60 protein-coding genes (2 of these 60 running past the window's edge) are annotated in these 57,450 nt (G+C 36.2%); 24 read left to right on the plus strand and 36 right to left on the minus strand.

Going from position 1 to position 57,450, the window contains the following annotated elements; all coding sequences use genetic code 11:
* Positions 1-48, plus strand: the 3' portion of a protein-coding gene (locus tag QDN89_RS03265; RefSeq protein ID WP_280768817.1) for a class F sortase. 384 nt of this gene lie to the left of the window's left edge; the window shows 48 of its 432 coding nt (coding positions 385-432); its start codon lies off the left edge, out of view; its stop codon occupies positions 46-48.
* A gap of 277 nt (positions 49-325) precedes the next feature.
* Here QDN89_RS03265 and QDN89_RS03270 read toward each other — a convergent pair whose 3' ends face one another.
* Genes QDN89_RS03270 through QDN89_RS03280 form a run of 3 tightly spaced genes read right to left on the minus strand, consistent with a single transcriptional unit; the run spans position 326 to position 3,052 of the window.
* A complete protein-coding gene (locus QDN89_RS03270) occupies positions 326-1,054 on the minus strand; it encodes an EcsC family protein (protein WP_280768640.1) in 729 nt (242 codons plus the stop codon).
* Positions 1,055-1,095: 41 nt separating this feature from the next.
* Positions 1,096-2,313 carry an ABC transporter permease gene (locus tag QDN89_RS03275; protein ID WP_280768641.1) on the minus strand — a complete coding sequence of 406 codons (1,218 nt, stop codon included), beginning with the start codon at positions 2,311-2,313 and terminating at the stop codon, positions 1,096-1,098.
* Entirely contained in the window at positions 2,306-3,052 is a 747-nt protein-coding gene (locus tag QDN89_RS03280) for an ABC transporter ATP-binding protein (RefSeq protein WP_280768642.1), read from the minus strand. Before QDN89_RS03280 ends, QDN89_RS03275 begins: the two co-directional genes overlap by 8 nt.
* Positions 3,053-3,223: 171 nt before the next feature.
* Here QDN89_RS03280 and QDN89_RS03285 point away from each other — a divergent pair, with 171 nt between their 5' ends.
* The 4 genes from QDN89_RS03285 to QDN89_RS03300 all read left to right on the plus strand — a co-directional run bounded on the left by QDN89_RS03285 (position 3,224) and on the right by QDN89_RS03300 (position 6,781).
* Positions 3,224-3,652, plus strand: a complete 429-nt coding sequence (locus tag QDN89_RS03285) for an HIT family protein (RefSeq protein ID WP_280768643.1) — start codon at positions 3,224-3,226, stop codon at positions 3,650-3,652.
* 110 nt (positions 3,653-3,762) lie between these two features.
* Positions 3,763-4,848 carry a 3-phosphoserine/phosphohydroxythreonine transaminase gene (gene serC / locus QDN89_RS03290; protein ID WP_280768644.1) on the plus strand — a complete coding sequence of 362 codons (1,086 nt, stop codon included), beginning with the start codon at positions 3,763-3,765 and terminating at the stop codon, positions 4,846-4,848.
* Between the two features lie 447 nt (positions 4,849-5,295).
* Complete coding sequence (locus QDN89_RS03295; protein WP_280768645.1) at positions 5,296-5,883, plus strand: HTH-type transcriptional regulator Hpr; 588 nt, start codon at positions 5,296-5,298, stop codon at positions 5,881-5,883.
* Positions 5,884-6,190: 307 nt separating this feature from the next.
* Positions 6,191-6,781 carry a DUF3267 domain-containing protein gene (locus tag QDN89_RS03300; protein WP_280768646.1) on the plus strand — a complete coding sequence of 197 codons (591 nt, stop codon included), beginning with the start codon at positions 6,191-6,193 and terminating at the stop codon, positions 6,779-6,781.
* 210 nt (positions 6,782-6,991) lie between these two features.
* Here the strand turns inward: QDN89_RS03300 and QDN89_RS03305 are convergent, their stop codons facing one another.
* Positions 6,992-7,579 (minus strand): YpmS family protein, encoded by a 588-nt coding sequence (locus QDN89_RS03305; RefSeq protein ID WP_280768647.1) that lies wholly within the window; start codon positions 7,577-7,579, stop codon positions 6,992-6,994.
* A gap of 234 nt (positions 7,580-7,813) precedes the next feature.
* Here QDN89_RS03305 and QDN89_RS03310 point away from each other — a divergent pair, with 234 nt between their 5' ends.
* On the plus strand, positions 7,814-7,993 hold the full coding sequence (locus QDN89_RS03310; RefSeq protein ID WP_280768648.1) for a hypothetical protein: 180 nt from the start codon (positions 7,814-7,816) through the stop codon (positions 7,991-7,993).
* A gap of 192 nt (positions 7,994-8,185) precedes the next feature.
* On the opposite strand, the gene QDN89_RS03315 is transcribed toward QDN89_RS03310, so the two are convergent.
* Together QDN89_RS03315 and QDN89_RS03320 are read right to left on the minus strand one after the other, a co-directional pair.
* On the minus strand, positions 8,186-8,266 hold the full coding sequence (locus tag QDN89_RS03315; RefSeq protein WP_280768818.1) for a YjcZ family sporulation protein: 81 nt from the start codon (positions 8,264-8,266) through the stop codon (positions 8,186-8,188).
* Positions 8,267-8,301: 35 nt separating this feature from the next.
* Positions 8,302-8,388 (minus strand): YjcZ family sporulation protein, encoded by an 87-nt coding sequence (locus tag QDN89_RS03320; protein WP_093048154.1) that lies wholly within the window; start codon positions 8,386-8,388, stop codon positions 8,302-8,304.
* Between the two features lie 211 nt (positions 8,389-8,599).
* On the opposite strand from QDN89_RS03320, the gene QDN89_RS03325 reads away from it, so the two are divergent.
* Positions 8,600-9,499 carry a peptidylprolyl isomerase gene (locus tag QDN89_RS03325; RefSeq protein ID WP_280768649.1) on the plus strand — a complete coding sequence of 300 codons (900 nt, stop codon included), beginning with the start codon at positions 8,600-8,602 and terminating at the stop codon, positions 9,497-9,499.
* 365 nt (positions 9,500-9,864) lie between these two features.
* Positions 9,865-9,963, plus strand: a complete 99-nt coding sequence (locus tag QDN89_RS03330) for a YjcZ family sporulation protein (RefSeq protein ID WP_280768650.1) — start codon at positions 9,865-9,867, stop codon at positions 9,961-9,963.
* Here the strand turns inward: QDN89_RS03330 and QDN89_RS03335 are convergent.
* Positions 9,935-10,210, minus strand: a complete 276-nt coding sequence (locus QDN89_RS03335) for a sporulation YhaL family protein (protein WP_280768651.1) — start codon at positions 10,208-10,210, stop codon at positions 9,935-9,937. The genes QDN89_RS03330 and QDN89_RS03335 overlap by 29 nt on opposite strands.
* 126 nt (positions 10,211-10,336) lie before the next feature.
* Between QDN89_RS03335 and QDN89_RS03340 the strand changes: the two genes are divergently transcribed.
* Entirely contained in the window at positions 10,337-10,651 is a 315-nt protein-coding gene (locus QDN89_RS03340; RefSeq protein WP_280768652.1) for a hypothetical protein, read from the plus strand.
* Positions 10,652-10,770: 119 nt separating this feature from the next.
* On the opposite strand, the gene yhaM is transcribed toward QDN89_RS03340, so the two are convergent.
* The 7 genes from yhaM to QDN89_RS03375 form a co-directional block, all read right to left on the minus strand.
* Entirely contained in the window at positions 10,771-11,730 is a 960-nt protein-coding gene (gene yhaM / locus QDN89_RS03345) for a 3'-5' exoribonuclease YhaM (RefSeq protein WP_280768653.1), read from the minus strand.
* 209 nt (positions 11,731-11,939) lie between these two features.
* A complete protein-coding gene (locus QDN89_RS03350; protein ID WP_280768654.1) occupies positions 11,940-13,319 on the minus strand; it encodes a sensor histidine kinase in 1,380 nt (459 codons plus the stop codon).
* Entirely contained in the window at positions 13,316-13,987 is a 672-nt protein-coding gene (locus tag QDN89_RS03355; protein ID WP_280768655.1) for a response regulator transcription factor, read from the minus strand. Before QDN89_RS03355 ends, QDN89_RS03350 begins: the two co-directional genes overlap by 4 nt.
* Positions 13,988-14,584: 597 nt before the next feature.
* Complete coding sequence (locus QDN89_RS03360; RefSeq protein ID WP_280768656.1) at positions 14,585-15,142, minus strand: GbsR/MarR family transcriptional regulator; 558 nt, start codon at positions 15,140-15,142, stop codon at positions 14,585-14,587.
* A gap of 71 nt (positions 15,143-15,213) precedes the next feature.
* Positions 15,214-18,228: an ATP-binding protein gene (locus QDN89_RS03365; protein WP_280768657.1), complete on the minus strand. Its 3,015-nt coding sequence runs from the start codon at positions 18,226-18,228 to the stop codon at positions 15,214-15,216.
* Positions 18,225-19,457 (minus strand): metallophosphoesterase family protein, encoded by a 1,233-nt coding sequence (locus QDN89_RS03370; protein ID WP_280768658.1) that lies wholly within the window; start codon positions 19,455-19,457, stop codon positions 18,225-18,227. The genes QDN89_RS03365 and QDN89_RS03370 overlap by 4 nt, the downstream gene beginning before the upstream one ends.
* 274 nt (positions 19,458-19,731) lie before the next feature.
* Positions 19,732-20,103: a hypothetical protein gene (locus QDN89_RS03375; protein ID WP_280768659.1), complete on the minus strand. Its 372-nt coding sequence runs from the start codon at positions 20,101-20,103 to the stop codon at positions 19,732-19,734.
* Positions 20,104-20,274: 171 nt separating this feature from the next.
* Here QDN89_RS03375 and QDN89_RS03380 point away from each other — a divergent pair, with 171 nt between their 5' ends.
* Positions 20,275-20,460, plus strand: a complete 186-nt coding sequence (locus tag QDN89_RS03380) for a YhzD family protein (protein WP_280768660.1) — start codon at positions 20,275-20,277, stop codon at positions 20,458-20,460.
* Between the two features lie 63 nt (positions 20,461-20,523).
* Here the strand turns inward: QDN89_RS03380 and QDN89_RS03385 are convergent, their stop codons facing one another.
* From QDN89_RS03385 to QDN89_RS03400, 4 genes are all read right to left on the minus strand, one after another.
* Positions 20,524-20,949 (minus strand): PaaI family thioesterase, encoded by a 426-nt coding sequence (locus tag QDN89_RS03385; protein ID WP_280768661.1) that lies wholly within the window; start codon positions 20,947-20,949, stop codon positions 20,524-20,526.
* A 128-nt stretch (positions 20,950-21,077) separates the two neighbouring features.
* Positions 21,078-21,929 carry a Cof-type HAD-IIB family hydrolase gene (locus QDN89_RS03390; protein ID WP_280768662.1) on the minus strand — a complete coding sequence of 284 codons (852 nt, stop codon included), beginning with the start codon at positions 21,927-21,929 and terminating at the stop codon, positions 21,078-21,080.
* Between the two features lie 112 nt (positions 21,930-22,041).
* On the minus strand, positions 22,042-22,401 hold the full coding sequence (locus tag QDN89_RS03395; RefSeq protein ID WP_280768663.1) for a YlbF/YmcA family competence regulator: 360 nt from the start codon (positions 22,399-22,401) through the stop codon (positions 22,042-22,044).
* A 134-nt stretch (positions 22,402-22,535) separates the two neighbouring features.
* On the minus strand, positions 22,536-23,678 hold the full coding sequence (locus tag QDN89_RS03400) for a DUF445 domain-containing protein (RefSeq protein WP_280768664.1): 1,143 nt from the start codon (positions 23,676-23,678) through the stop codon (positions 22,536-22,538).
* A 227-nt stretch (positions 23,679-23,905) separates the two neighbouring features.
* Here QDN89_RS03400 and QDN89_RS03405 point away from each other — a divergent pair, with 227 nt between their 5' ends.
* The 3 genes from QDN89_RS03405 (at position 23,906) to QDN89_RS03415 (ending at position 26,364) form a co-directional block, all read left to right on the plus strand.
* Positions 23,906-24,124, plus strand: coding sequence for a DUF5342 family protein (locus QDN89_RS03405; protein WP_280768665.1), 219 nt, complete (start codon positions 23,906-23,908; stop codon positions 24,122-24,124).
* 98 nt (positions 24,125-24,222) lie between these two features.
* A complete protein-coding gene (locus tag QDN89_RS03410; RefSeq protein ID WP_280768666.1) occupies positions 24,223-25,110 on the plus strand; it encodes a PucR family transcriptional regulator in 888 nt (295 codons plus the stop codon).
* A gap of 162 nt (positions 25,111-25,272) precedes the next feature.
* Positions 25,273-26,364 carry an ABC transporter ATP-binding protein gene (locus QDN89_RS03415; protein WP_280768667.1) on the plus strand — a complete coding sequence of 364 codons (1,092 nt, stop codon included), beginning with the start codon at positions 25,273-25,275 and terminating at the stop codon, positions 26,362-26,364.
* A gap of 250 nt (positions 26,365-26,614) precedes the next feature.
* Here QDN89_RS03415 and QDN89_RS03420 read toward each other — a convergent pair whose 3' ends face one another.
* The 12 genes from QDN89_RS03420 to nadB form a co-directional block, all read right to left on the minus strand.
* A complete protein-coding gene (locus tag QDN89_RS03420; RefSeq protein ID WP_280768668.1) occupies positions 26,615-26,815 on the minus strand; it encodes an alpha/beta-type small acid-soluble spore protein in 201 nt (66 codons plus the stop codon).
* 397 nt (positions 26,816-27,212) lie between these two features.
* The gene (locus tag QDN89_RS03425) at positions 27,213-27,863 is read right to left on the minus strand and encodes a 3-oxoacid CoA-transferase subunit B (protein ID WP_280768669.1); all 651 of its coding nucleotides are present in this window, start codon (positions 27,861-27,863) and stop codon (positions 27,213-27,215) included.
* Positions 27,864-27,879: 16 nt separating this feature from the next.
* Positions 27,880-28,572 carry a CoA transferase subunit A gene (locus QDN89_RS03430; RefSeq protein WP_280768670.1) on the minus strand — a complete coding sequence of 231 codons (693 nt, stop codon included), beginning with the start codon at positions 28,570-28,572 and terminating at the stop codon, positions 27,880-27,882.
* 12 nt (positions 28,573-28,584) lie between these two features.
* A complete protein-coding gene (locus QDN89_RS03435) occupies positions 28,585-30,114 on the minus strand; it encodes an acyl-CoA carboxylase subunit beta (protein WP_280768671.1) in 1,530 nt (509 codons plus the stop codon).
* Between the two features lie 22 nt (positions 30,115-30,136).
* Positions 30,137-30,913, minus strand: a complete 777-nt coding sequence (locus QDN89_RS03440; RefSeq protein ID WP_280768672.1) for an enoyl-CoA hydratase-related protein — start codon at positions 30,911-30,913, stop codon at positions 30,137-30,139.
* A 4-nt stretch (positions 30,914-30,917) separates the two neighbouring features.
* Positions 30,918-31,817, minus strand: a complete 900-nt coding sequence (locus QDN89_RS03445) for a hydroxymethylglutaryl-CoA lyase (protein WP_280768673.1) — start codon at positions 31,815-31,817, stop codon at positions 30,918-30,920.
* Between the two features lie 13 nt (positions 31,818-31,830).
* Positions 31,831-32,049, minus strand: a complete 219-nt coding sequence (locus tag QDN89_RS03450) for an acetyl-CoA carboxylase biotin carboxyl carrier protein subunit (protein WP_280768674.1) — start codon at positions 32,047-32,049, stop codon at positions 31,831-31,833.
* Between the two features lie 139 nt (positions 32,050-32,188).
* Entirely contained in the window at positions 32,189-33,520 is a 1,332-nt protein-coding gene (locus tag QDN89_RS03455) for an acetyl-CoA carboxylase biotin carboxylase subunit (RefSeq protein ID WP_280768675.1), read from the minus strand.
* Between the two features lie 70 nt (positions 33,521-33,590).
* Positions 33,591-34,742, minus strand: coding sequence for an acyl-CoA dehydrogenase family protein (locus QDN89_RS03460; RefSeq protein ID WP_280768676.1), 1,152 nt, complete (start codon positions 34,740-34,742; stop codon positions 33,591-33,593).
* A gap of 411 nt (positions 34,743-35,153) precedes the next feature.
* Positions 35,154-36,257, minus strand: coding sequence for a quinolinate synthase NadA (gene nadA, locus QDN89_RS03465; protein ID WP_280768677.1), 1,104 nt, complete (start codon positions 36,255-36,257; stop codon positions 35,154-35,156).
* Complete coding sequence (gene nadC / locus QDN89_RS03470; RefSeq protein WP_280768678.1) at positions 36,250-37,101, minus strand: carboxylating nicotinate-nucleotide diphosphorylase; 852 nt, start codon at positions 37,099-37,101, stop codon at positions 36,250-36,252. The genes nadA and nadC overlap by 8 nt, the downstream gene beginning before the upstream one ends.
* Positions 37,067-38,590, minus strand: coding sequence for an L-aspartate oxidase (gene nadB / locus QDN89_RS03475; RefSeq protein ID WP_280768679.1), 1,524 nt, complete (start codon positions 38,588-38,590; stop codon positions 37,067-37,069). The genes nadC and nadB overlap by 35 nt, the downstream gene beginning before the upstream one ends.
* A gap of 90 nt (positions 38,591-38,680) precedes the next feature.
* Between nadB and QDN89_RS03480 the strand changes: the two genes are divergently transcribed.
* Together QDN89_RS03480 and QDN89_RS03485 are read left to right on the plus strand one after the other, a co-directional pair.
* A complete protein-coding gene (locus tag QDN89_RS03480; RefSeq protein ID WP_280768681.1) occupies positions 38,681-39,805 on the plus strand; it encodes an IscS subfamily cysteine desulfurase in 1,125 nt (374 codons plus the stop codon).
* Between the two features lie 12 nt (positions 39,806-39,817).
* On the plus strand, positions 39,818-40,369 hold the full coding sequence (locus tag QDN89_RS03485) for a transcription repressor NadR (RefSeq protein WP_280768682.1): 552 nt from the start codon (positions 39,818-39,820) through the stop codon (positions 40,367-40,369).
* A 3-nt stretch (positions 40,370-40,372) separates the two neighbouring features.
* On the opposite strand, the gene QDN89_RS03490 is transcribed toward QDN89_RS03485, so the two are convergent.
* Positions 40,373-41,101, minus strand: coding sequence for an urease accessory protein UreH domain-containing protein (locus QDN89_RS03490; protein WP_280768683.1), 729 nt, complete (start codon positions 41,099-41,101; stop codon positions 40,373-40,375).
* A 166-nt stretch (positions 41,102-41,267) separates the two neighbouring features.
* Here QDN89_RS03490 and QDN89_RS03495 point away from each other — a divergent pair, with 166 nt between their 5' ends.
* Positions 41,268-41,906, plus strand: a complete 639-nt coding sequence (locus QDN89_RS03495) for an NAD(P)-dependent oxidoreductase (protein ID WP_280768684.1) — start codon at positions 41,268-41,270, stop codon at positions 41,904-41,906.
* A gap of 134 nt (positions 41,907-42,040) precedes the next feature.
* Here QDN89_RS03495 and QDN89_RS03500 read toward each other — a convergent pair whose 3' ends face one another.
* The 3 genes from QDN89_RS03500 to QDN89_RS03510 form a co-directional block, all read right to left on the minus strand.
* A complete protein-coding gene (locus tag QDN89_RS03500; protein WP_280768685.1) occupies positions 42,041-44,056 on the minus strand; it encodes an ABC transporter ATP-binding protein in 2,016 nt (671 codons plus the stop codon).
* Positions 44,053-45,816: an ABC transporter ATP-binding protein gene (locus QDN89_RS03505; RefSeq protein WP_280768686.1), complete on the minus strand. Its 1,764-nt coding sequence runs from the start codon at positions 45,814-45,816 to the stop codon at positions 44,053-44,055. Before QDN89_RS03505 ends, QDN89_RS03500 begins: the two co-directional genes overlap by 4 nt.
* Before the next feature lie 540 nt (positions 45,817-46,356).
* Positions 46,357-46,965 (minus strand): response regulator transcription factor, encoded by a 609-nt coding sequence (locus QDN89_RS03510; RefSeq protein ID WP_280768687.1) that lies wholly within the window; start codon positions 46,963-46,965, stop codon positions 46,357-46,359.
* 379 nt (positions 46,966-47,344) lie between these two features.
* Here QDN89_RS03510 and QDN89_RS03515 point away from each other — a divergent pair, with 379 nt between their 5' ends.
* The 3 genes from QDN89_RS03515 to cydS are packed head-to-tail and all read left to right on the plus strand — an operon-like array spanning position 47,345 to position 49,889.
* Positions 47,345-48,691: a cytochrome ubiquinol oxidase subunit I gene (locus tag QDN89_RS03515; protein ID WP_280768688.1), complete on the plus strand. Its 1,347-nt coding sequence runs from the start codon at positions 47,345-47,347 to the stop codon at positions 48,689-48,691.
* Between the two features lie 18 nt (positions 48,692-48,709).
* Positions 48,710-49,735 (plus strand): cytochrome d ubiquinol oxidase subunit II, encoded by a 1,026-nt coding sequence (locus QDN89_RS03520; RefSeq protein ID WP_280768689.1) that lies wholly within the window; start codon positions 48,710-48,712, stop codon positions 49,733-49,735.
* Between the two features lie 13 nt (positions 49,736-49,748).
* Positions 49,749-49,889, plus strand: coding sequence for a cytochrome bd oxidase small subunit CydS family protein (gene cydS, locus QDN89_RS03525; RefSeq protein ID WP_280768690.1), 141 nt, complete (start codon positions 49,749-49,751; stop codon positions 49,887-49,889).
* A gap of 803 nt (positions 49,890-50,692) precedes the next feature.
* On the opposite strand, the gene QDN89_RS03530 is transcribed toward cydS, so the two are convergent.
* Both QDN89_RS03530 and QDN89_RS03535 read right to left on the minus strand, forming a co-directional pair.
* A complete protein-coding gene (locus QDN89_RS03530; protein ID WP_280768691.1) occupies positions 50,693-52,390 on the minus strand; it encodes a glycoside hydrolase family 13 protein in 1,698 nt (565 codons plus the stop codon).
* Positions 52,391-52,597: 207 nt separating this feature from the next.
* A complete protein-coding gene (locus tag QDN89_RS03535; protein ID WP_280768692.1) occupies positions 52,598-53,494 on the minus strand; it encodes an NAD-dependent epimerase/dehydratase family protein in 897 nt (298 codons plus the stop codon).
* 262 nt (positions 53,495-53,756) lie between these two features.
* Between QDN89_RS03535 and QDN89_RS03540 the strand changes: the two genes are divergently transcribed.
* The 5 genes from QDN89_RS03540 to QDN89_RS03560 form a co-directional block, all read left to right on the plus strand.
* The gene (locus QDN89_RS03540; RefSeq protein WP_280768693.1) at positions 53,757-54,653 is read left to right on the plus strand and encodes a substrate-binding domain-containing protein; all 897 of its coding nucleotides are present in this window, start codon (positions 53,757-53,759) and stop codon (positions 54,651-54,653) included.
* A gap of 30 nt (positions 54,654-54,683) precedes the next feature.
* Positions 54,684-55,517 carry an ABC transporter substrate-binding protein gene (locus QDN89_RS03545; RefSeq protein WP_280768694.1) on the plus strand — a complete coding sequence of 278 codons (834 nt, stop codon included), beginning with the start codon at positions 54,684-54,686 and terminating at the stop codon, positions 55,515-55,517.
* A gap of 16 nt (positions 55,518-55,533) precedes the next feature.
* Positions 55,534-56,232, plus strand: coding sequence for an ABC transporter permease (locus QDN89_RS03550; RefSeq protein WP_280768695.1), 699 nt, complete (start codon positions 55,534-55,536; stop codon positions 56,230-56,232).
* Positions 56,229-56,990, plus strand: a complete 762-nt coding sequence (locus tag QDN89_RS03555) for an ATP-binding cassette domain-containing protein (RefSeq protein WP_280768696.1) — start codon at positions 56,229-56,231, stop codon at positions 56,988-56,990. The genes QDN89_RS03550 and QDN89_RS03555 overlap by 4 nt, the downstream gene beginning before the upstream one ends.
* A 117-nt stretch (positions 56,991-57,107) precedes the next feature.
* Positions 57,108-57,450, plus strand: the 5' portion of a protein-coding gene (locus QDN89_RS03560) for a GntR family transcriptional regulator (protein WP_280768697.1). 59 nt of this gene lie beyond the right edge of the window; 343 of the gene's 402 nt are visible here — the first part of the coding sequence; it begins with the start codon at positions 57,108-57,110; the stop codon falls past the right edge of the window.

The following is a 57,450-nucleotide window of genomic DNA, read 5'->3' on the forward strand; positions in this document are numbered from 1 at the left end:
GAAAGACTCGTTATCTATACAAAGTTACTAAAGAATCTTTCAAACTAAGTGTGTTTTTTTGACGAATGAAAAGAAGCCGTAAGTATACGATATTACTATCAGAGAAAGCTTTCCTTCTCTCGCCACCTGTCGCTTTTTTCGAATGGATGATCATATCGTTTATCATGTCAATTTGAGAAAATGACATCTTCATAGCTCAAAAAAACGAGTTAGGATATTATTCCTGACTCGTTTTTCTAGATTTTTTCGCACGGTTAAAGCTTATTTTTGATTTTGAGAAACGACAACAGATGCAAATTAAAAATGTCTTTCGAGACAAGGTTTTTTACTGCTTTAGTAGACGATGTCGATAACAATTTTTTGCTTGGTAAGCTAGGATATCCAAATAATGATAGTTTGCTGTTGCGCCAACGATCGCACCAAAACCTGGTATCAACTGTAACGTTTTTGGTAAATCAATAAAATCTCGGTATTCAAGTTGAAACGTTTTCCAGTCTAGTTCATCTAGGTGAGTAAACCTACCATTAGTTTCTTTTCTCTTTTCCCACTGGATGATTTCATGAAAGATTTGCTTTTTCTTCTCTTCACGAGAAAATGCAAGTTGAAATACGGACAGAAGAAATAACCTCTCTCCCATTTCGTCCGAATCAAAGCCATAAATTCTAGCAGCTTCGAATAAAAACTTCATTTTAATATTTAGTAATAATGGAAAATCTGCTAAACCGAAAGCTATACCACCAAATCCAGTCCCAGCCCCTTCAAGAGCAGCTGTTCTTTTGTACATATAAATTCGTTTATCCAAAATATTTTCACGTTCTTCCAACGATTCATCAATTAGTCTTTCTTGGTTAGATAAATAATCACTACTAGCTAACGTCGCTCTCACCATTTGTTTAATGCTTTCTGTAACCACATTGTGGACTTTATTAGGAATTTTTTCATTTAGTTTGTTTTGCCAACGTTTACTCACTTTCGCAGGCATGGATGGAGAACGAAGTGTTTTATACTCCCAGCGTGACAGTTCCCGCTCAACCCTGTCTATATAATTACTCATAGAAGTTGTTCCTCCCTTCCTTACATCCTACGATAAGGGGATCAAGAGGTTTCGTATTTTTTTAATAACCTAACCTGAACTTGATAAACGTAAACTCCTAATGAAAGGATTAAAATAATGAAGCCATCCATTAAACCATAAGATATAACGGCAACAATGGAAAAAACAACCGATTGCAAAGTCCCTAGTACAGCCATCCAAAACTGATGACCTTTGAATTTATTATCCGTTTTCACTGGATAAAGTTCGATCATCTGACTTGTATCATAATGGTTTTTTAACGTTTCAATTTGTAAAGCTGTCATATATGCAAATAACACGGCAATAAACCACCGTCCCCAGTCTATTTCTACGATAGAAAGGAAGAGCCCTCCAATAAAAGTTAGTCGGATAAAAATTCCAAAGTAATCATTCGATCTCATGAAAGACCTGGCAAATATATAGTGATACACTTTGTCACTATTAAAGCCGACCATTTTATAAACAGGATTCAACCAACGTCGAAACTTCACTTTTGATTTTAAACTAGGTACATCAGTGAAACTGTTAGCAATACGGTAAAATGTCATCACCGTCTGATTTTCAATCTCTACAAGCCTCTCCCACTTCAAACTATACATGCGAGCAAACTTCCGATAATAGCCAATATAAAAAATGGTGAATAGGATTCCTATTGCCCCAATCAACCAAATAGATTGATGAGAAAAAAGCGCATAAACCGCAACTGCATTTAAACCAAAACGCATAAATGTGTGATTCAAGTATTGGGTCTTATCAAGAATCCGTTGTTCTTGAAAACTCGTCGCTAAATTCCATAACTTAAGTGTACTTAACAATATTAAAATCACAATTAACGAACTTCCTGCTTCGTTAATTCGATCGAAAAACAACGGAGCTAACAAAAGCAAACTTAAAGATAACCAAAACGTTTCCATCATCCAACTATATTTGATGGAAGATCGAATATAACCTCCCAGTTTACCTTCTATAGGTGTAAGGAAGATTAAATCTCCTTGCTTCATAAATGTTCGAACTCTTCCCCTTGTCGATAACCACGTAAACACAAGCGTGAAAAATAAGACGGAAGGGAATGTTTCAGGAAGCCATTGAAGAAACTGACCGTAATAATAACTACCAAAGACAAATAGCAAATAAATTGTAAATAGAAAACCACTATTTCCTATTAGTCGAAGGTACTTCACGGCCATCGTCCAATAATCACCGCGACGCTTCTCCCATAATTTGATCACATTAGACATGACGATCTTCCTTTGTCACCTCGACGTAAATATCATCAAGGTCCGAACCAGGCATATTAGCTTGTTCTTGTAACTCCGCTAATGTCCCTTGTAAGATGATTTTCCCTTGATGAAGGAACAAAAATCGATCACAGTATTTCTCTGCTGTTGCTAAAATATGTGTGGACATTAAAATACCACAACCTTCTTCCCTTAGCGTGATCATTCGATCAAGAAAAGATTTAATACCAATTGGATCAAGGCCTACGAATGGTTCGTCGGCAATATATATCGAAGGTTTAATTAAGAAAGCACTCATAATCATCACTTTTTGACGCATTCCTTTTGAAAAATGACTAGGAAACCAGTGAGTCATTTTCGTCATTCTAAATTCCTTTAATAAGTTGTCAGCTCTTTCTTTAAAATCAGTTTCTGATAAACCATAAGCCATAGCCGTCAATTCCAAATGCTCCCATAATGTCATTTCATCATATAATAGAGGCGTTTCAGGGATATATGCTAAATTTTGTCTATAATCATTTTTATCTTCAGCCATTGTTTTTCCAAGTAAACGAACTTCTCCATCATGTGGTTCCATCAATCCGAGGATATGTTTAATCGTTGTACTTTTCCCAGCACCATTTAATCCAATTAACCCAACCATTTCACCAGGTTTAACAGTAAATGAGACGTCATGTAATACAGGTTTACTTTTCTGATATCCCCCTGATATGTTACGAACATTTAATAATTCAGTCATCGTCTGCAGCCTCCTCTTTTCACATTCAGTTCTTCCATTCTTTACTATATCGAAAACTCGTATACTTGAAAAGCAAACGATCATAAAATATGGTAGGATATAAAGAAGATAAGTCGTCCATACATATATTTTTCATTTTTAACAAATCATTTTATCAAAGAGGTGATTCCTATGGCTAAAAAAGATGATTGTATTTTTTGTAAGATCGCTGCTGGAGAAATACCATCTGCGAAAGTGTATGAAGATGAACACGTATTAGCTTTCTTGGATTTGAGTCAGGTAACAAAGGGACATACGTTAGTCATCCCCAAAAATCATGAGGAAAATATTTATGAATTGTCTGAAGAAACGGCGCAAAAACTTTTTAAAGTCGTCCCGAAAATTGCTAAAGCCATTAAAGAAGCATATAGCCCTATTGGGTTAAACATTCTCAATAATAACGGTGAAGCAGCCGGACAATCTGTTTTCCATTATCACCTTCACCTTCTTCCTCGTTTTGGAAAAGGAGATGGATTTGGGGCGGTTTGGCATGATCATAGTAGCCAATACTCAAATGATGATTTACAAAACATCGCTGAAACGATAAAATCTAATCTTTAAGGCATGTTATACATTGTACGAGAAAATTTCTCGTACAATTTTATTTTAATAAAGGATTTTCAGAAAGTTTAGAGAAATTGTTAAAGAATCTAACTAGGAGGTTTTGTAACGTGACAACTGTTTATAATTTCAATGCTGGACCAAGTTCTATTCCAGCCCCCGTTTTAAGAAAGGCGAAAGAAGAAATGTTCAACTTTGAGCAATCAAGTATGGCCGTGATGGAAATGAGCCATCGAAGTCCTCTGTATGAAAAAATCCATTTTGGTGCTATGAACAAGCTGAGAGATATTTATGAAATTCCTGAGGAATATGAAATTTTATTTTTACAAGGCGGCGCTAGTCTTCAATTCTCGATGGTGCCATTAAATTTTCTTGATAAAAACCAAACAGCAAGTTATGTGTTAACAGGGTCTTGGTCAGAAAAAGCTTTAAAGGAAGCTAGTGCATTAGGAAATGTTCATACATTATCTAGTTCAAAGGATAGTCAATACAGATGTATTCCTCCTACCGATTATTCAGACTTACCTGAAAATACAGCTTATGTGCATTTAACGTCCAATAATACCATTTTCGGAACGCAGTGGCCAACATTTCCAAAAAAGAAAAACGTCCCTGTTATCGTCGATATGTCAAGTGACGTTCTTAGTAGAAACATCCCTTGGGAAGATTTAGATATGGTTTATGCAGGTGCTCAAAAAAATGCAGGCATGTCAGGAGTCACTCTTGTAATCATAAGAAAGACACTCCTTGAAAAGGCAAATACTCAACTTCCTCCGTCTCTTTCATACAAGCAGCATGCCAAAAGTGATTCGCTATATAACACACCTCCTACGGCTGCAGTCTATATAACTGGTCTCGTCGCCGAGTGGATTGCCGAATGTGGTGGAGTAACTGAAATGGCACGACGAGCAGAAGAGAAAGCAGCGATGATTTACAATGCCATCGATAAATCTAATGGTTTCTTCACTGGTCACGCAGACGCATCTTCTCGTTCTCTTATGAACATAACGTTCCGCTTAGAAAATGAAGAACTTGAGAAACTGTTTTTAAATGAAGCGAAAGAAGCTGGTTTTGTCGGTTTAAATGGTCACCGCTCTGTTGGTGGATGTCGAGTATCTAATTATAATGCCGTACCTTTAAAACATGTGGAAATTCTTCGCGATTTCATGGTCACGTTCATGGAAAAACATATCTAAGAGCTAAACGATGAATTTTTAACATTATAAAAGAACTTTAGTTTTCTATAATATTATTATTTCTAATTAAAATAATACTCTCTGCATTATTCCATGCACCTTTTGATACCTAATAATCCTTAGATATCAAAGGTGCATTTTCTATTCTGTTGCTTTTTCTCATTTTGACTAATTATATTTTAGAGAATAATTACGACTACTACAGCTTTATAATATAAATTAATGCTATCTAAAATAAAATAAGGTAAGTTTTCAGAAAATACAGAAATGATATTGAGTATGAAACAAATATTATGTTATGATGTTAATATCATTTTCCTAGGAAAGTAATGAATTTTTAGAAAATTTATATTTAGCAAAGCAAAATTCAATATTAGTGAGAAAATGTCATGTTATTATCCTAAATTACTAAACTATCTCACTTAGACAAATGAATGGAGGGGAAATATGGAACAACAGCCGCCTATGCAGTCTATGAAACAGTCTATTATGTTTAGTCACAAAATTGCTCAGTTAAGTAAAGCACTTTGGAAATCTATTGAAAAGGATTGGCAAACATGGATAAAACCGTTTGATTTAAATATTAATGAGCACCATATTTTGTGGATTGCCTATCATTTAGAAGGTGCATCTATCTCAGATATAGCTAAGTTTGGCGTCATGCACGTATCAACAGCGTTTAATTTCTCAAAAAAACTTGAAGAACGCCATTTGCTTACTTTTTCTAAAAGACAAACTGATAAGCGTAATACTTACGTCTATTTAACTCCTCAAGGAGAAGAACTTCTTTTAGAAACTTTTGAAAGTTATAATCCTAATACGTATGGCGTTTACAGTGGATCCTTACCAATTAAAGAACTGTACGGGAAGTTCCCAGAGTTTTCCGAATTGATCAGTATTGTAAAACATGTTTATGGTCCTGATTTTATTACTATTTTTGAAAAATCTCTCTCAAAATTTGAAGAAGATTTCACGGAAGAAAATGGGAAATTGGTGCCAATATCAAAAAACATTGAAACATCTTCAAATAATTGAAAACATCCAGTTTAGGAATGAATCGTCCTAAGCTGGATGTTTTTATTTTTTGAAAGTTATATAATTATTCTTTTTGTGGAATCTAAATTTGGATTAATCAACTTGTAAATAAAGTTTTAATCGAACATTTTTTGTCTAAAAACCGAGAATTATCAATTTGAAAAAAATCTTTTGATTTTTTTTCGAAAAAACCATTGCTTTCTTTTCAAATTCATCGTAAGTTACTATAGTGCTTAATTAAAAGTTGTACTGACGTAAACAATGAAACTTTAAATAAAAAGCATCAATCTCTGGAGGTGAAAAGCAGATGAACTGTTTGAAAACAATATCTGTCGAAAATCAATTTGGTAAAGTTCGGCTGTGGTTTTTATCATCAATTATTATGATCGGTTATTTTTTAATCTTTTTTATGGTGTTTAGTACATTTTTTTCTACGGTGCCCCTCGTCGATCATGGAGTCAGTTTCTTATTAATAACATTAGCGCTAGTTCTTCCAATCCATTTAGTGTTGCACTGTCTTCCGGTTTGGTTAGTCGGTAAAAAAGCAACATTTGGGATCCGGAAAAATCAGTGGCCTTATTTTTATTACTCGACAAAACAACCATTATCAAAACATATGAGTTTGTTATCAACCGGTTCACCAGCTTTTCTATTAACTGGCCTTTCCGTGGTTGCTGCAATATTGCTACCTCAGTATGTTCATTATATTGCTATGATGTCAGCATTAAATGTAGGAATTTGTGTCTATGATTTTATGAATTTCAAACAAATAAAAACAGCTCCAAAAAATTGTTTGATCGAAGAAAATCGTGACGGCTTTTATGTCCTTTATCCAACATTTAATGAAAACACAAACGTTTTCCAAGATAACATAGGACCCGAACTTAAACAACGCTAATTAATAATAAAGACTCCGTCTCAAAAGCTATTCTACATTTAGAAAAGACGAGTCAGAACAGATATATCTGTCCTGACTCGTTTTTCTATTAATACTTGGACATCCTGCCTTCCACAGAAATCGAAGTATCGTAAACTTTGTTCTTTTGATGTCTCACTTATTTTTCTATAAAACAATCTGTCAGCTTTGACATAGCTTTATAGAAAGAGCTTAATTTGTTTCGTTTGCAACAACTGTCATCCTTAATTCAATATCATCATTCTCCAAATCAAACGACTTTATATTAATATCCACCTCTTCTGAAACACCTTCTCTTATGTCCACGTAGAACTTACTCTCTTCAGACAATACATATATCCATTCAGGTAGATCTACCGTAGCTCCGATAAGTTGAAACACCCGTTCTGAAGGAAGCGACAAATTTCCCACTTGAAAATTTTCTTCGATAAGTTCTAAATTCCCTTCTTCTGTCACTGCAGGAGTAAGTTTCATCTTAATTGGAACACTTAAACCCAAGGCTTCTATACGAGTTTCCATATAAACGGCATCGTCTATATATAAATCATACATCTCTGCATCTGGCTCTTTACTTAATTCTTGTTGTAGCCAACTATTTAGATCCTCTTTTGTTGTTGTAATCGTAAAGGAAGCGCCCTCACTAGCTTCTGGAGTCACTGTTGGAAATTCTTCGTTAGTGGGTTCTGAGAAGGTTTGAGTGAACCACACGGCACCAAAGATGATCAGCGTGATGATGCTTAGAAGTAATGTTATAAATGCAATTTTCCATTTGTTTCTCATATATACCTCCTAATCTTTGGTTCTCTCACCTCTTTTATTATATCCCTTTGAATTGAAAATTTCACTCATAGGTAAATCTTTGTTACAATAAGATAAGTCCATTGAAAAAATAAGGACGCTTATTCTACAACGTACTATCAAAAGTTCCCTAATTTCCATTATAATTAACTTTAAATTTTTTATACCTTTTGATAAAGTAGGATAAGAGAGTCTACCTTAATTGGGGGTTACTAGATGTATTTACCTTTTATGCTTTTTGCAACACTCTACCTTTTCATTATCAATTCTATGACAAACTCACTATGTATACAAAAAGAAATTCCTGAGGAGAAGCAGCCGAAAGTATTCCGAACAATTAATGTACTTATTACTATTCTAATTACTTCCTCTTTTTTCAGAATCTTTTTAACCTAATTGACCTAGATTGGTTTTCAAAGTATAAATCCATCTATTCAATTTACTAGATGACAGTGACGTATGAACATTGAATGTATTTTTAACACAAAAAGAACAAGCAGCGATCAACAAACGCTGACTTGTTCTTTTTTTTCTTTTTACAATGGTATAATACTGGTGAAGACACTTAATAGGGTTATAAGTGCTTCCTTACCACCAAGAAGCACCTACAATGACTAAAAGAATAAATAAAACAACCAACAAGGCAAAACCGCTACTATGATATCCCATAGGATCTCACCTCCCAATATTAAAATTACTCTTCTTTAGTAACCCCAAGATGCTCCGATGATCACTAATAAAATAAACAACACGACAAGCAATGCAAATCCTGAATGATATGAGTGAGACATTTAAACATTCCTCCTTGTATTATCGTTCAATACATCTTATTACTGAATCTCATATGTGTATGGACGTTTGTCACGATTAATTAATATTGGGCATTTTTAATAAAACGGTCTCTTTATCATTGAATATTACGTTTTCAAATAATTATCAATTATGCTATAGTAAAATCCACGAATTCAATTTTAATCAGCATAATATTAGGAGTTGAAAACATTGAACAAAAATGCAATGATTCTTTTATTATGTAGTTTAGCTTTAATAACTGGTTGCAAGGATAACTCAGTAGAAAACAATCAGCAGACCGACTTAAATGAAGATCATAATGAAAAAGTTATCGTTGAAATGGACGCTGGTCTAATAACAGAAAAAGAGTTTGTTAATGCGTTAAAAGATCAGTACGGAGAGGAAGTGTTAACAACACTTATTCAAAATCAAGTGATCTCTGCTGAAGCTGAAAAAATTGGAATCGACGAAAATGACATACAAGCTGAAATTCAGTATTTAATGGATAACTTAGGCGTATCTAACAAAGATCATTTTAATGAAATGATGAAAAGAGAAGGTCTACTTGGGGAAGAAGATATACGCAATCGTGTCTTGAATCACCTTGTCATGCAGCACAGAACTGGTCTGGTTGGGGAAGTTACTGAGGAAGAACTTCTGGATGAATATGAAAAAGGAGAGGCTCTAGAGGCTAGGCATATTCTTGTTGAAGATGAAGAAACGGCATTGGAAGTCCTTTTTCAATTAGAAGAAGGCCGTAATTTTTCCGAATTAGTGCATGAATATTCTAAAGATCCTAGTTCTTTAGAAAACGATGGAGAGTTAGGGAACTTCCGACGAGGTACTATGACTCCTCCTTTTGAAGAAGCCGCTTTCAATCTAGATTTAAATGAAAAAAGTGAACCCGTAAAAACTCAATTTGGATATCATATTATAGAAACAACCGGTCGAATTCCTTTTGAAGATGAGTTTGAAGAAGTTAGAGAACAACTTCGTTCACACTATAATGACCAGAAATTATTTAAATTAAACCAAGAAAAGAAGAAAATGATGGAGGACTTAGAGTTTATTATTCATGATCCAGCTTTTGAAGATCTCTTTGAAAAATAAAGAAACCATTTCAGCAACTGGACCCATTATTTGGTCCGGTTGCTTTTCTTTAAATTAGAGTCCACTGAATAAGAAGTAATGATCGATACGCGTTAGTCGGTTATTTAATCATTCAGAAGAAAAAGTAATCAACTGGAATTACGGAATAACCTTGCGCGTCATCATGCTCTAATTTAAAACTTTTTTAATCCTGCTTAACACCTTTTTAAGTCAGACAAAACCCTAAAGGTTTGCAGGCTGAAACTTATTCAGCAGCCTCTAATTAACTTTTCCATGATTGCCTATGAACAGATACTATCAGGCAGGCATAAGTTAAATATGGGGGAACACTTCCCAACATCGACTAAAGAAAGGGTGAAGTACTCATGTCAGGTTACGGAACTACAAGTCCTTACGGCGGATTTACACTTATCGTTGTACTTTTCATTTTACTCATTATAGTAGGCGCTGCTTACGTCTGCTAATTGGATTTTCGGAAAACAAGGCTCCCAAGAATAATAGTTTTTGGGAGTCTTTACTAATATACTTTTCTTCTATCCAATGTATCATTGACATAAAACCACTCAAAACAATTCCTCCCATGACAAGATATACCCACCACGGTTGATGAAGGAGAAAATATTCTCCGATCATTGTTAAAGAAATAATTTTAATTGAAAATGCTAAAAACAGACCAGCCATTAACGAAAATATAATTGTGATAGGATTCATTTTTGCCTCCTCTTAAAACTCTAGTTTTTAAAGTCTATGAATTTAAAGAGAAAAAATGATAGATGTTTGAAAGAAATAATAGAGGGAAAAAAAGTAATAAGTAACTATTTATGGAGGTTGAATTCGATGCAAAATAAGAAATTAAGTAATATGACTTGTGGAGAATTTCAAGAAAAGTTGGTACATCTTGTCATGGAAAAAATAGAAACTAAAGAAGACTCAGTTTCTTCCCTAGTTTATTTTCCGATCGTTCATGAACGAGTAGAAGCGTTTTTATTTGCACATTGGGAAAAAGCTTGGCATGATTGCAACTATCTTACCTTTGAAGAATGGCTCACTTCGAATTGCTATTCTATCTTTGAGAGTGAAGTGGTGGATACTGTTTTAGAAATGGACCATTTAGCTGACCTCACAAAAACAAATCAACAAAATCAGGAATAAGAAATTTAGGGTGCTGTTATATTGTAATTAAACATTAGTAAATCATACATAAAATAGCACTCTACTTCTATTTATAAGAGACTTGGACTGTTCTAGAAAAATTAGCACCCTAATTTCATCTACAAATCAATTGGTTTGTCATGAAATAATGGTTTGTAAAATGACCGATTATCCATAGCAAAAACTCTCTCGGAAAATTCTCCAGGAAATACGCGATCTAACGTGCGATCCATCATGTTCATTTTAGCATCTATATTATCGATCATATGTAACATTTCCGCTTCCCTAATTAATGGTGGTTTTGGACTCCCCCATTCCCCTTTTGAGTGATGAGACAAAACCAGATGTTGTAAAACAAGAACTTCTTCCCCTTCTATAGACAACTCTTTCGCCGCCTCTTCAATCTCTGTAACCATGATCGTAATGTGACCTAGTAATTTACCTTCAATCGTATAGTGTGTCCCCATTGGCCCAGACAATTCTCTTACTTTGGCCATATCATGCAAGATAACCCCCGCGTATAAGAGATCTTTATCTAAACTTGGGTAGAGCGTGGCAATGCTTTTAGCAAGCTCTAGCATCGATACGACGTGATACACTAAACCAGAAACAAATTCATGGTGGTTTTTTGTCGCTGCCGGTGATACCGAAAACTCTTTTTGATGCTTTTTAAATAAGTGTCTTGTTATACGTTGAATTTTTGCATTTTGCATGTCAAAAATATATTGAGTGATTTCTTCTAACATTTCTTCTTTATTCCGAGGGGCAGAAGGCATAAAATCTTCTGGCTTCACTTGGTCCATTCCTGTTGTTGGCCGAATAGCTTTGATTTTTAACTGACGCATCCCTCGAAAATCATGGACTTCTCCTTGAATATGAACAACTGATCCGCTGATGAATATAGCCTCATCTTCTGTTGAAATTCCCCAAAGCTTCGCTTCAATTTCTCCAGATTTATCCGTTAACTGCAAGGTAAGAAATGGCTTCCCATTGCTTGCAATACCTTTTTTCGCAATTTTTATCAATAGATAAGTATCTACAGACTCACCGATTTGGTGATGATGAATTCCTTTCCTCATTGATTAACAAACCTCCTTCACCCATTCTTTTTCATTATTATATCATAATGATATAGCAAGAGAACTTTATATAAAAATCTGTTACATATTAATACTGATTTTCATAACTGGGATATTCGCAAAGTAAACACTCTTTCTTGCTAAATTGATCGAATCAACTTCAACATTTACATAAGCCTTATGAAAATAACAAACAACTCGAAACCATATTATCGTGGTTTCGAGTTGTTATCTTGCAATTCCTTCGTTTTTGGTATCACCATTGTAAACGTTACACCATTTTCTTCATTTTTTACTTTTGGGTAACCGCCATGAAGCTCACAAATTCGTTTGACTATAGCTAGACCTAATCCAAATTGGCCTTTATTTCCTTTTCTAAAAGGGGTAAATAAATGCTCCAGCTCATCATCTGGAATGTTTTCTCCATTATTCGTAACTTCAATGGAAATATAGTCGTCTCCATCATCTATTGCTTTAATTTCAATGCTGTCAATAGCGTAACGAAGTGCATTTTCTACTAGGTTCTCTAATAGAACGCCTAATTGTTCCTTGTCACCTAAAATCATCACTTGATCACCTTTTACAGATATATTGACTCCTTCTTTTGCAAGACGAAACCTTCCTTCCACGTGATAAGCAATGGATCCAAATGGGAAATCAACCATATTCATCGGTGCTTCTTTTAATGAATCTAATTTTGTATAATATAACATAGCTTTCACTCGTTTTTCCATACGATTGGATTCTTCAATAATAACATCCATCGTTTGTTCCATATTCTCCTTTGGTAGAATACCATCTTTTACAGACTGAGCATAACTTTTGACGACCATGATTGGTGTTTTCAATTCGTGAGAAGCATGCTGAATAAATGTTTTTTGAGCAGAATCAAATTTAATTAAGTTTTGCCTCATTTGCTCAAATTGATTGGAGAGCTTTTCGAAATCTTCATCACCTTCCCAATGAAAAGGTTCTTTCCAATTTCGATCAGCGATTTGTTCAAAGTGGTTTCCTAAGCTTGTTAATGGTTGTTTCAAATAGTGTTTCAACCAAAAAGCTGGTACTAAACTCATTAGACTTGCAAATAACATAATGTAACTTAATCTTCCCCATAAACGATTGACCATTTGGTCACGGTAAGTATCCCACATATAAGAAATATGGTACGCTTCTCCACCGGTAGTATATACTTTATAAACGACATAAAACAATGTCGCTTCGTTGTATGTTAATTCATACCGCCCTCTTCTTGTCAGTTGCTCTTGGGCCCGGTCACCCATTTCCCGAAGTACTTCACTTGGGACAGGATCTCCTTCAATAGTTCCAAATTGATTCATTAAAAACACATTTCCCACAGATCGTTCAGCCTCACGCCTTTCAATAAAGTCAAGTTCTGTATGAGGAGGGACCAAATACTCACCAAAAGGGTTCGTATGACGATTTTGCTCTTGCTCAATAATTCGATACGTTTCTTCAGTCAACGTACCTTTCAACGAAATGGGATAAATCACACCTATTAATAAAGCAACCATTACTAATATGGAAATAAAAGAAAACCAAATTCGTTGTGTTAAATTCAATCGAATCATGAAGATAAAACCCTATACCCATATCCATAAAGTGTTTCAACATGGACACGGGGAAGCTTTTTCCTTACTCGCCTAACCACATCATCTACAGCTCGTTCAGACCCAAAATAATCTGTTCCCCATACATACTCAATAATTGTCTCTCGTGATAATGCATCTCCTAAATGAGAAGCTAACAAAATAATTAAGTCCATTTCTTTTGTTGTTAACTCGATTGGCTCCTCATTATCGTGAACAGTTCTGGACTTAGGATCAATAATGTAACCATTTAGTTCAATTGCATCTTCCTCTTGCACCTCAGGTGGATACACACGGTTTAATAACTTTTTTGCTCGAATAAGCAATTCTTCTGGTAAAAACGGCTTTGCTAAGTAATCATCACTACCAAGTTCCAATCCTAATACTCGGTCCAAATCTTTGTCTCTTGCTGAAATGAAAATAACTGGAGTATCCCCTTCACTTTTTATCGATTTAAGTAACTGATATCCATCCATTCCTGGGAGCATAATATCTAATATCCATAAATGTGGTGGTTGTCCAATACTATCAAAAGCTTCTTTTCCATCTGTAAAATGTTTGACTTTCCAACCTTCTTTTTCCATATACGCCTTGATGACTTCTCCTAAATTTTTCTCATCTTCGACTAAATATACTGAAAATTCGTTCATGGTCATCATCCTTTGTTTTGCTTTTTATAAATGACTATAACATTTTTGTGATTAAGACTTTGTTGTCGTTGAGCTGTTATTTTTGAAAAATTTTTCCCTTGTTCTTCCAGGTGAATTACTCAGAATTCCAACAACATTGCGGTTATATAAAAGTGTCCTTACTTAAATTATACCTTATTCTATACTTCTCTTTTAAAAAATTTATTATTATCTCCTTTTGTCAAACTAAGTTTAATACAAAAGTGTGAGAAATTAAAATAAAACAACATTTTTACATATATTTTGGCTATTTTTGTTATAAAGAGATAGGATATAAATTAAACTGCTTGCGGGCGTCTGGCTTACTTTTTTTTCGGACTTTAAAAAGAATACGTTACGATGCTATATTTTAAAAAAGCTGCCCCTCATTTTATGGACAGCTTTCATTCACTATATAGTGGAATCTGCAACCCACCTTAAGCTTGCCCCTTCCCTTGTGAGGGCTGTTCTGATTCATTCTTTCGTCGGAGTATCGAGATTCGCTCCCACTTACCTTCGTCAGTAAATATCAGTTATTTTTATTGATTCAGCATGGAGCGAAAATAATCGCATGGAGGTCTACTCTTTTGGAATAATAGAATAAATTTCTCCAGATTCCACCACTTCAACAAATCGAAGCAACCATTGATAATAATTATTTGCATAATCAATTCTTTCAATCGCTTCATGAATTTGATTAATTAATTCTTGTTCCTCCACTTTTTGCAAAAGTTTTTCCAATTCTTCTTTCGCTTCCCCTGCCTCCTCAATATTTGTTTCCGTTGCTTTCTTCCATTGTCTTGAGAAAAGTGCAGAGAAACTTTTATGCCAATCTTGTTCCGTTTGGTATAAGTCTTTTCTTACACCACGTTTAAACACAGGTTCAACCATTTTCATATTGGTTAATGTACGAACGCCTGTACTCATGCTAGTTTTACTCATACTTAATGCATCCCGCATATCATCGAGCGTCATAGGCTTATCAGAAAAGTAGAGAGTTCCATAAAGACGACCAATCGAAGGTGTAATGCCGTATAACTCCATATTTTTGGCCATACTTTGGATAAATTCATCTTTTTTTTCTTCAAATTGATTCCAATTAGCTTGATTCACCTGATCACCATTCTTCTCATACAAAGAGAAAACCTCCATCATCCACACTATCTATAAATTGATTTTACCAAAAATATCTATTTGGTTAAAGAACATCATTGAGATAGAGTCAAAGAATGAAACGAAGTCTCTTGACTTCCCATTGATATGAATTCTTCTTTTATATGTTCATGACATGTGAACAATAAGATTTGTCTATATCTAGACAAATCAATCAATAATTTAATCACAGACGTTCTTCTACCTTTATCCATATTAACGAACGTTTCATCTAAAAACAACGGATAATCAGTTTTAATGGAATCTTCTATAGCAAGTGCGAGGCGAATCGATAAATAAAGAAGTTCACATGTACCTCTGCTTAAATCGCTAGGATTAAATCGTTGTCCATCATCTCTTTCAACGATAAATCTCTCTTCTCCTAATGGAGCAAATAAATAACAGTACTTATTTGATGTTAACTCAGTGAATATCGTTTGAGCTCTTTTCATTACTTTAGGTTGTCTTTCTTTTTCGTAAATCGCTTTTACTTTAGTTATCATATATTGACTCGTTTTATAAATAGCCCATTCTTTTCCTTTGGCGTTCATCTTTTCTTTTAAAGTCATATATCGCTGAAGTTGTTCTTCATACGTACCTTCTTCTTCAAGCTGAAGAAGTTCTATTTTCAGTTGAGCATTATTATGCAGCAAATCATTCTTTTCTTGGTCCAATTTATTGATTTGCTGATCAATCGTCTCTTTTACAACGGTAAGATCTTTTTGTTCATTAATAATATCTTCAATGAACTGAGTCCGTTCTACTTCATTTGGAATACTGGAAACAATTTGAAGATTCCATTCACTTAACTTTTCTTCCAATTCATTTTGTTGCTTAAATAACTCTGCTTTTTCTCGAAATGCTTCTTCTTCTTCTACTCCTGCATATAACAACAGATTTTCTAGCTCGTTTTTCAATAATTTCTTCTCTTCTTTCGTTTCAAGTAATATATTTTTATGAGTCTCCAACTTATCGTTTAGCCTTTGTTGTTTCTCTTTTTGATCATTAACAAAATCAAGATGTTGTCGCAATTTTTTCACTAAGTCTTCAATAGAGGATTGTTGATTATTATGGAGAGATAGTTTTGTTGCGATACGTATCACTTTATTTTCATAGTTGGACCTCATTTTTATTATTTGCTCTTTTTTCTTACTTATCGAAGCAGCTTTACTATCTAACTGTTTCCACTCTTTCACGCTTGGTAAGAATCGATCGTAAAAGAGAACGTCTCTACCTTCAGGCAAAGCCCCTACCACACACCAATCTTGCAATTGCTTATCAAATGTTATCCATTCTTCTTGTACTTCATTCCAATCATCTCGCCATTGATTTAATTTATCTTGAATATATATGTTTTTTTGTTTGATGCTATCTACTTTAAATTTTATATCTTGGTGATGTTTTAATAATTTTTCCACATGTTCATCGTTGAAATCTTTGGACTGTTGTTTCTTCATACTATCAATGTTGTCACGAAGCTTCGTCAACTTTTCTTGGAGTTTTCCGTCTTCTTGTTTTCTTAAATTTTTTATTTTGAGAAGAATAAAAAACATGATAGAACTTACCATTAGTAAAATTGTAAAAGAAACGATATCCATGGCAAATATACGCATGATAGCAATAATGATTAATACTATCGAAGTAACAAAAAGCGCTTTTGTAGTCGCCTGCCCTCTTTTTTCTTTTTCCTCTCTATCTTTTTTTAACCAATCAAACTGATCAACAAGCAAAGATTTATGTTGCTCCAACGTTGCGCTATTTTTCCCTTGCATGACTTTTGATTCAAGTTCTTTTATTTCCGAAGTTGATAAGAGTTGTTTCTTGTCATTCTCCAATTGGTTGACGGTCATCTCTTGTTCTCTGTCTAACTTTTTCTTTTCTTCGTTTAGTCTTTCGTTTTTTGTTTGAAGAGATTGCCATTTCGATTTCAATTGCTCATATTTTTCTAGAATATAACCATTTACATTGGTAGCCATAAATACATCTCGTTCAAATGGTTTCCAATCTTTCTCTATTTTTAATTGTTGATTTCTAAGTTCCCTTTCATCAAATTCAAGTTGTTTTTCTTCTTCTTTCATATTTTTATAAAGAGGAATTTCTTCTATTACTTCGGTCATTTCTAATTTTATAGTTGATGGTAATTCATCAAAATATAATGATTGTTGCTGATCAATCAGTGTATCTACCTGTCCTTTTTCATGAGATAATCGAGCTTCTTTTTCAGATAACCTTTCCTTCAATTGGTTTAATCGTTGAATACCATCCAAAGGAAATTTGCTTATTTTTTGTACCTGATCATGTTGAAGCTTTAATGCGTACCAATCTCGAATGAGAGGTGATAGTGATAGTTGTTTTTCATTTTTTCGCCATTTCTCTTGAAGAACCACTTGTTCAGAGGAGATTTTAGTTAAAAGATCTTCGTTTTTTTGTACATTTTTTTGAACATTTTCATATTCATCAAGTCGTTCCTCCCATTTTTTTACACTCTGTTTCATCTCTGCTAATTGGTTAGCCATTTCATTTATTGTCGTTTTTTTTCCCTTTGGTTTAAATAAACGATCCGACTCTTGTTCAATTGTTTTTTCTAAAGAGGATAATTTATTTGCTCCCATCATTCCTGCATCATATAAGTAACGACTCAACTCTTTCGGTGTCAAATCCTTCATTCCTTGGAGTCCCTCTAGATCAAAATGAAAAACCCCTTTGAAAGTGGTCATGTCCATTCCTTTTAATAAAGATTGAAGATCATTTTCATCACCAGACCGACCATCCGGATATTGAACAGTTAACTTTCCTTTTTGTGTTTTGCCTGCAATTCGTTCCACAAAAATATTTTTATATGGAGAAATATCAAGTAAAATTCCTCCTCCATACCGATCAGTTTCTCTTGGTATATACTGATTTTCACGTTTAGTTGGGAACCCAAAGAAAATCGCATGAATAAATGCCATTAACGTTGATTTTCCTGACTCATTCCCTCCTAAAAAAAGATCAAGTCGTTTGTCTGTTAAATCCCATTTTTGATCGATCCATTTACCAAATCCATAAATATGTATATTTTTTATTCTCATAGACCCTCCCCCTCTTCTAATAAAGTTGTGAGGATCATTGTTTCAGCTTTGTCAATAATATCCTGTTGCTCTTCTTTTGTTAAAGTATCAATATACGAGCGGATTTTGCGATGGGTATAGAGAGGAGATAAAATTTCCTCTATTTCATTTTGTTCCGTCTTCATTTCTTCTCGTAATCGAACAACATCTCCAAGTAAATGGTCTTGCTTTCTCCATAACTCTTTTTGAAGTTCTGGCTTTGTTTCAATTCTAATTCGATCGATCCAAACGTTCTCATTAGCCATCTCTTCATAGATTAATGTCTTCAATTCCTCACCGTTTTTCTGATGAGATAATTGTTCATGCAAAATTCCGTTTCCTTCGATAGTTAATATAATTATTGTTCTTTGAGTAAGCTGTTCAGCCATATCCTGCACCTTTTCAATAAGCTCATCCACTTTTTTTAATCCTGTTATAGAAAGGAGAATTTGTTCCCATCGAATAGGTGACGTTTCAATAAATGTTAAATCACAGGACGAATGAGATAATTCAACGTAATATGCACCTTTTGCTCCCGTTTCTTTCCGGTGAGATCCTTGAATATTTCCAGGATAAACGATGGCTGGCTGTCTTTTTAACACTTGTCTGTGATGGACGTGTCCTAGTGCCCAATAATCAAATTCTTTTTCTACCAACGATTTTACTGTGAAAGGTGCATAAGGATCATGACCTTCTTGTCCTTTTTCTTGTCCATGAAGAAGACCAATATGATAAGCACTTTCTTCAGATTCTATTTTATTGTATAAAGGAAGGGGATTTTCTGTATAAGCCGACTGTGGATAACTAAATCCATAAATGACTACTTTTTCTCCATCAGACGTTTTATGTATTTTATGCGAAACATCTTTCGGGAAAATATATACATTTTCCGGCATATCAATCAATGTATCCACCGATGTTAATGGATCGTGATTTCCATGAATTACAAAAATCGGTATCGAAGCATCCAGTAATTTTCTTGCCTGTTTTTTCAAAAACCATTGCCCTCGAACAGATCGCTTTTTCTGATCATACACATCCCCACTTATCAATACGAAATCCACTTTTCTTGAGATTGCTTCGTTAATAATCCCTTCAAACGAATGGTATGTAGCTTCTACAGCTTGTTTAATAAATGATTCATTCATGTCAGCTGTCGTTTGAAACGTTCTACCTAAATGAAGGTCTGCGCAATGCATAAACCGAATCATGATTCTGTCCCTCCTTTAATTATTAATCTATTTTATAGCGGTTTTCTAAGAGCTTCCTGCTTTTTAGTATATCATAAAAGCGAATGGACGTTCGTTCAATAAGGAAATTCAACGCCTATTTAAACTCGGCTAAATGATAGCCGAGTTTAATATTCCGAATTTCTTAGAAACACCGCAAATTATACTTCATAGTTGGTTTCAACCATTTATTTATTTTTTATATTCAACGAAACTGTGTAAACTCTTTTCACCTGTATCATTTACAACTCTTACCTTAAAAATAAGGTAGTGTTGAAAGGGCAACTAATGCAGCTAGTGGCAATACAAGCCTTTGAAAACGTTGAGGTGGATAATACGGATATAGCGGGTAGGGTGGATATTGCGGATAATATGGATAACCATAACCTGGATAATATTGTCTTTCTTCCATTCCCCCTCCATATCCATAGCTGAAGCCTCCATCATTTGGTAGATTGTTCATCATCATTTCACCATAATTCTTTCCCCCTATAGGAACAGCGAAAGAAACATATTCGTCATCAACAGACTCAACAATGGCATCAAATTGCTGCTGATCTTTTGTTGTAACAAGAACATATTTGTGTAAATGTTGTTCACAATGGTTTTTCATATCATGGGTATTCATCTCATCTCCTCCTTCACTGCCCAGTCTATTCATCTAAAAAATATACGTGAATATGAAACGAAAAAAATATTAAACTTCCATGCATTAAAACCTTCTAGATCCGGAATAGTTGAGAGATATAAGAAATCGTAGTAAACTGAATGTATATTCATTCATTTGAGGAGGGTAACGATGGCAAAGTATTTTTTAACTGCATTTAGTAAAACAGGAGAACACCTTTTGAACGAAGTAATTGAAGCAGGAACTGATAAAGAAGCTTCTGAAAAAGGGGTCGAACGATTAGAAGCTGAAAACTTATTAGAGAACCCGAGTCGCGTCGCCAAATCTTCAGGAGGACTCGTCCATTTTCATCCATAAACAACAAGCAGGCCGTTTTATATAACGGCCTGCTTGTTTTACTTAACGTTATTCACAACTGAGTTAAACCGTATAAAACGTTCCGGTAACTTTACTTAATAAGCGTTCTTGATCGTCTTCAATCCTACATTCAACAAATTGTACTTGCTTTCCTTTTTTAATAAAATAAGCTTTTGTAATTAACTCTCCTGTTTTTGTTGTTCTGAAAAACTGAGTTTTTAATTCAAGTGAGACAGATGGCTGGTCACCAAAGGCTGCACACAAATGACCCATTGCTGTATCTGCCATATATGTAATGATCCCCCCATGAATATAACCTACTGGGTTATACATTATTTCAGAGATTGGTGCTTTTACAACAACCATTTCTTTTTCTTCATCATACTCAAAAGAAAAGTCTAATAAAGAGTACATAAATAATTGAGGTGTTCCATCTTCATGATCTTGTAAAGCTTGTTTGAAACGGTCCATCATTTTTCTCTCGTCCATCTTCTCGCTCCTTTCTTCTTATCTTTCTATTATATCTTCTTTTTCCATTTAATTCATTTATGATAAGTTTTTAATATAATCAAAAAAACTGTCTGCAAATTATTTGCAGACAGGAAGTATATTATCAATTAATTTTCAACTTCTACTCTTAATTGTTTTCTAAACACTTCTTTCACCATGTATGCTACACCACTTTGATCATTTGACCTCGTAATCCAATCTGCTACAGATTTCACGGAATTAGGCGCCTGACCCATTGCTACACCTAAACCTGCTTGTGCAATCGCCTCTTGATCTCTTTCATCTGATCCAATAAATACTGTTTCTTTTGGTGATATTTTTAAACGATTTGCTAAACTTTGAAGAGCGACAGCTTTTGATGCATTATCATGAGTGATATGCAGTTCTCCTTCACTACTAAGGAGAAATTTCACACCGTTTACAGTATCATGGAGCTCCTCCATCGCATCCTCTCGTTCCCGTTTATTCCAAAACTCCACGCGTATATTTAATACACTTAATGGTTGATCAATTAAGCGATGGCTAGGAGATTCCACATAGTGAGTTGGATAAAATAACGGATCGTTTAACTGAAGATTCACGCGAGATATAAGCTGTTTCTTTTGCTTTGTTTTATTTGCTATCGCATATTTCTCATGAAACAACCGAAAGTGACAGTGATAATTTTCTAAAATATCGACAATCTGATAGACCGTTTCTGCGTCCATTCTTCTTTCAAATACAGGTGTTGTTACGTCAGAAGCTAGGAAAGCTCCATCATGGGTAATGAAATATGCTGAAGATAACTTCAACGATTTTGCAATTTTCTTAGCGGAAAGATGTGATCTTCCTGTTGCTAATGTCACGTAAACCCCTTTGTCCTTAACAAATTCAATGGCTTCTTTCGTCTCCTTTGTTAATCGATGATTCGATTTTAAAAGGGTTCCATCGATGTCTAGCGCTAGTAAGCGATATGCCATAGTTGTTCAGCCCCCTCAATTACAGTGATTGATATTATATATGAGAGCGGACAAGGGATTAGAACAGAAAAGCGACTAGGAACAAATGGTTCCTAGCCGCTTCATCATTATATTAACCTTCTTGTTCTTGATCGACTCCGTAAAGTCCTTCAAGAGGTTCCGTGATAATTTTGTTCAATTCACCAACTAGTTGGCTCATGCGTTGTTCTTCTTCCATAAGCTTAGAAATCACTTCGTGTTGTTGAACAAGTTCAAACTGCTGTTGCGCACTTTGAATTTCTTCTTCAGTGATTTGCTCACCTTGCATTTGTTTTTGTTGAAGTTCCATTTGAACTTGGCGGAAATTATCAAGCATACGCTTCGCAACTTCATCTCCATTAACTTCATTGTGCAAGTCACGTAACTTCGTGAACTCTTCACTTTCTTTTAATTCTTTTGCTAATTCATGTGCCTTATCATAAGGGTTAGCCATTACAATTGTCCTCCTTCAGTTTTTATGTACGCTTTTGTTAAATTTATCAGTTATATTAATAAAAATACGTACATATGTGGACTCTTAACAGACTATAACATGAATTTATTGTGAATTCATCCCGTACAAGCTTTTTATGTAAAAAAAACAATGAACATTCCTTGAAAAAGCCCTACAATTGCTCCAATCAATGCTCCTAAAACAGCAATTAATTTCAATTCTCTTTTGGCAATCATGAGTAACATTTGCTCTAATCGAGAAAGAGGAAACTGATTAACTTCAGCAACAACAATTTCTCTAATCCCTATTTTTTTAATCATTGATTTAATATAACGTGACAAAATCAATGACGCTGATGCCATGATAGAAGGTAAAATCGTTTGTTGAATCATCATTTCATATTTTTTACTCCACTCATGCAGAGGTTGTCCCCATTCTCCAACAATTGGTACATTTCCTACGACCGACATACTTAAAGACTCTACTTTTTTCTCAATCCATTCATCATCAACATATTCAGAAGGTGATTTAGCAATACTTGCCTCCCACTCTTTCACTAACAAACTTGTAAGTAATTCCTTCGTATGACTTTCCCGTAAAAATCTAATAATTTCTTTTGATAATGCAGAAGAGAGCGAAAACCGATGAGCCATCTTCCCAAACATGCTTGTTACACTTCCTTTTGACTGAAAAAATCGTCTAACCATTTGATCCATTTGCTTGATACCTTCTTCTGATTCCAAATATTCTTCTGTTTTCCAAAGAATATTGTCTGCAACTAGAGGAATTTTATCTTTTACTTGGTTTTGCCATGATTTTGGCATCCATTCATTTACTGGACGGTCTTTATAATCATAAAACCAGGACATTAATTTAGCTTGAAGTCCACTTTCAACAGATTGACGGAAAGATCCTAGTTGGTCCTTTCCATCTAAGTGTTCTTCCAACCATTGGTCTAACGTTCTCTCCTCTTGTAGTAGTTCATTTATTGCCGACGACAGGCGATCTTCCATCTCTTTAAGAAGAAGACCATCTTTTAGTTTTTCTTGGATACCTTCTGGTGTAACAAGATGTTCTTCTACCGTTTTCCCTAGACTCTCTGCAATCTCTCCTCTTCTTTTTGGGATAAGCCCAGGAGTAAAAGGAAGTCGAACAGAACCTATATTTATAGCTTTAAATGGCCTAAATAACATTCGTATGGCAATCACATTTGTCCCACCACCGATAATTGCACCTATAAACATTAACATTAGGATGATTGTAAGCTCATTCGTCATTGATGGACCCCTCTTTTCAAAACATTAGTAACAACTCTAATTTGGTTTTTATCTGTACCCATTTAGTATATATCCTTCCATTCCCAGTTTTAATAATAATCAATCCCGTGAAAACAATGTCATCCATATAATTCAATTTTTATCACTTGTCTTTAACTTTTCTTCCAACCTGCATACCTTCGTGTTACGATATACACAATATTGATAAAGTTCTAGGAGGAAAACCATTGCTAACACATTTTCAACTAAAAGAAATAAAAAATAATATGATTAACCAAGAATGGGAATTTTCTTTTTACTATAACAAATCTTTGTATCGTGGGAAATATTATAAGGACGGACAAATTAAGTGGCTTTCACCTTCATCAATGAAAAAAGAGGATGAAAAATTCTTGTCGTCTTGTGTTCATGATTTAATGTTATATCATGTTTATGAAGACCACTAACTTTGTCATTTACAATCATTCCTATCAAATACCGCATTAACACTTAATATAACTACCTTCAAAGCCATTCATGAAGAAAAAGAAAGGACGTATGGCTCATGCTTGACCGATTACAACGTTATTATGCACATGCGATTAACGTGGATCACCTTCATCCAGAAAATCGTCTATCACTAATTTTATCTAACGAACACAAACTCACATTAGATAAGCGCAAGTTAACGAAACAAGAAATTGACCTTTTAAAAACATTATTTCATAGTGAAGACAATTTTGTTTTCTTCGGTAATACCCAAGATAAACTCATTCACGATTGGTTGATCGCAAAAAAAGATATTTCTCAAGAAGAAATAGCCAAAACGATCACCACACCTGTTCGCTTTATTCATTTTTTTGTCTCTGGTGAAGTTGCAGAACATGAAGAATTCTCCATAGCAGTCAAAGGCCTATTTCCAGCATCTAAATCATTAATTTGGACAAGCAAATCGGAAGGGTTTTTCATTCAACAAATTGACTCAGAATTTGATGATGACTTACCTATTGAATCAATCATCGATACAATAACGACTGATTTTTTTATTAATATTTCTTTTTACATTGGATCTCCTATTCCAACGTTTTCGGAAATTCCTGAACGATACCATTGGGAAGATCACTTATACAAGCAAGTGAGGGAAAGTTTTCCACGGAAAGGATATTTCGTTGAACAAGACATTACAATCCATTATTTATTGCATAGTGTTCCAGAACAAAATTTATCGATGATTACGAAATTACTAGATCCTGTTAAAGATGATAAAACACTGCTACACTCGGTTAAAACATATTTAGAGTGCAATTTAAATGCGTCTTTAGCCGCGAAAAAATTATACATGCATCGAAACACATTACAATATAGAGTGGATAAATTCATTGAAAAAACTTCGATGGATATTAAACAGTTTCCTAACGCTGTCTCTGTTTATATTATGCTGTTATCACACTAAAGTATGGAGCTTATCGATATACCACACTGAAATCGTTTGCAAAGTGCACAAAAACGGTTTCTTTTTTTTGTGCACTTCGTCAATAGAATTGAAAACCCTTTCAGGATAAACTGTACTCAGTGCTTAACAAATATACGAATAGAAAAGCAGGAGGTTTTTTTCATGGCAGATATTAAATTTGACGGACTTTACAAAATTTATGATGGTGATGTACAAGCTGTAACTGATTTCAATCTAGAAGTTGCAGATAAAGAATTTATCGTTTTTGTCGGACCATCTGGTTGCGGTAAATCAACAACGTTACGAATGGTTGCAGGACTAGAAGACATTTCTAAAGGTTCTCTATATATTGGAGACGATAAAGTAAACGACGTAGCTCCAAAAGACAGAGATATTGCGATGGTTTTCCAGAACTATGCTCTTTACCCACATATGAATGTATATGAAAACATGGCGTTTGGTTTGAAACTTCGCAAGTTCAAAAAAGAAGATATTGATAAGCGTGTTCGTGACGCTGCTCAAATCCTCGGACTAACTGAAATGCTTGATCGTAAACCAAAAGCAATGTCAGGTGGACAACGTCAGCGTGTAGCCTTAGGGCGTGCGATTGTTCGTAACCCAAAAGTTTTCTTAATGGATGAGCCTTTATCTAACTTAGATGCTAAACTTCGTGTAGCTATGCGCGCAGAAATTATCAAACTTCACCACCGCTTACAGACTACAACGGTTTACGTAACACATGACCAAACAGAAGCAATGACAATGGCAACACGTATTGTTGTCATGAAAGATGGGTATATTTATCAAGTTGGTGCACCAAAAGAGATTTATGATTATCCGGAAAACGTCTTCGTTGGTGGATTTATCGGATCTCCTGCAATGAACTTCTTGAACGGAACCTTGAAAGACGGTAACTTCTACTTAGGAGAATTCGCCGTAAAAGTTCCTGAAGGAAAACTTAAGTTACTAGAAAAATATAATAACAAAGAACTGATCTTAGGTATTCGTCCAGAAGATATTCACGATGAGCCTGTCTTCTTAGACGCTGCTGAAAATTCTAAATTCGAAGCAACAATTGATGTCGCGGAACTTATGGGTGCCGAATCTTACCTATATTCTAAAGTAAGCGACCAAGACTTCATCGCTCGCGTTGACTCTCGCACAGACGTAACGAGTGGAAATAAGTTACAACTTGCTTTTGACATGAACAAGTGTCACTTCTTCGATCCAGAAGATGAACAGCGCATTCGATAAATTTCATAATTTAAGTTCCTATAAGGCCCCTTTTACATGAGGGGCCTTTTTTACATTGTGCGATCCAGTTTAGTTTGTTTTCATTATCAACGTTTGTTCTTTCAAACCGAAAGGAAGAAACCCTTTCTTTTACTTCCTTTCACCGCCGACCTGCTCGCTATTCCGACGCTATACGCATGCTTTCACACATTATCTCAATAAAAATAAAAGGAATGGATTTCTCCATTCCTTACAGCCATGTATTCAGTTATTATTGTTGACCATTGAATTGCTGTTCAGCCATTTGTACTAAACGCTTAGTAATTTCTCCTCCAACAGAACCGTTTGAACGAGAAGTTGCATCAGGTCCAAGTTGAACACCGAACTCTTGAGCAATTTCATACTTCATTTGATCCAAAGCTTGCTGTACACCAGGTACTACAAGTTGATTTGAACTATTGTTATTAGCCATGTTTGATCACCTCCTATCGTAAACATAGTTTGTATCATTCTCAGCTGTGTATGTACTATAGTCCTTAGTAATATTTAGAATCTTATTTGTAAAGTTTTCTATTTCATTACTATTGCAAAAATCAAATTACCCAATTTTAAAAAAGCTAACACAGCAAATAATACTTAATAGCTAAAACATCTTTAATATTCCTCATAAAAAAAGAACCATTCAGGTTCTTTTTTTAAGTAGAACATTTTGGAGTTATTTTTTTATCAGTTAGTTATTATCATCCTATGTCCTATAAAATTGCTGCTATGCAAAGGATATTAGGATATTGCTCAAATTTTCTTCAGGGTAAAGGTTTATTCGATCAATGCAAAAGTCACCGACCTTTTGCTTCGCTTAGCTTTATGTTTTAATTAGTCGCATTATTTAGTGTTGCACCCGTGATCGCTTGAATCTCGTCAAATGAACTATCATCTAAAATTTCCACTAATTCCAAACCGTCGTTTCCCACATCTATGACTGCTCGATCAGTAATAATTCGATTCACAACTGCTTTACCAGTTAGAGGAAGAGCACATTGTTTAAGGATTTTTGGTTCTCCAGCGCGATTCACATGATCCATTATGATGACTACTTTTTTTGCGCCATGGACTAAGTCCATCGCACCGCCCATCCCTTTTATCATTTTCCCAGGAATCATCCAATTCGCTAAATCACCGTTTTCAGCCACTTCCATCGCACCTAAAATCGCTACATCAATGTGACCACCTCGAATCATTGCAAATGACTCTGCACTGCTAAAATAAGCTGATCCTTTAGCAGCTGTTACCGTTTCTTTTCCTGCATTTATCAAATCAGCATCTAATTCTTCTTCTGTTGGATATGGACCAATACCAAGGAGACCATTTTCTGACTGAAGCATGACTTGTTTGTTGTCAGAAATATAATTTGCCACCATTGTTGGCATTCCAATTCCTAAATTAACATAGTTGCCATCTTGTATTTCCTTTTCCGCTCTTCTTGCAATTTTTTCTCGCATTGCTTTGCGATCCGCACTCATATTAATCACCCCTCGTTTATGCTTCCTTCACAGTTTTACGCTCAATTCGATTTTCTTGGTCTCCTTGTATTAGCTTATTAACGTAAATACTAGGTGTATGAATATGTTCAGGGTTTAATTCACCAGCTTCGTGCAAATGTTCTACTTCAGCAATTGTTACATTTCCAGCCGCTGCAATCATTGGATTAAAGTTTTGCGCAGTTTTCCGATAAATTAAATTACCAAATGTATCGCCTTGATGAGCTCTGACAAGACTAAAATCACCTTTTATGGCTTTTTCCATCACGTACTCTTTGCCATCAAACATTCTTGTCTCTTTTCCTTCAGCAATTTTCGTTCCAACACCAGCCGGAGTATAAAATGCCGGAATACCTGCTCCACCAGCGCGAAGACGTTCAGAAAGTGTTCCTTGTGGGACAAGTTCTACTTCTAACTCTCCCGATAGAACTTGTCTTTCAAACTCTTTGTTCTCTCCAACATATGAAGCATAAATTTTATTTATTTGTTTGTTTTTCAAAAGCAAACCTAATCCCCAGTCATCAACACCACAGTTATTGGAAACAATGGTTAGATTCTTAGTTCCTTTCTTTTGAAGGGCTTTAATGAGGTTTTCAGGGATACCACATAGACCGAAACCACCTACTAAAAGCGTTGCTCCATCATGTATGTCAGCTACTGCTTTATCAAACGAATCATATATTTCTTTCATTCCGACTCCTCCTTACACAGGATATACAGGGTGTTTTCTAGATGAAAACATTTGATCTTTCGATTCATACATTTCAAAACGGTCAACCAATTCTTCTCTCAGCTCATCTGCAGGAACAATGGCATCAACAATTAGTTCTGATGCTAAACGATAAATATCAATATTTTCTTGGTATTCTTTTCGTTTTTCTTGAATAAATGCCGGACGTTCTTCTTCAGGAAGAGATTGAATTTTATTAGCATAAACGGCATTCACTGCGGCTTCCGGCCCCATTACAGCAATTTGTGCTGATGGTAATGCAATACAACAATCGGGTTCGAATGCAGGTCCAGCCATAGCATATAACCCTGCACCATATGCTTTTCTCACTACAACAGAAATTTTAGGCACCGTTGCTTCCGACATGGCTGAAATCATTTTTGCTCCGTGGCGAATGATTCCAGCTTTTTCCACTCTTGTTCCAATCATAAATCCTGGTACATCTGCCAAAAATAACAGTGGAATATGATAAGCATCACATAACGTGATAAACCTTGCTGCTTTATCCGCGGAGTCGTGAAACAAAACTCCACCTTTTTGTTTTGGTTGATTAGCTATGATACCAACGGCTTTCCCATCCATTCTTGCAAAACCAGTTATTAATTCTTTGGCAAACAACGCTTTCATTTCAAAGAAACTGCCTTCATCGATGAGTCCATTGATAAGATCAAACATGTCAAAAGCAGCATTTTGGTTTTCTGGAATGATATCTTGTAACTTTTTCTCTTGGTGGATAGGGCTCTGCTTCGGTTTAACATCTGTTTTCATTTCATAATTAGATGGAAAATAAGAAATATAGTCTTTCGCTCGTTGGATCGCCTCTTCTTCTGATTTCACTAAGATATCTCCACAACCAGAAATAGAACAGTGCATTTTCGCTCCGCCCATTTCTTCAAGTGATACTTTCTCTCCAATCACCATTTCTGCCATTCTCGGTGAACCTAAGTACATAGAAGCATTTCCATCGACCATCATGACTACATCACAAAAGGCTGGAATATAAGCGCCACCAGCTGCTGATGGACCAAATAATAAACATACTTGCGGGATCATGCCAGACAATTTCACTTGATTGTAGAAAATTCTCCCTGCCCCTCGTCTACCAGGGAACATCTCGATTTGATCGGTGATCCTTGCTCCTGCTGAATCAACAAGATAAAACAATGGAACTTTCATTTTTTCTGCGGTTTCTTGAATACGTATGATTTTTTCGACTGTTTTAGCACCCCATGAACCTGCTTTTACAGTAGAATCGTTAGCCATGACGCATACTGTTTTCCCTTGCACTTTTCCAATTGCAGTTACAACACCATCAGCCGGCAGACCTTCCGCTTCACCGTTAGCAAACTTCCCATCTTCCCGCCATTCTCCTTGATCAAATAGAAGAGAAAGTCTTTTCCGGACAAACATCTTGCCTTTGCTTTCATTTGCTTCGTGATATTTCTCTAATCCTCCTTTTTCAATTTCTTTTACTCGCTCTTCCCATTTTCGATCTAACTTCATCTATGTCACTCCTCCTGTTCAGCTACTCTCCCTTGAATTCTGGTGCCCGTTTCTCTTTGAAAGCAGCCAGCCCTTCAAGTCGGTCTTTCGTTGGGATCACTTTTTCATATGCCTCTGTTTCTAACTGCAACCCGTGATCTAAATCTGTTTCCATCCCTCTATTTATCGCTTGTTTTGCTTGGGTTATCGCTATTGGTGCTCTTTGACTGATTTCATAAGCAAGGTCCATTCCGACATCTAGAAGTTCTTTACGATACGTAACCCTCAATAACAGTCCTGTTTGTAATGCTTCTGTTGCCGTTAAATTACGACCTGTATAAATCATTTCTTTTGCTTTATGAACACCAATTACTCTAGGAAGGGTTTGTGTCCCTCCACCACCCGGAATAATACCCAGACTAGTTTCAGTTAAGGAAAAATTTGCATTTTCTGAAGCGATTCTTAAATCACAAGCTAAAGCCAATTCAAGTCCACCACCAATTGCCGCTCCATTTATAGCTGCAATAACAGGTTTTGGAAAGTGATGGATTTTCTGAATCATCGTTCGGATAAGAGCTACCGCTTCACGAACATTGGATTCATCCATCCCTGCTCTTTCTTTCAAATCAGCACCAGCAGAAAAAACTTTCTCTCCTGCTCCGGTAATGAGAAGAACTCGAATAGAAGGATCTTCTTTCCATGTTTCTAATTGATGGACGATTTCTTCAAGCATTACTTTTGATAAAGCATTAGCAGCTTCAGGACGGTTTAATGTCAGTTTGCCTATACCATCTTTTTTATAAATTAAAATCGATCCCATAAATTTATCCTCCTTCGAATAATTTTAATTGGTGACTAGGTAAGGTTTCTCCAAAAACCCCTTCGATATAGGAAGCCGCTTTCAAAAGTTTATGGACATCAATCTCTGAGTTCATTCCCATTTCATGAAGCATAAACAGTAAATCTTCACTAGCAACATTACCACTCGCCCCTTTTGCATATGGACATCCCCCAAGCCCTCCAATAGAGCCATCATATATGGTTACCCCAGCTTGTAATCCAGCTAGAGCATTTGCTAATGCCATACCTCGTGTATCATGAAAATGAAGGGCAAATTTGCCGATACCGAATTCCTTGTGTAACTCGGTCATGACAGACTTCACTTGTTTTGGATTGCCAATTCCGATCGTATCACCTAACGATATTTCATAAATACCCATGGATAACAACTGATCACAAACCTTTTTCACTTCATCGATGGCAATATGCCCATCATAAGGACACCCAAACACCGTCGATACGTAACCTCTCGTTTTTTTGTTTGAAGAGCTTGCTTCATTCACAACTTCTTTTAAAACATCATAGGTTTCCGTAATAGATTTATTTATATTTTTTTGATTATGTGTTTCACTAGCAGACATGAAAACTGCAAACTCATCAGCATCTACTTTCAATGCTCGCTCAGCACCTTTGATATTTGGAACTAATGCAGCATAAGTTACGTCTTGGTTTCGTTTTATTTGGTTAAACACTTCTTCTGCATCTGCTAAGGCTGGAATCCATTTTGGATGGACAAACGAACTGACTTCAATATAGGAAACACCAGTTTGACTTAACAGATCAATCCATTCGACTTTTTTCTCCGTAGGAACGAAACGACTTTCATTTTGCAAACCATCTCTCGGTCCAACTTCTTTGAATGTTATCTGTTTTGGAAGATCCATTGGAAGCACCTACTTATTTTGTTTTCAACGTTAATAAAACATCTTCTTCATTTACAAACGAACCTTCTTCTACGGATATTTCATCAACAATGCCTTCTTCTTCAGCTGAAATAGGAATTTCCATTTTCATCGATTCTAAAATGACCACTTCTTGGCCAACCTTCACTTCATCACCAGCGGCAACTTGAATTTTCCATACATTACCTGCCATCGTTGTTTTTACTTGTTTCAATCTAATCGCCTCCATAAACTCTTATCATTAACATCATGTTTCCAACCTTTTTCATCCTAGTTTAACTCCAAACGCTTAACAAGGACGGTTTCTTATCACTCAATAAGCTAAGTCGACAAAAGAGAGCGTTTACAATTCTCTATCTTTGTTGAACAAAATGAGTGGTAACTTTTCCATTTTTAAATCGATCATCTTCTAATGTGCTGACTAGCATCGGAATATTGGTTTTAATTCCTACTACCGTTGCCTTAGATAAACATTCTTTCATTAAAGTAATACATCTGTCTCTCGATTCACCATAAGCAATGACTTTTCCAATCATTGGGTCGTAATAAGGCGTGACGATAGTTCCAGTACGAACGCCAAAATCATATCTTATTCCTTCCATTTCTGGAAAAGACCATTCACTAATCGTTCCTGGTGATGGGAAAAATGTCTTTGGATCTTCCGCATATATTCTCACTTCGATGGCATGACTAGATTTTCCTTCTGATCTTTTCTGTTCAGCGATTGGTTCCTTTTCAGCTAAACGAATCTGCCATTCAACAAGATCAATTCCTTCCGTTTCTTCTGTTACAGGATGCTCGACTTGAAGGCGTGTATTCATTTCTAAGAAATAGATATTTTCTTGCTCATCCACTAGAAATTCAACGGTACCCACATTTGTATAATTGAGCGCTTTCCCTGCTTTAATAGCTTCTTCAAGCAACGATTGATTTCCTCTATCGCTAAACTGATTTGGAGGCGCTTCTTCAATAATTTTTTGATGACGTCGTTGAATGGAACAATCTCGACTGCCGAGTGCTATCAATTCTCCTTGATGATCTCCAGCAATTTGAGCTTCGATATGTCTCGGTTGTTCCACATATTTCTCTAAAAATATTTGCGATGATCCAAAAAATGTTTCGGATTTTTTAACAACAGATTGGACGGCTTTCATAACCTCATCCTCATGTTCTACTTTTTGCATCCCAATTCCACCACCACCAGCAGCAGCTTTAACCATTATTGGAAATCCGATTTTCCGACTTGCTTTAATGACCGTTTCTTCTTCAATATTCGTTAATGTGATCCCTGGTATAACAGGAACACCAGCTTTTTTCATCATCTCAATGGATTGAACTTTATCTCCCATTTGTTCAATTGCTTCAGGTGAAGGCCCGATAAAAGTCATCCCTAAATCAGATACTTTTCTAGCAAACCCTGCATTTTCTGATAAAAAACCATAACCAGGATGAATCGCATCCACTTCTGCTTTTTCAGCTATCGCTAATATGTTTTGTTGATTTAAATAGCTTTCATTTACTCTTGCCCCGCCTACGAGATAACTTTCGTCGGCCATACCGACATGAATATGATCCTGATCTGCTTCAGAAAAAATCGCTACCGTTTTTATCCCTAATTCTTTACATGTTCGTATGATACGACACGCTATTTCACCGCGATTCGCAACTAAAATTTTCTTTATCATAAAAAGCCTCCTTAGCATAAACGATTAAATTATAAATCAATTAGTATCTAAATCATTGCTTGCGTTTTATTTAGGACTTCGGACAACCAATTTCCCGGGCAATGACCAACCTTTGAATTTCCGATGTTCCTTCCCCAATTTCCATCAGCTTTGCATCACGTAAATATCTCTCAATACTGTACTCTCTCATGTATCCATAGCCACCATGTATTTGTAACGATTGATTACACGCTCTTGTAGCAGTTTCTGATGCAAATAGTTTAGCCATCGCAGCTTCTTTTTTGAAAGGTTTTTTATTATCTTTTAACCAAGCAGCTTTATAAATCATGTTGCTTGCTAACTCCAATTCCATTGCCATATCTGCTAATTTGAATTGAATAGCCTGAAAACTACCAATTACTTTTCCAAACTGTTTTCGTTCCTGACTATATGCTAGCGCTGCTTCATAAGCTGCTCTTCCTATTCCTAACGCTAACGCAGCGATGGAAATTCTTCCTCCGTCTAATGTATACAAAAATTGATGAAATCCTTTATCAGCATCTCCTAATATATTTTCTTCAGGTACTTCCACATCTTCTAATACAAGTTCTGTTGTATTTGACCCTTTTACACCCATTTTTTCGTATTCACTTCTAATTGTTAATCCCTTTGAATCTGTTGGAACAATAAAAGCTGAAATTTTCTTTTTACCTTTCTTATCTACTCCGTTTACCGCTGTTACAATGACGGTGCGAGCAAAACTAGTATTTGTAATCCAGCACTTCTCCCCATTGATGACATAGCGATCTCCTTTTAATTCTGCTTTCGTTCTTGTTCCACCGGCATCAGAACCAGCATTTGGCTCTGTTAATCCAAATGCACCTAAACTCTCTCCTTTTGCAAGTGGTACAAGGTGTTCTTGCTTCTGTTTCTCGGTACCAAATGCATAAATTGGTGATGCACCTAACGAAACAGCCGCTGCATAGCTCAATCCAGTACTTCCGCATGCTTTTCCTATCTCTTCGACAGCTAAAATGTAAGACATCGTGTCGCCACCTGATCCCCCATATTCTTCAGGAAAAGGGATTCCCATCAAACCTAACTCTCCCATTTTATGAAACGTTTCTATTGGAAACTCTCCTGTTCTATCCACTTCTTCCGCTTTTGGAGCAATTTCCTTTGTAGCAAAATCACGTACCATATCTCTAATCATCCGTTGTTCCTTTGTAAATGAAAAATTCATCTCAACACTCCTCTTCATTTGATGTAAGGGTTTACATTATTAATTAAAAAAAAATTCTGTTCTTCCCGTCATGATGAAAGATACTACTCTCCCTTCAGCCAATTAACATCTATTAGCTCGACGGCATCTGACCTGATAAAGTTCACATTTACAAAACCTTTGTTACCAGCCGAAGAGAATCTGACTGAGCATTCGTTCAGAATGATAACAAACCATTACTTATGATTATAGATACTTAATTTTGAATTGTAAATATATTTCTAATATTTCTAAATTTGTGAAAACATGCACAGCAAATAACTGTGCATGTTTTCAGTAGACTTTTTATTCATTACTACTCTTACTAACTATCCGATTTTATAAGGTGTTTTAAATTACACCTCCATTTTTTCACAAAAACCGAGGAATGATTCAGATATGAAGCATTCGTTCAATCGCTCTTCTGGCATCCAAAGCAATTTTCTCGTCCACTTTAATTTGATTTGTTAGCCTCCCAGCAAACACTTCGTCTAACGCCCAACTAAAATGAGGTAAATCGATGCGATTCATCGTTAAACAAGGACACATTTCTGGATTTAAAGAAGTAATCGATTGCTCTGGAAACGTTTTTTCTAATCTCTTTACTAAATTCATCTCTGTTCCTATCGACCATTTTGTTCCAGCAGGTGCCTTTTCCACTTGTTCGATAATGAATCTCGTGGATCCTGCTAAATCTGCTGCTTGCGTTACTTCCCAGGAACATTCTGGATGAACAAGAATTTTCCGTTCAGGATCTTTTTCACGTAGCTGATTCACATGGTCCATCCGGAAATTTTCGTGCACAGAACAATGCCCTTTCCACAAAATCATCTTCACTTTTGATAAGTCTTCTGACTCTTCAATTACTTCTTTTATTGGATTCCAGACGACCATTTCATCTAAAGGAATTCCTAAGTCATAAGCCGTATTCCGTCCTAAATGTTGATCAGGCAAGAAAAGAATTCGTTTTTTCTGGGAGAAAGCCCATTCCAACATCTTTTTAGCGTTAGAAGATGTAACTGTCGCTCCGCCATGTCGACCAACAAACGCTTTTATATCTGCTGACGAATTGACATAGGTTAGTGGGATAATTGATTCACCAAATAAATCCGTTAAATGCGACCACGCCCGCTCTGTTTGTTGTTTATCTGCCATGTCAGCCATCGAACAACCCGCTCTTAAATCAGGCAAAATCACCGATTGATTAGCATTCGTTAGAATATCCGCTGTTTCAGCCATAAAATGAACACCGCAAAAGACGATGAAAGACGATTGTTGATTGTTCGCTGATACTTGAGCTAATTGAAGAGAATCACCTGTTTCATCGGCAAATTGAATCACATCATCTTTTTGATAATGATGACCTGGGATAAATAAATCTTTCCCTAACTGGCGTTTTCTTTCTCGTATTCTCTCGATTAACTCTTCATCACTCATTTGTTTATATGAATTTGGTAAATGTGGTTGTACAGCTTCGAATAAACCGGTTTTAAGCATGAGTCGCACCTTCCTTTAAAAGAATATCTAAACTAATATCTAATGATTGCGCGGAATGTGTTAAAGCCCCCATGGAAATAACATTTACACCCGTTGTTGCATAGTCACGAATCTGACTGACTGTCAATCCTCCAGAAATTTCAACTATAATATGAGAAGGAATCTCTTTGCACCATTTCGTAGCATCTTCGACAGAACAATTATCGAGCATGATAACGTCTGGTTCTTCAACGATCGCTTCTTTCAACTGCTCAAACGTTTCTACTTCCACCTCAATTTTCGTCATATGCCCGGTTACTTCTTTTACTTTTTGCAATGCTTTAGAAACTGAACCTGCTTTGGCAATATGATTATCTTTAATTAATACAGCATCATCAAGACCAAATCGATGGTTTTTCCCCCCACCACAGCGAACAGCATATTTTTCAAGCATGCGAAGTCCAGGAGTCGTTTTTCTCGTATCACTGATATAAACACCAGTTCCTTCTACTTCTTTTACCGCTTGCTTTGTTTTTGTAGCAATAGCAGACAGTCTTTGTACAAGATTAAGCACAACCCTTTCGGAGCTTAATAAGTCAACGATAGGACCAGAGACTTTGGCAATCACGTCCCCAACGTCGATCTCTTCCCCGTCGCGTTTCAATATATCGACAGTAACCTCGGTTGAAAATAATTCATATGCTGCCAGAATGATTTGTTCCCCACAAAAAATACCTGTTTGTTTCGAAATAAAGACAGCTTCCGCTTGTTCATTTTCAAAAATAGCCTGAGAAGTGATGTCTCCAAATCCGATATCTTCTTGAAAAAAATCAGCCAACTGTTGTTTTAGCCGGTGTTTGTTCATACAGTTTCCTCCCCTTTTTCTCTTGTCTGAAGTGAGCTCCACAACTTGTTTCATTTGCTAAAGCAGCTTTTGCTGTTAGAAGGGAGGTTATCATCATGTTTGATATTTCCAACTCTTCTTTGCTCCAGTCATTTCGCGGTCGACACATCCAAACGTGTGTATCATATTTTTCAATCCATAAAATAAATTTTTGTAATGTTAATCCATTTCGAACAACTCCTAATGCAACGGATACCCGCTTTTGAACCTCTTTTTTAGAAGGGACTTTCGGATGGTAAAGCTCCTTTCTCTTCCTATCCTTCATTTTAGGTTCTGATAATATCAAGTGATTTTTTGCGATCCATTCTCCTGTTCGTTCGCCAAATACAATGGCCTCAAGTAGAGAGTTACTTGCAAGCCGATTCGCTCCATGAACGCCATTACAAGCGACTTCGCCTACGGCAAATAATTGAGAAATGGACGTTTGTCCATGTTCATTCGTTTTTATGCCTCCCATATGAAAGTGAGCACCAGGTCGAATTGGTATTTTTCCTTGCTTCCAATCGACACCTGCCGTTTCACATAACTGTGTAATTTGCGGGAATCGTTTAGAAAACTCTTTAATGGATGATATATCTAAAAATAGCTGATCTCCTTGTTGGACATGTGAAAAAAGCTTTCTAGCTACTACATCTCGAGGCGCAAGTTCTTTTAATGGATGAACTTTATCCATTACACGTTTTCCAAATTGATTGATCAACGTCGCTCCTTCTCCTCTTAATGCTTCGGAAGCTAATCCAACTGCTTTCCCTTGAGAAAAGATTAACGTTGGATGAAATTGAACATATTCCATGTTCATTAATTCCGCTCCTGCACGATGGGCAATCGCAATACCATCTCCGGTTATATGATGATCATTACTCGTTTCTTGGAATAACCCTCCGATTCCACCAGTTGCTATGACTGTTTCGTTTGCATAAATCGTTGTCAATTTAGCATTATCATCTATAAATGTGGCCCCATAGCACGTTCCATTTTCAACGATTAAATCAATCGCTGCATGGTTTTCTATAACCTCTGCTCGATTTTTCACAAGCTTCGAGAAAAATTCCATCGTTCTTTTACCTGTTTGATCTCCGCCTGCGTGAACAATTCTTCTCTGCCCGTGTGCCCCTTCTTGTGCAAAAATGACCTGTCCAGAAGCATCTTTATCGAAACACAACCCTTCGTTCATCCATTTTTTTAATCGGGTTGCTCCTTCTTTCACAAGAATGCTCACCATCTTGCGGTCATTAATTTCGCATCCTGCCTTCAACGTATCTATTTGATGAAGAAGTGGAGAGTCTGTTCTACCTAGTGCAGCAGCAATTCCCCCCTGCGCTTTCCATGAATTCCCTTCCTTCGTTGATCCTTTCATTACCATTGTTACTGTCAAATGATCAGGGAGTTTTAATGCGCACATGATTGCCGCAAGACCTCCTCCAACAATCAAAACATCTATTTTTTTCATTATCCCACCTGCAATCTTTACATCTGTCTTGACACCTATGTTTACATAAAATTAAACTAATGACAAGACATTTATGAAAGAGGGATTTTCATGATATATTTAGACCATGCTGCAACAACTATTATGTCAACAGAAGCCATGGAAACGTGGATAAAAGCAACTCAAAATTATTTTGCAAATGCAAACAGTCTTCATGAAGCAGGAGAACAGTCTTCCCAATTACTTCTTGCGTGCAGAAATAAACTCGCCTCTCTTGTAAATACAACTCCTGAGCAAGTATTTTTTACGAGCGGCGGGTCTGAGTCTAATTATTTGGCGTTAAATAGCCTTTATCAAGCGAATAAGCATTTAGGAAATCATGTTATAACAACGGCTATTGAACATCCTACTGTCCATTCTTTTTTTCAACAAATGGAGAGACAAGGAGTAGAAGTAACTTATTTACCAGTCGATCAGTTTGGCCTTGTTTCCATGGATTCGGTGAAAAAAGCTACGAAGGAAGATACGATTTTGGCTTCCATTCAACACGTGAATTCCGAGACAGGAGTCATTCAACCTTTAAAAGAGTTCGGGTCATTTTTCAAAGCAAATAACATTATTTTTCACAGTGACTGTGTCCAATCCTTCGGTAAGACACCTATCCTATTGCCCACAATTGGTGTCGATGCAATTTCTGTGTCTAGTCATAAAATTCACGGTCCAAAAGGAGTTGGCGCTGTTTTTTTCGGAGAACAAGTAAAGTGGTCTTCCGTATATCCGCTAACCTCTCATCAACGTGGTTTCCGTCCAGGTACGTTGAACATTCCAGGAATCGCGGCATTTACTACAGCAGCTATGGACATGTATGAATATATGGAAGATAATTGGGCGAAAGCAAAGAAACTTAGAGAGGTCTTTCTAACGGAATTAAAGCCTTTAGAAGATCGTCTAAAAATCGAAGGTCACCCTACCCATCAACTTCCGTGGATTATAGGATTAGCCATTCACGGTGTTCAGGGCCAATACATGTTACTATCATTGGATCGATTTCAAATATGTATTTCCACTGGGAGTGCTTGTCAGTCTGAAGAATTAGACGGTTCATCCGCCATGCACGCGATTTATTCCACAGAACAAGAACGTTTACGCTTTTTTCGAATTTCGTTTGGAAAAAATACGACTCTAGAGGAAATAATATTTGTAACAAATAAAATAAAAGAAATAGCACATGAATGAGGAGAGTTGATGATGTCAAGTAAAAAGAAGTGGTTCGGGGACGAACGAAGAAATGAAATCATGATGTTGTTAAAAAATCACGGTGATCCTTTAACTGGTGGTCAACTTGCAGATCACTTAAACGTCAGTCGACAAGTAATTGTGCAAGATATATCACTATTAAAAGCTAAAAATATACCTATTATGGCTACGAGCCAAGGTTATATTATGACAGAACAAGATCCTACGAATGAAGGGTTTACTCGAACTGTCGCTTGTTATCATCAGCCTGCGCAAACGGAAGAAGAGCTTCTCATCCTCGTCGATCAAGGTGTTCGTGTGAAAGATGTGAAGGTGGAACATCCTATCTATGGGGATATTACCGCTAGTATTATGGTCAGCAATCGAAAAGAAGTGTATCAGTTTATTCGCAAGGTCAATCAAACGAAGGCCAGCTATTTATCTGAGCTGACCGATGGCGTACATTTACACACTCTTGAAGCAACTTCAGAGCATGATTTAGATGATGCGGTTCAAGCGCTTCACGAAGCTGGGTTTCTTCTTACAGATGAGACGAGGCATTAATAATTACCAAAAGGTGAGAATATCGATGATTCCAATAAAAATCATAAACACACCAGCCGTTCGCTGAACGTAAAGGCCAATTTTTCTACCTTTTTTCATAATTTTTCCACTTAAGCCTAAATACCATATGACAAAAATGACGAAAAGGAACGGTACAGACGTTCCAACTGCAAAAATACTTGGAAGAACGACTCCATATCCGGTTGATAGTGTTAATGGCATTAGCAACATAAAAAAGAGAATAAACATCGTTGGACAGAACCCGAGAGAAAAGCTAAATCCTAACATAAATGCTCCCCATTTTCCTTTTCTCTTCTTTTCTTTATTCGGCTTCCACAAATGAAGGCTCCACCTCATGGCAAAAAAACCGAGCATATAAAAACCGATAAGGATGAGAATGGGACCTAACACTTTTCTCATTGGTTCAAAAAAAAGCGGAAGCTGTTGCTGAAATTCTTGTCCGAGTAAATAAACGATCAATCCAAGGCCAGAAAAAGCTACAATTTTTCCTATTACATAAAAAATGGTATCAGACCATGATATTCCCTCTTTTAAAGAATTTGTTCCGTACAGGGTGATCGCACTTATATTTCCAGAAAACTGACAAGGCGCTAATGCCCCCACTACCCCTAACAAAAGGGCAAACAATAGGGGAATAGATTCTACGCTATTCGCAGCATTCATAAACGGATCGCGTAAAAATTGACTTATTGCTTCTATATATTCAAACATTACTTAGCGCTCCTTCAATGTAAATCTACTAAACTCTCTTATAATTTTAGCATAATCCGATTTGTTTCATAAGATTAATTAAGATGATGATAGGGAATAGTAGAGGAAGCATTACCTAATGATGGGAACAAATCATTCAAAACGATGAAGACAAGGAGACAAACATATGAACATTCTTTTATTTGGTGCAACAGGACGAGTAGGTCTAAAAGTATTACAGCTTGCACTTCAAGACGGACATGAAGTCACTGCTTTCGTTCGTTCCCCCGATAATTTACCAGCAAATCTATTAAATAAACCAAATCTCCACCTTTTTATCGGAAATGTCTTGGAAACAAAAGACATTGTAAGTGTTATGAATGATACCTTTCACGTTGTATTTAGCGCCTTATCGACAGATAAAACCACCACCTTATCGGATGGTATACCTTCGATCATTGAAGCGATGGAAAAAAACAATCTAAAAAGATTTATATCAATTGGAACCGCTGGCATTTTACAAGCTCGCTCCGACTCAACTATTTATCGATTTCAATCCAGTGAATCTCGCAGGAAAAGTACTACCGCTGCAGAAGAACACTTAAAAGCGTACTTTGCTTTGAAAAATAGCAATTTAGATTGGACCATCTTTTGCCCTACTTATTTACCCGACGGTGAAGCAAGTCATCAAATTATCTACGAGCTTGATATGCTTCCTGAGAATACGACAAAAATAACCGTTGACGATACGGCTTGGTTTTCATACAAGCATATTTATCATGAAGAGTTTTACAAACACCGTGTAGGCATTGGTGAAAAAAGCTAATGATAAAAATAACTTGAACTCATTTATTCCAATGCAAACGTAATACGAATAGTAGCGCAGGTCTCAATCGCGAATTAATAAAAAGGTGCTGTCCTCAAAATATACTTTTAGGACAGCACCTTTTACTATAACCATTAGCTCGCTGAATCTCTCATTGCTCCTTTTTGAAGCTGATACATATGGTAGTATCGTCCAGATAAACTCATTAATTGTTCGTGATTTCCTTGTTCCACAATTTCTCCTTTGTTTAGAACAAGAATGTTATCTGCTTGGCGTATCGTCGATAACCGGTGGGCAATCACAAATGTCGTTCGCCCTTCTTTCACAACTGCCAATGCACGTTGAATCACTTCTTCCGTTTCTGTATCAATATTTGCCGTCGCTTCATCCAGAATTAAGATAGCCGGATCAAATACTAACGCTCTTGCGAAGGAAATTAATTGTCTTTGTCCAGCAGACAACGTACTTCCCTTTTCTTTCACCTCTTCATCTATACCGTTTGGCAGTGTTCGTAGCAAATCATTGGCTCCAACCTTCTCTAATGCTTCCATTATCTGCTCTCTCGTAATAGAAGGATCGTTCATACTGACGTTGCTTGCAATTGTTCCAGTAAAAAGAAATGGGTCTTGAAGAACAATCGCCATATGTTCCCGCAGCTCTTGTTTCGTCATATTATGAATATCGATTCCATCTACCGTTACTTTACCGATTTGGTGATCATAAAAACGAAATAAGACGTTCATAATCGAACTTTTTCCAGATCCCGTATGCCCAACAAACGCAATGGTTTCCCCTTTTTTAGCAGAAAATGAAATATTTTTTAGCACATACTGATCTTCTTCATAAGCAAAAGAAACGTTGTCAAATGTCACATCTCCATGAAATCGTGGTCGATGTCCCTCCTGTAAGGCTATTCCTGGCTCATCAATTAACGAGAAGACTCTTTCCCCGGCAATACGAGCTTCCTCTAACTGCGCCAGCTGATTGACAATTCCGTTGACTGGTTCAAACAATCTATTCATGTAGTCAACAAATGCATACACAACACCGAGACTAAATACAGTGCCAACCCCAATTGATCCCCCACCGAAATACCAAATCAACACAACGAATGCAACGTTACGGAACAAGTTAATTAAATTAAATGACGTCATCGCATTTAGTGTAAGCATTTTATTATTATATTTAAAATGCTCTTTATTTAGTGCTTCAAACTCTTCCGACACTTCTTTTTCTCGACCAAATGCTTGCACAATTGGCATCCCTTGAATATTTTCATTGATACGCCCATTGATATCACTTAATTTCTCACGGATAACTCGATTGTATTTTCCCGCGAATTTTCGATATACAATCATCCAAATAATTAGGATCGGTACAAGGATGAGTGTTGCAAAAGCTAGTCTTGAATCTAACAAGAATAATGCGATAAATATTCCAATCATATAAACGATACTCGTAAAAAAGGTGGCTAACACTCTTACATACAGTTCTCGTATTGCTTCTGTATCATTTGTAATTCTTGAAACGATTTTCCCTGTTGGCAATCGATCAAAATAGTTTACCGGGAGCTCATGAACTTTCGCAAAAACATCTTCTCTCATTTTCTTGATAATTCGATTGGCTGAAGTTTGAAGCCAATAACTTTGATAATAATGAAAGAAAGCTGAGATGATAATCAAAAGCAAATAACCTCCCATGAGCAAGAATAAATATGGAATTTCTTGTTGAAAAAACAAATAAATATCCGCTTGAGACATTTGGGATGCTTCATAGCTAGCTTGTTCATCCCCTCTTGTTATCATCAACTCCCCTTCATGAAAAGAACGCTCCCCGTCAAATGGAATCATTCCGTCAACGAAATAATAGTTCAATCCAATTTGTAAAATGTTCACCTCATCACTCTTTGACCAATCTATCTCCATTCGATCAGCTCGCACAAATTCTCTTCCAGCGTAAGTGACATCTCCTTCTTGTTGCTCTACCCAGGGCTGTTCAATCCCAATAATATGATTGTCAATCATCGTTTTTGCAATAAAAGGCCCTGTAAGTTCCGCTGCTGCTGCAATGGATAGGAACAACAAAGATAATAAAATCGTACGTTTAAATTGCATGGCATAGTTAAAAAATCTTTTCCCAGTATGTTTCATGAGGTATACACCTCCTCTTCCACTACCGCTTTTTCTAATTGTTGTTTTGCATATTGTTCTGCATACCAACCTTGATTTTCTATTAATTGTTCATGTGTACCTACTTCTTTTACAATCCCTTCATCCATCACCATGATGAGTTCTGCATGCCTCACAGCAGACATTCTATGAGCGGCAATAAAGGTTGTTTTTCCTAACCTTTCTTTACGAATATTTTTTACAATCGTTGCCTCTGTTTTCGCATCCACGGCAGACAAAGCATCGTCTAATAATAGAATTTCAGGATCTTTTATTAATGCTCTAGCTATAGCAATCCGTTGTTTCTGTCCACCTGATAACGACACACCTTTTTCACCAACTAACGTTTCAATCCCATGCAAAAATGTCTCAATATCCGCGGTGATCGATGCTTGATCTAACACCTTTTGTAATTTGCAATCATCTGCGTTTGGATTTCCGAAGAGAATGTTTTCTCGGATCGTTTTTGAAAATAAAAACTGGTCTTGCGGAACATAACCAATCCATTTTTTAACCTCATGTAATGCAATATCTTCTATCGGAATTTCTGAAATGAAGATGCTTTTTCTCTCAATCGGATACTCTCTTAATAACTGTTTGAAAAAGGTCGTTTTCCCGCTTCCAGTTTTCCCCACAACGCCTACGCTATAGCCTTTAGGTATATGAACTGTAACATTTTTAAGAACTTGTTCCTTCGCTGACGGGTACTGAAATGATAAATCATGAATCTCAATCGTTTCAGGCAAAAATCTTTTTTCGGTACTTTCTTCATTTTTCACATCTTCTTGATAGCGGAATGTTTCATTCAAACGATCCATCGAAGCATTTCCTCGCTGCATCACATTCATTAATTCACCAAATGCAAACATTGGCCAAATTAACATACCTAAATAGATGTTAAAAGAAACTAATTGCCCTAACGTTATTTCGCTACGAAAAACTAGAAAAGCGCCGTATCCAAGGCCAATCATATAACTTAATCCAACTAAAATTTTAATTGTTGGTTCAAATAACGCATCGATCTTCGCTACTTGAATATTCTTATCTAATACATCTTGCGTGATCCCATTAAAACGTTGCTGATCATCCTTCTCCTTCACAAAGGCACGAATGACTCTTATACCTGAGATCGATTCAAGGACTTGATCATTCAAATCACCGAAAGCATTTTGTGCATTCATAAAACGTTCATGAATGATCTTTCCATACCTTTTCATCAACCAAGCCATGATTGGTAATGGTAAAAAAGCGGCAATTGTTAGCTTCCAGCTAACGAGAAAACCCATCATAAATAAAATGATGACTAAAAACACCGTCGCATCTACAAGCGTTAATACACCAAATCCTGTAGTCAGTGAAATAGCTTTTAAATCATTTGTCGCTTTCGCCATTAAATCGCCTGTCTTATTTTTTTCATAAAACGTTGGCGTCATTTTCATTAAATGATTCATATACTTTGACCTTAGCGTTCGCTCAATGATAAAAGCTCCTCCAAATAATTTTCTCATCCATATATACGTAATAATATAGATTGCTACCATGAGAATGATAAACAACATAATATATTGTCTAAGTCCTTCTTCCGTTAACCTACCTTGATGAACGTCATCAATGACGATTCCTAATAGGCGTGGAGGAAGAACTTCTAAAAAGCTCGCAATAATTAATAAACTTATCGCAATCATATATCGTTTTTTATGTTCCTTAAAAAACCATGTTAATTTCTTTAAAACGGAAAACATATCGTTTCACTTCCTTATTCCTTTTTACATTCACATTCACTAACCGCCACCTGTCGTTTCCTCCTTTGACGTTCTCCTTTTACTAATAAACTTTGTCACTAACATGTTCATCCCTCCAAAAATTTTTATGTGATCAGCATAAGCTGGTAACACCAAAAATGCGCATGAGTAGTGTACTCATGCGCATCATCAACTGCATTATATGTTAAATTTTTACAGTTAAATGGAATAAAAAACACATGGTTCACGTATCTCCATGTGTGTCGATGACATCTATCATTATCCATTAAAATAAGACATTATAAATGTCTCATAAGCGAGGCGTCTGAAAACACAGCATGGTTTATTCTGGCATATTCAGTTGTTTGGTTAAATTGAATGACCTTTTTCATGTTGTTCGCCTCCTTTTTGAATTTTTTGATAACTTCCAATATTTATCATAGCACTGGACCAAAGATACCGTCAATATAAATTTTTCAAAACTTATTAGGCTAATAATAGTTTATTTAATTACTTGATCTACTGTTTAGTCACCATTCATTAGATCATTTTCAATCGTATCCCCCATTCGAACCATTGGTGATTTTTTTTGATATTTAATTTCTTACGAATATTTCTACGATGGTTTTCCACCGTTTTAGGTGAGATATTCAACAACCTTGCAGAATCAACCACTGAGTATCCTCTAATCTTCATCATGAGAATTTCTTCTTCTCGTTTCGTCAAATTTGTCGGTAGCGCTTCTTCTGGTAAGTCATCACCATATAAGCGTAGAATAGTTTTCTCCCCTTTTAGCACTTGTTGAAAGAAAACCATTAGGTCATTTAAAGGGGCTTGTTCATAAAAAAGAGCTTGTAATTTCCCTTGCTTTACCATCTTTTCCAGTTCTTTTGACCGACAAGAATACATCATTACTCTATTTGAAGACTTTGGTTGATTTTCCATCAGTTTAACAACACTACCAATTCCTCCAGCGTTTGCTAGTCGTTCATCAATGACAATTAAGTCAAAAGTATATTGCTTTAGTGAGTGGACAAGTTCACTTGCTGTTTCTGCCAAAACCATTGAATCGATAGAGTGTACATCTTTTATTAACTGAATTAATCCATAACGAAGCAGTTCATGATCCATTCCTATTAACACTCTCATAATTTTGCTCCTTATGATAATATTTGACTTCGTTAGATCAAAAATCGATACAAATAAACTTTTTTGTATCTTTCTATCAATGAATGATCTAGAGTGAATGTAGCATCTTAACGTTGATTTATCAACTTCCACATTCCTTCACATAATGTTTCACAAAGAACTCACTTCTCGTTCAAAAAATGCTCACAAATTCACATTAATATGAGGGAAAACACCTATCAACGAATGAACAATTATTTATTACTATTTAAACAGTGTTAAACATTGAACAGATTTTAGGCAACAACGTCATTATAGTTGAAAAGTTATAATCTATTTTATTCCCTGTATTTTCAAGGTAAAAGATAGTAGATTAGATAAATAGAAAGGGATGTTACTTATGATTGAATACGATCCGGTCATGTATAGTAGGATTTTGACTTATGTGACACTAGGGTTTCACGTCATTTTTGCAACCATTGGTGTCGGTATCCCATTGATGATTGCACTTGCGGAGTGGATGGGAATAAAGCGAAACGACCCTCATTATACTTTAATGGCACGACGCTGGGCACGTGGGTTTGTCGTTACCGTTGCCGTAGGTGTTGTGACGGGAACCGCAATTGGTTTGCAGCTTAGTTTACTATGGCCTAACTTCATGCAAGCTGCAGGTCATACGATTGGACTGCCTATGTTTATGGAAGTTTTCGCTTTTTTCTTTGAAGCAATTTTTCTAGGAATCTATTTATATACGTTTGACCGTTTCAAAAATAAAATGAAACACTTTTTACTTATTATCCCGGTTGTAATCGGCGCTACTGCCAGTGCCTTTTTCATCACATCTGTTAACGCCTTTATGAACGTTCCACAAGGTTTCGAATTGGTAGATGGTGTTATCCAAGATGTAAGTCCGCTAGCTGCCATGTTCAACCCGGCTACACCAACAAAAATATCTCATGTTATTATTACATGTTATTTAACATCTGCTTTCATTTTAGGTGCGATTGCTGCCCTTCATATTTTGAAAGGCAACAAGCATGTTTATCATAAAAAAGCCCTGCACCTTACGATGGTTGCCGGTGCTGTATTCGCTATCGGTACCGCCGTGGTTGGAGACTTTTCAGGTAAATATCTTCACGAATACCAGCCTGAAAAATTAGCTGCTGCTGAATGGCATTTTGAAACGGAGTCAAATGCCCCGTTAATTTTAGGGGGAATATTAACCGAAGATAATGAAATCAAATACGCACTTGAAATTCCATATGCACTTAGTATTTTAGCTGGCGGAACTCCTGATACGGAAGTCATTGGATTAAATGAATTTGATGAAGACTTACTTCCCCCACTATGGGTTCACTATTTTTTTGATTTAATGGTGTTTATCGGAATGTTTTTAGCTGCTGTCTCTGTATTATTTGTAGCTATGAGTTGGAAAAAAGGATGGAACCCATTCAATCGTCCTCTAACATGGATGATCGCAGCAGGTGGTCCCTTGTCTATGCTGGCTATTCAAGCAGGTTGGGTTTTCGCTGAAGTGGGACGACAACCTTGGATTTTAAATGGTGTTATGCTGACAGAAGAAGGGGCAACCACCTCTGCACACGTAGATATAATGTTGATTCTATTTGTTATTCTTTATGCAGTATTAGGCGTGACTTGCGCTGTGGTGCTAAGAAAAATGTTTAAACGTAACCCTGTCGAGCTTGAATTAGAAAAACAAGGTGAGCGTGAGAAAACAGCCCAATAAGAAGGAAGGTGTGCAAACATGACATACGAAGTCATTGGAATATCCGTACTATGGCTTTTCTTATATGGCTATTTGATCGTGGCGTCGGTAGACTTCGGCGCCGGGTTCTTTAGCTATTATACGAAGCGCAATAATAAAAACCACATAATACACAATATTATTCAACGTTATTTATCACCTGTATGGGAAGTAACGAACGTGTTCCTCGTATTCTTTTTTATTGGAGTTGTAGGTTTTTTTCCATCCACAGCCTATTATTATGGGACTGCTTTATTAATTCCAGGCAGTGTCGCAATTATTTTGCTTGCTCTTAGAGGTTCTTACTATGCTTTTGCCACTTACGGTGCAAAGGAAAGTAAATTTTACACATTTCTTTATGGAGCAACTGGTCTCCTAATACCTGCGTCGTTATCGACTGTACTAACGATTTCTGAAGGCGGGTATATATCAGTTGATAATGGTACTGTTCAACTTTTATATGGAGAGCTTTTTACTAGCATTTATTCATGGGGCGTTGTTGCTTTAGCCATCGTAAGTGTGTTATTTATATCGGCTACTTTTTTAACGTATTATGCTTCTAGAGCAAAAGATGAGCAAGCGCTTGATTTACTCAGAAGGTACGCGTTAACATGGTCATTTCCTGCTATCGGAATGGGGATCATTGTATTCTTCTTACTAAGCCAACGAAATGTCGAGCATTACCAAAACATGCTTGATCTATGGTGGGTATTTGGATTATCAGTACTTGCATTTATCGGTGCTTTTTTACTGATTTTAAAAAGAAAAAGCTACGGTACCGCATTTATTATGGTAATGATTCAGTATTTTACAGCGTTCTTCGGTTATGGAGCTGCACATTTGCCTTATCTGCTCTACCCACATCTAACTATTTATGATGGATTTACGAACGAAACAATGGCAATTTCATTAATTGTAGCATTTGTTGCTGGATTGTTAATTCTTATTCCATCATTGTACTTGTTAATGAAGTTGTTTTTGTTTGACGCTGATTATGTAGAAGGAAATAAACATAGCGGAATTTAGGAGGTTAAATAACATGGATATGACTTGGTTTTTAATCATGGTAGCATCTCCACTCGTTGTTTTAGTTAGCATATTTGGAATGTTCGTTTGGGGAGCAAAAGCAAACCCTCCTTCTTTTATACAGGAGGCAGAAGACAACGACAAAAATAATTAATGACTAACTATGGGTGGATGAAAACCTATCCATAGTAAAAAAGAAACCCTTTTTTGTACTTTAAATACTATTCTACCTTAAAAAGACTGTTGAGATTTTTTCTCAACAGTCTTTTATAATTTAGGGTCGAAGTTGCTGTTAATAACCTATCTCCAGTATGCAAATCTTAAACCTTCTTCTTTTTTCATTGAAATGACTTGTTTTTTCGTTTATTCAACCTCTCACTAAATTAATAACTCCCTGCTACATGCAACTAAAAGGCACTATCTATCTCGCTTACTTCCTTTCATCGTCGACGCTCTCTCGCTTCGGGTACTAGCTGGTCTAGCTAAGGATGAGAACATCGAAAATCATCTCTTCTTGTTTATCCGACCATTCATCCGTATACTTCTTTCCTCAGTTATGACTAAATAGACTCTTACATGCTATCCTAAGCAAAATCATCGACAACATAACCTGAAACTTCATCGGTTTTATGGCATCCAGCACATTTAAACAGAAACGCCTCTATTTTTTCCTAGAAACTTCTCGAGAAAGGGAGTAAGCGAGAGTCGAGTCTAGTGACTTTTGTTGAGTATCGAATCACATCTCATTAGACCTCCACCTACGATCATCAAAACCAAAACTTATCCAAAACTCAAAATCTATAGTTTCCTGGTAAATAGTCAAAAAACGAGTCAGATATAATATTCTGACTCGTTTTCTATTCCCTCTGTATATGATACGATCCCCACGGGAAGAAAGTAACTCGTCCCATTCTGTTCTTTTCGCACACAGGAATAAGTTCTTTGATTTAACTAAAACTATTTAAGTTTATACACTCTTGCTTCATAAGGACGAAGTTTCAAACTCGAAATAGATTCTTCATGATTTACCGGATAATTACTAATCATTAATGAATGGTCGGTGTATGTGATTTCTTCTGGAAGCTTGAGCTCAGGCTCTCCGCTAAAGAAGTTCAGCATTACTAGTAACCTTTCGTCTTTTAATGCTCTTGTGAATACATAGAGCTCTTTGTGTTCTGGTAAGTAAAGCTCGTAATCTCCATACACAATCACATCTTCTTGTTTTCGAAGGCTGATTAACTGCTTGTAATAATTAAAAATTGATTCGGGATCCCGTACCTGTTGTTTGGCATTGATGACTTTATAATTTGGGTTCACTTTGATCCATGGCTCTCCAGATGTAAATCCACCGTGCGCTGAATCATCCCACTGCACAGGAGTCCGTGCATTGTCTCTTCCGGTTGTCCAGATTCTCTTCATGACATCATCGTGTGAATAACCTCGTTCTTCTGTATATTCCTTATACATGTTGTGAATTTCCACGTCACGATAATCTTCCACTGCTGTGAATTGTACATTTGTCATCCCTAGCTCTTCCCCTTGATATATATATGGCGTTCCCTTCATCGTATGAAGGTACGTAGCTAATAACTTTGCAGATTGTTTATGGTATCGTTTATCATCACCAAATCTTGAAACTTGTCGCGGTTGGTCATGGTTATTTAAATATAAACTGTTCCAACCGACACCATCCATTTCTTTATCCCATTTAGACATGATTTCCTTTAGTTCTGGAAGTTCCCACTGTCTCGTTTCCCATTTACCTGCATGAGTACCCGGTTTCGCGTCAACAGCCATATGTTCGAATTGAAAAACCATATTCAAAAATCCATTTTGCTCATCAGTCATTTGACGAGCTGATTCAATCGGTAAAAATGCTGTTTCACCAACAGTCATAATGTCGTAATGATTCAAAACTTGTTCTTTCATTTCAGCAAGGTATTCCATTAACCTTGGTCCATTTGCGAAATGTTCTGCAGCAAATTGGTAAGTCGATTGAGGGTCCTTCACTGATGCATCTGGTAATCCTGGTGTTTTTGATATGTTATTAATCACGTCCATTCGAAAGCCATCAACACCTCTTTCAAGCCACCATGTCATCATGTTATAAACTTCCTCACGTACGTCAGGGTTTTCCCAATTCAAATCCGGTTGCCGCTTCGTAAACAAGTGAAGAAAATATTGCTCCGATTTTCTATCGTATTCCCAAGCAGACCCGCTAAAAAAAGAAACCCAATTATTCGGTTCACTTCCGTCTTGTTTCGCATCTCGCCAAATATAATAATCCCTATAAGGATTGTCTTTTGATTTACGAGATTCCACAAACCACGGATGCTCATCAGACGTATGGTTTACAACCAAATCCATAATCAATTTAATGCCTCTATCATGCAATGCATCTAACATTTCATCCCAATCTTCCATTGTTCCAAATTCGTCCATGATCTTTTGATAATCGCTAATATCGTAGCCGTTATCGTCATTAGGTGATTTGTAGACAGGAGACAACCAGACAACATCAATCCCTAGTTCATTCAAGTAGTCTGCTTTTTCTATTATGCCCTGAATGTCACCAATTCCATCTCCATTAGAATCATTAAAACTTCTAGGATATATTTGATATACAACAGCTTCTTTCCACCATTGACGCTTCATATTATCGCCTCCATTTTCATTTATTCTATTTACTATTTTTTATGTATAATCTCTTTCTTCTATTTTCCCACAGACATAATCTATAGTAAAGTAAACGTTTACGTAATGTCGAAAAAATAACTGTAAAGATACCCTATTTCTAGTTCTTACATATGTGAACTTCACCACTCAAATGCTGTTAAGGTCAAAAAAACAAGAAAACCCATATTATATGGATTTTCTTGTTTCTTCTGCTACAATATCTTTAATTAGTTGTTCAAACCAATCTGAAAGGTTCCTAAAATGATACCCATTTGCTTCTGCCGCTGAAACATCTTGAAAGATAGATACTGGGAAATTAATCGGTGACGACTCCTCTTTCGAATGAGCAGCAGTAACATTCGCTTTTTTACCTGAAGCTTGTTCTATTAAATGAATCATTTTTTCAAGGCTAATTTGATCAGGTGATGAAGCATTTACTGGACCTGTAAATTGTTGAAAACCTGTCCAAAATAAAAATTCTGCTAAATCTTCTGAATCAACAAAAGATACTCTCGCTTCTGGATGATCAAGGCCAATTTTCTCTTCGTTCAATACTTTCCTGACATGATAATGGAGCCTTTCTGTATAATCATCCAATCCGAAAACAACAGGTGGTCTGGGAGCAACGACTGAAAAAGGTGCTTTTTGAAAGAAAACTGCTTCAGCTAAACGTTTCCCTTCTCCATAATCAAACTGTTCTTTTCTACCCAATTTCACTTCATAGTTATAAGGGTCAAAATCTTTTTCGATTTTTTCCGCATTTCCATTAAATTCGTAAACGGATAAGGTAGATGTAAACACGTACCTTTCTACTCTGCCAGCAAAAATTTCACATGCATCAACAGCATCATCAGGAGAGAAGCAAATTTGATCATAGATGACATCCCATTCGCCATCCTGAAAAGTTCTTTCCATCGAACCACGATCAAAACGATCTACGGTTAAGTGATGTACTTGCTCGCCAAATGGATGAGGTGTTTCACCTCGAGTTGCCACTGTTACTTCGTCCCCGTTTTTCAATAACTTCTGAACAAGCCTTTTACCGAAAAACTTCGTTCCACCCAAAACTAGTATTTTTCTCATATTGCACTCAATCCTCCAGTTTATTCGCTTATCTCTATTAATTGTGAATTCTGACATTTCCTATTGATCTATTTTAGTATACATTTGTGAAAATGAACAGCAATAACTGAATACCTATTCACATTTCCACATTCGAAGCCTGTTAAAGAAAAATACTGAACTCAATGTAACTTAATAAAACTTAACAAAACTAAATAAAACGTGGCGAACAGACCTCAATTATGAGAAAATATAGGTACTTAAACATGGAAGGTGTTGACATATGAATAAAATATACACACCTGAAGAAGTGGCACAATTACTGCAAATCTCAAAACATACGGTTTATGAATTAATTAAACGTAAAGAATTAAACGCATTTAAAGTCGGTAATAAAATGCGAATTGAAGAAATTCAACTAGAACATTACAAAAAACGTCACTCAACGATACAAAAACAAGAAATATATGCTCCTAATAGAAAAGCCATACGGCTGCACGGAAGTCACGACATTCTTTTAGAGAAAATTTGTCAAATTGTCAATCATGAGAATTCACTCTCTATTCAGCCATCTTTTATCGGAAGTTTAGAAGGATGTATGTCTTTATATCGTGAAGAATGTGATATTGCTGCCGTTCATTTATATGACCAAGCAAGAAAACAATACAACGTCCCAATTGTAGAGCAATTTTTCCCTGATGACAAAGTGACCGTTGTTCACTTAACGGAACGAAACCAAGGTTTTATTACGAAAAAAGGCAACCCAAAAAAGATCTTCCTTTGGGAAGACCTGCTAAGAGAAGATATCACTTTTGTAAATCGGCAACCTGGCTCTGGAACTAGACAACTGATCGATCAGCAATTAAAAGACCAAAACATATCTTCATCACTGATAGACGGGTATGAAAACATTGAATGGACGCATTACGCTGCAGCGAATCAACTCATGAGTGAGCAAGCTGACGTAACGATTGGAATTGAACCAATAGCTCATATTTTAGGTCTCTCCTTTGAACCTATTTCTAAAGAATCGTTTGACCTTATTTTTAAATGGACAGACTCAAATAAACAAGCTTTAACATCTTTATTAGAAGTCCTCCAATCGGATTCTTTGAAAAATTCAGTTAAAAACTTATCCGGTTATGATGTATCGAATATAGGGAAAATCATGCAAACGTGATGATCCACTTTATTGAAAAAGGTGATGGAGATGAGGCTTACACTTTTAAGCATCCTTCTAACAATGATGCTCGTTTTCTTTTCTAGCTGCGAAAAGGAACAATCTTCCAAACGAAATGACCAATTACTTGTTGCGACAACAACAAGTACATACGACAGCGGTCTACTAGACGTTCTTATCCCGATTTTTCAAGACGAAACAGGTATTCATGTAAAAGTGATCGCAGTAGGTTCTGGCCAAGCATTGAATTTAGCACAAAAAGGCGAAGTAGATGCTCTACTCGTTCATGCACCTGAACAAGAAGAAGTCATGGAAAAACAAGGAATACTTATTAATCGTCATAGAGTGATGCATAATGATTTTGTCCTCTTAGGGCCCGAAGATGATCCAATCGGTATGAAAGGGTTAACTATAGAAGACGCCTTTACTTCCATTCAAAAACATGAACTACCTTTTTACTCTAGGGGTGATGATTCTGGTACCCACATGAAAGAAATCGCTTTATGGAAGGACGCCAACGTCGAACCAACCTTTTCTACCTATCAAGAGACAGGGCAAGGGATGGGAGAAACGTTACGAATTGCCGCTGAAAAAAACGGCTACAGCTTAACCGACCGCGGAACTTTTCTTTTTTTACAAGACAGCTTGCAGCCGTTATCTATTCTTGTTGAAGGAGATGAAACATTAGAAAACATTTATCATATCATGCAAGTTAATCCAACGAATGATAGCCAAATCAACGCCAGTGCTGCAAAAGCATTTGTGACATTTTTTTTAGATAAAGATGTACAAGAATTGATTGGTTCTTATGGAACAGAAAAATGGGGAGAACCGTTATTTTCCCCACATTTAGTAGAAGAATAGTGATGGGGTGTCTTAAATGGAAATCGTATGGACTGGTTTGATAGAAGCTTTTCAAATGATCATTTCTGGAAATCAAGAAATCTTTCAAATTACATGGTTAACCATTCAAGTATGTCTTCTGTCTACGTTTATAAGTACCATTATCGGTGTCCCACTTGGTATGACATTTACATTCACCTCTTTTCGTGGCAGGAAGTTATTGATTCTCCTTAGTCATGCTGGCATGGGTCTTCCACCTGTTGTTGCAGGCTTATGGGTAACTATTTTTCTATGGAGATCCGGTCCTCTTGGTGAATTGCAATGGTTATTCACCCCTTATGCGATTGTAATTGCTCAAATTGTCGTCTCATTACCCATCATTATTTCTCTTTCCTACTCCGCTTTCAAAAAAATAGATGAAGGGACGAGACTTCAAATAAAAGCTTTAGCTCCAACAAAAATGCAACATATTTTATTATTATTCAAACAAGCTCAATTTGGGATTTGGGCAGCTATTATGGCTGGTTTAGGCAGAGTTTTAGCTGAGGTTGGTGCAGCGATGATGGTGGGTGGGAACTTAAAAGGAGAGACTAGAATTCTCACAACTGCCATGGTCATGGAAGTATCTCGAGGAAATTTTGAAATTGCCATTGCTCTTTCATTTATTCTAATGACTATCGCCTTGATCCTCACGTTCATATTACTCAAGTTTCAACAGCGGGATGTGACTGTATGACAAACTTTCTAGAATACCGTAAGTTTATCTGTGAAAAATCCAACGAAACAATTGTCAGACTTGATCATCTTTCATTAAATGAAGGGGATGTTATTGGAATCATGGGAGAAAATGGTGCCGGTAAATCAACACTATTAAAAGCATTAAGTTTATTAGAACCCCCTCATCAAGGTGAGATGATTTATAAAGGGAAACCTGTTAATATTGACAACGCTCCATTACATATGAGGCGGGAATGGGCTTGTGTTTTTCAACACGATTACAGATTTGTTGGTTCAGTTTATGACAATGTAGAAATTGGATTAAAGCTGAGGAAAATGAGTAAAACAGAACGCCATAAAAAAGTATACTCGTGGCTTGAACGATTTCACATTGCTCACCTTGCGACCAAAAAAGCACACCTTTTATCTGGTGGCGAAGCTCAAAGGATGAATTTGGCAAGAGCATTTGTCTTAGAACCTAGACTTTTATTCTTAGATGAACCTTTTTCAGCTTTGGATTTCCCAACAAAAATGGTGTTACTTGAAGAGCTCCAAAAAATCTTGCAGGATACAAAAACGACGACATTTCTTATTAGCCACGATTTAATAGAAGTTGAACACTTAGCATCGCATCTTCTTTATATTCATAAAGGGACTGCTGCTGATCAGGGAAAAATTGAAAGAGTTTTCCAGTCACCGTCCTCTCATTTACTGTCCTTTCTTACTCCTTGGCTAAAAGCACGCCAAATCAATTCTCTTAAATCATTTCATTCATAACTAGGAAAAGCTCATACCTTATGGGCTTTTTTATATTGACAAAATTCGAATATCCAATTAAACTCTACGTGTACTAATACATATGATACACATAATTTTAAGCCAAAAAAGGCGGTGATGATTTTGTATTTTCAAATTAACCCTAAAAATAATACACCACTATATGAACAATTAATTCACCAGGTGAAAGAAATGTATGCAAAAGGCCTCCTTAAACCAAATGAAAAGCTACCTTCTGTTCGAGAATTATCTTCACAAATGGTTATTAACCCTAATACAGTAAGCAAAGCTTATCAAGAATTAGAGCGCCAAGGGGTTATTACAACCGTGAGAGGAAAAGGTACATTTGTTTCAGAAGAACTTATCCAATCACATACCCCACAACAAGAAGAGAATTTGAAACAAAGTTTTAAACAAGTCATCATCGATAGTTATTATGCAGGTTTTTCAAAACAAGAGC

Source organism: Salipaludibacillus daqingensis (genome assembly GCF_029891575.1).
Taxonomy (GTDB): domain Bacteria; phylum Bacillota; class Bacilli; order Bacillales; family Salisediminibacteriaceae; genus Salipaludibacillus; species Salipaludibacillus daqingensis.

Bases quoted from the DNA above. Each gene is read 5' to 3' on its own strand.
- QDN89_RS03350 (WP_280768654.1), bottom strand. From the start codon at position 13,319: ATGATTCGATTGAATTTAACACAACGAATTTGGTTTTCTTTTATTTCC.
- QDN89_RS03495 (WP_280768684.1), top strand. From the start codon at position 41,268: ATGAACATTCTTTTATTTGGTGCAACAGGACGAGTAGGTCTAAAAGTA.
- QDN89_RS03310 (WP_280768648.1), top strand. From the start codon at position 7,814: ATGTATTTACCTTTTATGCTTTTTGCAACACTCTACCTTTTCATTATC.
- QDN89_RS03295 (WP_280768645.1), top strand. From the start codon at position 5,296: ATGGAACAACAGCCGCCTATGCAGTCTATGAAACAGTCTATTATGTTT.
- QDN89_RS03375 (WP_280768659.1), bottom strand. From the start codon at position 20,103: ATGAATACCCATGATATGAAAAACCATTGTGAACAACATTTACACAAA.
- QDN89_RS03490 (WP_280768683.1), bottom strand. From the start codon at position 41,101: ATGTTTGAATATATAGAAGCAATAAGTCAATTTTTACGCGATCCGTTT.
- QDN89_RS03460 (WP_280768676.1), bottom strand. From the start codon at position 34,742: ATGAATTTTTCATTTACAAAGGAACAACGGATGATTAGAGATATGGTA.
- QDN89_RS03420 (WP_280768668.1), bottom strand. From the start codon at position 26,815: ATGGCTAATAACAATAGTTCAAATCAACTTGTAGTACCTGGTGTACAG.
- QDN89_RS03305 (WP_280768647.1), bottom strand. From the start codon at position 7,579: ATGAGAAACAAATGGAAAATTGCATTTATAACATTACTTCTAAGCATC.
- QDN89_RS03355 (WP_280768655.1), bottom strand. From the start codon at position 13,987: ATGAACGAATTTTCAGTATATTTAGTCGAAGATGAGAAAAATTTAGGA.
- nadA (WP_280768677.1), bottom strand. From the start codon at position 36,257: ATGCTTAAAACCGGTTTATTCGAAGCTGTACAACCACATTTACCAAAT.
- QDN89_RS03270 (WP_280768640.1), bottom strand. From the start codon at position 1,054: ATGAGTAATTATATAGACAGGGTTGAGCGGGAACTGTCACGCTGGGAG.
- QDN89_RS03535 (WP_280768692.1), bottom strand. From the start codon at position 53,494: ATGAGAAAAATACTAGTTTTGGGTGGAACGAAGTTTTTCGGTAAAAGG.
- QDN89_RS03430 (WP_280768670.1), bottom strand. From the start codon at position 28,572: ATGAAAGAAATATATGATTCGTTTGATAAAGCAGTAGCTGACATACAT.
- QDN89_RS03415 (WP_280768667.1), top strand. From the start codon at position 25,273: ATGGCAGATATTAAATTTGACGGACTTTACAAAATTTATGATGGTGAT.
- QDN89_RS03280 (WP_280768642.1), bottom strand. From the start codon at position 3,052: ATGACTGAATTATTAAATGTTCGTAACATATCAGGGGGATATCAGAAA.
- QDN89_RS03285 (WP_280768643.1), top strand. From the start codon at position 3,224: ATGGCTAAAAAAGATGATTGTATTTTTTGTAAGATCGCTGCTGGAGAA.
- QDN89_RS03395 (WP_280768663.1), bottom strand. From the start codon at position 22,401: ATGGCTAACCCTTATGATAAGGCACATGAATTAGCAAAAGAATTAAAA.
- QDN89_RS03380 (WP_280768660.1), top strand. From the start codon at position 20,275: ATGGCAAAGTATTTTTTAACTGCATTTAGTAAAACAGGAGAACACCTT.
- QDN89_RS03485 (WP_280768682.1), top strand. From the start codon at position 39,818: ATGTCAAGTAAAAAGAAGTGGTTCGGGGACGAACGAAGAAATGAAATC.
- QDN89_RS03440 (WP_280768672.1), bottom strand. From the start codon at position 30,913: ATGGGATCGATTTTAATTTATAAAAAAGATGGTATAGGCAAACTGACA.
- QDN89_RS03390 (WP_280768662.1), bottom strand. From the start codon at position 21,929: ATGGCATATCGCTTACTAGCGCTAGACATCGATGGAACCCTTTTAAAA.
- QDN89_RS03410 (WP_280768666.1), top strand. From the start codon at position 24,223: ATGCTTGACCGATTACAACGTTATTATGCACATGCGATTAACGTGGAT.
- QDN89_RS03425 (WP_280768669.1), bottom strand. From the start codon at position 27,863: ATGAGTGCGGATCGCAAAGCAATGCGAGAAAAAATTGCAAGAAGAGCG.
- QDN89_RS03510 (WP_280768687.1), bottom strand. From the start codon at position 46,965: ATGAGAGTGTTAATAGGAATGGATCATGAACTGCTTCGTTATGGATTA.
- QDN89_RS03335 (WP_280768651.1), bottom strand. From the start codon at position 10,210: ATGAATCCTATCACAATTATATTTTCGTTAATGGCTGGTCTGTTTTTA.
- QDN89_RS03340 (WP_280768652.1), top strand. From the start codon at position 10,337: ATGCAAAATAAGAAATTAAGTAATATGACTTGTGGAGAATTTCAAGAA.
- QDN89_RS03320 (WP_093048154.1), bottom strand. From the start codon at position 8,388: ATGTCTCACTCATATCATTCAGGATTTGCATTGCTTGTCGTGTTGTTT.
- QDN89_RS03300 (WP_280768646.1), top strand. From the start codon at position 6,191: ATGAACTGTTTGAAAACAATATCTGTCGAAAATCAATTTGGTAAAGTT.
- QDN89_RS03555 (WP_280768696.1), top strand. From the start codon at position 56,229: ATGACAAACTTTCTAGAATACCGTAAGTTTATCTGTGAAAAATCCAAC.
- QDN89_RS03315 (WP_280768818.1), bottom strand. From the start codon at position 8,266: ATGGGATATCATAGTAGCGGTTTTGCCTTGTTGGTTGTTTTATTTATT.
- cydS (WP_280768690.1), top strand. From the start codon at position 49,749: ATGGATATGACTTGGTTTTTAATCATGGTAGCATCTCCACTCGTTGTT.
- QDN89_RS03520 (WP_280768689.1), top strand. From the start codon at position 48,710: ATGACATACGAAGTCATTGGAATATCCGTACTATGGCTTTTCTTATAT.
- QDN89_RS03505 (WP_280768686.1), bottom strand. From the start codon at position 45,816: ATGTTTTCCGTTTTAAAGAAATTAACATGGTTTTTTAAGGAACATAAA.
- QDN89_RS03500 (WP_280768685.1), bottom strand. From the start codon at position 44,056: ATGAAACATACTGGGAAAAGATTTTTTAACTATGCCATGCAATTTAAA.
- QDN89_RS03550 (WP_280768695.1), top strand. From the start codon at position 55,534: ATGGAAATCGTATGGACTGGTTTGATAGAAGCTTTTCAAATGATCATT.
- nadC (WP_280768678.1), bottom strand. From the start codon at position 37,101: ATGAACAAACACCGGCTAAAACAACAGTTGGCTGATTTTTTTCAAGAA.
- QDN89_RS03530 (WP_280768691.1), bottom strand. From the start codon at position 52,390: ATGAAGCGTCAATGGTGGAAAGAAGCTGTTGTATATCAAATATATCCT.
- QDN89_RS03545 (WP_280768694.1), top strand. From the start codon at position 54,684: ATGAGGCTTACACTTTTAAGCATCCTTCTAACAATGATGCTCGTTTTC.
- QDN89_RS03515 (WP_280768688.1), top strand. From the start codon at position 47,345: ATGATTGAATACGATCCGGTCATGTATAGTAGGATTTTGACTTATGTG.
- QDN89_RS03435 (WP_280768671.1), bottom strand. From the start codon at position 30,114: ATGAAGTTAGATCGAAAATGGGAAGAGCGAGTAAAAGAAATTGAAAAA.
- QDN89_RS03480 (WP_280768681.1), top strand. From the start codon at position 38,681: ATGATATATTTAGACCATGCTGCAACAACTATTATGTCAACAGAAGCC.
- QDN89_RS03365 (WP_280768657.1), bottom strand. From the start codon at position 18,228: ATGAGAATAAAAAATATACATATTTATGGATTTGGTAAATGGATCGAT.
- QDN89_RS03400 (WP_280768664.1), bottom strand. From the start codon at position 23,678: ATGACGAATGAGCTTACAATCATCCTAATGTTAATGTTTATAGGTGCA.
- nadB (WP_280768679.1), bottom strand. From the start codon at position 38,590: ATGAAAAAAATAGATGTTTTGATTGTTGGAGGAGGTCTTGCGGCAATC.
- QDN89_RS03455 (WP_280768675.1), bottom strand. From the start codon at position 33,520: ATGATAAAGAAAATTTTAGTTGCGAATCGCGGTGAAATAGCGTGTCGT.
- QDN89_RS03445 (WP_280768673.1), bottom strand. From the start codon at position 31,817: ATGGATCTTCCAAAACAGATAACATTCAAAGAAGTTGGACCGAGAGAT.
- QDN89_RS03330 (WP_280768650.1), top strand. From the start codon at position 9,865: ATGTCAGGTTACGGAACTACAAGTCCTTACGGCGGATTTACACTTATC.
- yhaM (WP_280768653.1), bottom strand. From the start codon at position 11,730: ATGAGGAAAGGAATTCATCATCACCAAATCGGTGAGTCTGTAGATACT.
- QDN89_RS03370 (WP_280768658.1), bottom strand. From the start codon at position 19,457: ATGATTCGGTTTATGCATTGCGCAGACCTTCATTTAGGTAGAACGTTT.
- QDN89_RS03275 (WP_280768641.1), bottom strand. From the start codon at position 2,313: ATGTCTAATGTGATCAAATTATGGGAGAAGCGTCGCGGTGATTATTGG.
- QDN89_RS03385 (WP_280768661.1), bottom strand. From the start codon at position 20,949: ATGGACGAGAGAAAAATGATGGACCGTTTCAAACAAGCTTTACAAGAT.
- QDN89_RS03540 (WP_280768693.1), top strand. From the start codon at position 53,757: ATGAATAAAATATACACACCTGAAGAAGTGGCACAATTACTGCAAATC.